General features: G+C 71.5%; 51 protein-coding genes (1 of these 51 cut by a window edge). 30 read left to right on the top strand and 21 right to left on the bottom strand.

Annotated elements, in window-relative coordinates; translation table 11 throughout:
* Nucleotides 1-3, bottom strand: the 5' portion of a protein-coding gene (locus tag ACFW9O_RS35370) for an alpha/beta fold hydrolase (protein WP_384615147.1). It extends 1425 nt beyond the left edge of the window; the window shows 3 of its 1428 coding nt (coding positions 1-3); it begins with the start codon at nucleotides 1-3; its stop codon lies off the left edge, out of view.
* Nucleotides 4-24: 21 nt separating this feature from the next.
* The gene (locus tag ACFW9O_RS35365; protein ID WP_384615145.1) at nucleotides 25-1512 is read right to left on the bottom strand and encodes an MFS transporter; all 1488 of its coding nucleotides are present in this window, start codon (nucleotides 1510-1512) and stop codon (nucleotides 25-27) included.
* A 202-nt stretch (nucleotides 1513-1714) separates the two neighbouring features.
* On the opposite strand from ACFW9O_RS35365, the gene ACFW9O_RS35360 reads away from it, so the two are divergent.
* The 3 genes from ACFW9O_RS35360 to ACFW9O_RS35350 are packed head-to-tail and all read left to right on the top strand — an operon-like array spanning nucleotide 1715 to nucleotide 3895.
* Nucleotides 1715-2038 (top strand): 2Fe-2S iron-sulfur cluster-binding protein, encoded by a 324-nt coding sequence (locus ACFW9O_RS35360; RefSeq protein ID WP_327114700.1) that lies wholly within the window; start codon nucleotides 1715-1717, stop codon nucleotides 2036-2038.
* Nucleotides 2038-3333, top strand: coding sequence for an NAD(P)/FAD-dependent oxidoreductase (locus ACFW9O_RS35355; RefSeq protein ID WP_384615144.1), 1296 nt, complete (start codon nucleotides 2038-2040; stop codon nucleotides 3331-3333). Before ACFW9O_RS35360 ends, ACFW9O_RS35355 begins: the two co-directional genes overlap by 1 nt.
* Nucleotides 3326-3895, top strand: a complete 570-nt coding sequence (locus ACFW9O_RS35350; protein ID WP_351181584.1) for a hypothetical protein — start codon at nucleotides 3326-3328, stop codon at nucleotides 3893-3895. Before ACFW9O_RS35355 ends, ACFW9O_RS35350 begins: the two co-directional genes overlap by 8 nt.
* A gap of 176 nt (nucleotides 3896-4071) precedes the next feature.
* Here the strand turns inward: ACFW9O_RS35350 and ACFW9O_RS35345 are convergent, their stop codons facing one another.
* The 3 genes from ACFW9O_RS35345 to ACFW9O_RS35335 form a co-directional block, all read right to left on the bottom strand.
* On the bottom strand, nucleotides 4072-5337 hold the full coding sequence (locus tag ACFW9O_RS35345) for a cytochrome P450 (protein ID WP_351182496.1): 1266 nt from the start codon (nucleotides 5335-5337) through the stop codon (nucleotides 4072-4074).
* A gap of 184 nt (nucleotides 5338-5521) precedes the next feature.
* The gene (locus tag ACFW9O_RS35340) at nucleotides 5522-6667 is read right to left on the bottom strand and encodes a hydrolase (RefSeq protein ID WP_384615141.1); all 1146 of its coding nucleotides are present in this window, start codon (nucleotides 6665-6667) and stop codon (nucleotides 5522-5524) included.
* The gene (locus ACFW9O_RS35335) at nucleotides 6664-7152 is read right to left on the bottom strand and encodes an SRPBCC domain-containing protein (protein WP_384615139.1); all 489 of its coding nucleotides are present in this window, start codon (nucleotides 7150-7152) and stop codon (nucleotides 6664-6666) included. The genes ACFW9O_RS35340 and ACFW9O_RS35335 overlap by 4 nt, the downstream gene beginning before the upstream one ends.
* A gap of 205 nt (nucleotides 7153-7357) precedes the next feature.
* On the opposite strand from ACFW9O_RS35335, the gene ACFW9O_RS35330 reads away from it, so the two are divergent.
* The 4 genes from ACFW9O_RS35330 to ACFW9O_RS35315 all read left to right on the top strand — a co-directional run bounded on the left by ACFW9O_RS35330 (nucleotide 7358) and on the right by ACFW9O_RS35315 (nucleotide 9923).
* On the top strand, nucleotides 7358-8143 hold the full coding sequence (locus tag ACFW9O_RS35330) for an SDR family NAD(P)-dependent oxidoreductase (protein WP_351182026.1): 786 nt from the start codon (nucleotides 7358-7360) through the stop codon (nucleotides 8141-8143).
* A gap of 58 nt (nucleotides 8144-8201) precedes the next feature.
* Nucleotides 8202-8744, top strand: a complete 543-nt coding sequence (locus tag ACFW9O_RS35325; RefSeq protein ID WP_351182029.1) for a flavin reductase family protein — start codon at nucleotides 8202-8204, stop codon at nucleotides 8742-8744.
* On the top strand, nucleotides 8741-9670 hold the full coding sequence (locus tag ACFW9O_RS35320) for an MBL fold metallo-hydrolase (protein WP_384615137.1): 930 nt from the start codon (nucleotides 8741-8743) through the stop codon (nucleotides 9668-9670). The genes ACFW9O_RS35325 and ACFW9O_RS35320 overlap by 4 nt, the downstream gene beginning before the upstream one ends.
* A 79-nt stretch (nucleotides 9671-9749) precedes the next feature.
* Nucleotides 9750-9923, top strand: a complete 174-nt coding sequence (locus tag ACFW9O_RS35315) for a hypothetical protein (RefSeq protein ID WP_384615135.1) — start codon at nucleotides 9750-9752, stop codon at nucleotides 9921-9923.
* Nucleotides 9924-10003: 80 nt separating this feature from the next.
* On the opposite strand, the gene ACFW9O_RS35310 is transcribed toward ACFW9O_RS35315, so the two are convergent.
* From ACFW9O_RS35310 to glyA, 4 genes are all read right to left on the bottom strand, one after another.
* Nucleotides 10004-10462 (bottom strand): nuclear transport factor 2 family protein, encoded by a 459-nt coding sequence (locus ACFW9O_RS35310; RefSeq protein ID WP_351174968.1) that lies wholly within the window; start codon nucleotides 10460-10462, stop codon nucleotides 10004-10006.
* Between the two features lie 117 nt (nucleotides 10463-10579).
* Nucleotides 10580-11539, bottom strand: coding sequence for a D-2-hydroxyacid dehydrogenase family protein (locus ACFW9O_RS35305; RefSeq protein WP_384615133.1), 960 nt, complete (start codon nucleotides 11537-11539; stop codon nucleotides 10580-10582).
* A gap of 52 nt (nucleotides 11540-11591) precedes the next feature.
* A complete protein-coding gene (locus ACFW9O_RS35300; protein ID WP_384615131.1) occupies nucleotides 11592-12698 on the bottom strand; it encodes a nuclease-related domain-containing protein in 1107 nt (368 codons plus the stop codon).
* Between the two features lie 151 nt (nucleotides 12699-12849).
* On the bottom strand, nucleotides 12850-14130 hold the full coding sequence (gene glyA, locus ACFW9O_RS35295; RefSeq protein ID WP_384615130.1) for a serine hydroxymethyltransferase: 1281 nt from the start codon (nucleotides 14128-14130) through the stop codon (nucleotides 12850-12852).
* Between the two features lie 288 nt (nucleotides 14131-14418).
* Between glyA and ACFW9O_RS35290 the strand changes: the two genes are divergently transcribed.
* Nucleotides 14419-15204, top strand: coding sequence for an SGNH/GDSL hydrolase family protein (locus tag ACFW9O_RS35290; RefSeq protein WP_384615128.1), 786 nt, complete (start codon nucleotides 14419-14421; stop codon nucleotides 15202-15204).
* Nucleotides 15205-15289: 85 nt separating this feature from the next.
* On the opposite strand, the gene ACFW9O_RS35285 is transcribed toward ACFW9O_RS35290, so the two are convergent.
* The gene (locus tag ACFW9O_RS35285) at nucleotides 15290-16396 is read right to left on the bottom strand and encodes a Ku protein (protein WP_384615126.1); all 1107 of its coding nucleotides are present in this window, start codon (nucleotides 16394-16396) and stop codon (nucleotides 15290-15292) included.
* Between the two features lie 59 nt (nucleotides 16397-16455).
* Between ACFW9O_RS35285 and ligD the strand changes: the two genes are divergently transcribed.
* From ligD to ACFW9O_RS35255, 6 genes are all read left to right on the top strand, one after another.
* On the top strand, nucleotides 16456-17349 hold the full coding sequence (gene ligD, locus ACFW9O_RS35280; RefSeq protein WP_384615125.1) for a non-homologous end-joining DNA ligase: 894 nt from the start codon (nucleotides 16456-16458) through the stop codon (nucleotides 17347-17349).
* Nucleotides 17350-17532: 183 nt separating this feature from the next.
* Entirely contained in the window at nucleotides 17533-19653 is a 2121-nt protein-coding gene (locus ACFW9O_RS35275; RefSeq protein WP_384615123.1) for a PBS lyase, read from the top strand.
* On the top strand, nucleotides 19650-19967 hold the full coding sequence (locus tag ACFW9O_RS35270) for a zinc-ribbon domain-containing protein (RefSeq protein WP_351174952.1): 318 nt from the start codon (nucleotides 19650-19652) through the stop codon (nucleotides 19965-19967). Before ACFW9O_RS35275 ends, ACFW9O_RS35270 begins: the two co-directional genes overlap by 4 nt.
* A 62-nt stretch (nucleotides 19968-20029) precedes the next feature.
* Nucleotides 20030-21409, top strand: coding sequence for an FtsW/RodA/SpoVE family cell cycle protein (locus ACFW9O_RS35265; protein ID WP_351174950.1), 1380 nt, complete (start codon nucleotides 20030-20032; stop codon nucleotides 21407-21409).
* Nucleotides 21406-22869, top strand: a complete 1464-nt coding sequence (locus tag ACFW9O_RS35260) for a peptidoglycan D,D-transpeptidase FtsI family protein (RefSeq protein ID WP_384615121.1) — start codon at nucleotides 21406-21408, stop codon at nucleotides 22867-22869. Before ACFW9O_RS35265 ends, ACFW9O_RS35260 begins: the two co-directional genes overlap by 4 nt.
* A gap of 3 nt (nucleotides 22870-22872) precedes the next feature.
* Entirely contained in the window at nucleotides 22873-23946 is a 1074-nt protein-coding gene (locus tag ACFW9O_RS35255; protein WP_384615119.1) for an amidase family protein, read from the top strand.
* Here ACFW9O_RS35255 and ACFW9O_RS35250 read toward each other — a convergent pair.
* Together ACFW9O_RS35250 and ACFW9O_RS35245 are read right to left on the bottom strand one after the other, a co-directional pair.
* Nucleotides 23939-24799 (bottom strand): hypothetical protein, encoded by an 861-nt coding sequence (locus ACFW9O_RS35250; protein WP_384615117.1) that lies wholly within the window; start codon nucleotides 24797-24799, stop codon nucleotides 23939-23941. The genes ACFW9O_RS35255 and ACFW9O_RS35250 overlap by 8 nt on opposite strands.
* 77 nt (nucleotides 24800-24876) lie before the next feature.
* Nucleotides 24877-25767, bottom strand: coding sequence for an ADP-ribosylglycohydrolase family protein (locus tag ACFW9O_RS35245; RefSeq protein ID WP_384615115.1), 891 nt, complete (start codon nucleotides 25765-25767; stop codon nucleotides 24877-24879).
* Between the two features lie 124 nt (nucleotides 25768-25891).
* Between ACFW9O_RS35245 and ACFW9O_RS35240 the strand changes: the two genes are divergently transcribed.
* Nucleotides 25892-26206 (top strand): SCO0607 family lipoprotein, encoded by a 315-nt coding sequence (locus ACFW9O_RS35240; RefSeq protein WP_384615114.1) that lies wholly within the window; start codon nucleotides 25892-25894, stop codon nucleotides 26204-26206.
* Between the two features lie 85 nt (nucleotides 26207-26291).
* Here the strand turns inward: ACFW9O_RS35240 and ACFW9O_RS35235 are convergent, their stop codons facing one another.
* The gene (locus tag ACFW9O_RS35235) at nucleotides 26292-27401 is read right to left on the bottom strand and encodes a ferritin-like domain-containing protein (RefSeq protein WP_384615113.1); all 1110 of its coding nucleotides are present in this window, start codon (nucleotides 27399-27401) and stop codon (nucleotides 26292-26294) included.
* Nucleotides 27402-27578: 177 nt separating this feature from the next.
* Between ACFW9O_RS35235 and ACFW9O_RS35230 the strand changes: the two genes are divergently transcribed.
* The 5 genes from ACFW9O_RS35230 to ACFW9O_RS35210 all read left to right on the top strand — a co-directional run bounded on the left by ACFW9O_RS35230 (nucleotide 27579) and on the right by ACFW9O_RS35210 (nucleotide 33812).
* Nucleotides 27579-28514, top strand: a complete 936-nt coding sequence (locus ACFW9O_RS35230; protein ID WP_384615112.1) for a diiron oxygenase — start codon at nucleotides 27579-27581, stop codon at nucleotides 28512-28514.
* Nucleotides 28515-28552: 38 nt separating this feature from the next.
* Nucleotides 28553-29332, top strand: a complete 780-nt coding sequence (locus ACFW9O_RS35225) for a TetR/AcrR family transcriptional regulator (protein WP_384615110.1) — start codon at nucleotides 28553-28555, stop codon at nucleotides 29330-29332.
* A 98-nt stretch (nucleotides 29333-29430) separates the two neighbouring features.
* Nucleotides 29431-29706, top strand: a complete 276-nt coding sequence (locus ACFW9O_RS35220; RefSeq protein ID WP_384615108.1) for a hypothetical protein — start codon at nucleotides 29431-29433, stop codon at nucleotides 29704-29706.
* 72 nt (nucleotides 29707-29778) lie between these two features.
* Nucleotides 29779-32499, top strand: coding sequence for a PQQ-binding-like beta-propeller repeat protein (locus ACFW9O_RS35215; RefSeq protein ID WP_384615106.1), 2721 nt, complete (start codon nucleotides 29779-29781; stop codon nucleotides 32497-32499).
* 152 nt (nucleotides 32500-32651) lie between these two features.
* The gene (locus ACFW9O_RS35210; RefSeq protein WP_384615104.1) at nucleotides 32652-33812 is read left to right on the top strand and encodes an NlpC/P60 family protein; all 1161 of its coding nucleotides are present in this window, start codon (nucleotides 32652-32654) and stop codon (nucleotides 33810-33812) included.
* A 62-nt stretch (nucleotides 33813-33874) separates the two neighbouring features.
* Here the strand turns inward: ACFW9O_RS35210 and ACFW9O_RS35205 are convergent, their stop codons facing one another.
* From ACFW9O_RS35205 to ACFW9O_RS35185, 5 genes are read right to left on the bottom strand one after another with little or no spacing between them, the layout of a single operon-like run.
* Nucleotides 33875-35116, bottom strand: coding sequence for a styrene monooxygenase/indole monooxygenase family protein (locus tag ACFW9O_RS35205; RefSeq protein ID WP_351174930.1), 1242 nt, complete (start codon nucleotides 35114-35116; stop codon nucleotides 33875-33877).
* Between the two features lie 42 nt (nucleotides 35117-35158).
* Entirely contained in the window at nucleotides 35159-35809 is a 651-nt protein-coding gene (locus ACFW9O_RS35200; protein ID WP_351174928.1) for an ATP/GTP-binding protein, read from the bottom strand.
* Nucleotides 35790-36203, bottom strand: coding sequence for a DUF742 domain-containing protein (locus ACFW9O_RS35195; RefSeq protein ID WP_329207468.1), 414 nt, complete (start codon nucleotides 36201-36203; stop codon nucleotides 35790-35792). The genes ACFW9O_RS35200 and ACFW9O_RS35195 overlap by 20 nt, the downstream gene beginning before the upstream one ends.
* Nucleotides 36200-36679, bottom strand: a complete 480-nt coding sequence (locus ACFW9O_RS35190) for a roadblock/LC7 domain-containing protein (protein ID WP_351174926.1) — start codon at nucleotides 36677-36679, stop codon at nucleotides 36200-36202. The genes ACFW9O_RS35195 and ACFW9O_RS35190 overlap by 4 nt, the downstream gene beginning before the upstream one ends.
* Nucleotides 36676-39678: a nitrate- and nitrite sensing domain-containing protein gene (locus tag ACFW9O_RS35185; RefSeq protein ID WP_384615102.1), complete on the bottom strand. Its 3003-nt coding sequence runs from the start codon at nucleotides 39676-39678 to the stop codon at nucleotides 36676-36678. Before ACFW9O_RS35185 ends, ACFW9O_RS35190 begins: the two co-directional genes overlap by 4 nt.
* 364 nt (nucleotides 39679-40042) lie before the next feature.
* On the opposite strand from ACFW9O_RS35185, the gene ACFW9O_RS35180 reads away from it, so the two are divergent.
* Nucleotides 40043-40828 carry a protein phosphatase 2C domain-containing protein gene (locus tag ACFW9O_RS35180; protein WP_384615101.1) on the top strand — a complete coding sequence of 262 codons (786 nt, stop codon included), beginning with the start codon at nucleotides 40043-40045 and terminating at the stop codon, nucleotides 40826-40828.
* A 67-nt stretch (nucleotides 40829-40895) separates the two neighbouring features.
* On the opposite strand, the gene ACFW9O_RS35175 is transcribed toward ACFW9O_RS35180, so the two are convergent.
* Nucleotides 40896-41378, bottom strand: a complete 483-nt coding sequence (locus ACFW9O_RS35175; RefSeq protein ID WP_351174922.1) for a MarR family transcriptional regulator — start codon at nucleotides 41376-41378, stop codon at nucleotides 40896-40898.
* A gap of 254 nt (nucleotides 41379-41632) precedes the next feature.
* On the opposite strand from ACFW9O_RS35175, the gene ACFW9O_RS35170 reads away from it, so the two are divergent.
* Both ACFW9O_RS35170 and ACFW9O_RS35165 read left to right on the top strand, forming a co-directional pair.
* Nucleotides 41633-42466: a lysozyme gene (locus ACFW9O_RS35170; RefSeq protein ID WP_384615098.1), complete on the top strand. Its 834-nt coding sequence runs from the start codon at nucleotides 41633-41635 to the stop codon at nucleotides 42464-42466.
* A 176-nt stretch (nucleotides 42467-42642) separates the two neighbouring features.
* Entirely contained in the window at nucleotides 42643-43395 is a 753-nt protein-coding gene (locus ACFW9O_RS35165; protein WP_384615171.1) for a polysaccharide deacetylase family protein, read from the top strand.
* 121 nt (nucleotides 43396-43516) lie between these two features.
* Here the strand turns inward: ACFW9O_RS35165 and lon are convergent, their stop codons facing one another.
* Nucleotides 43517-45943 carry an endopeptidase La gene (gene lon / locus ACFW9O_RS35160; RefSeq protein WP_384615096.1) on the bottom strand — a complete coding sequence of 809 codons (2427 nt, stop codon included), beginning with the start codon at nucleotides 45941-45943 and terminating at the stop codon, nucleotides 43517-43519.
* Nucleotides 45944-46273: 330 nt separating this feature from the next.
* Between lon and ACFW9O_RS35155 the strand changes: the two genes are divergently transcribed.
* The 5 genes from ACFW9O_RS35155 to ACFW9O_RS35135 all read left to right on the top strand — a co-directional run bounded on the left by ACFW9O_RS35155 (nucleotide 46274) and on the right by ACFW9O_RS35135 (nucleotide 53338).
* Entirely contained in the window at nucleotides 46274-46957 is a 684-nt protein-coding gene (locus tag ACFW9O_RS35155) for a spermidine synthase (protein ID WP_384615094.1), read from the top strand.
* A 231-nt stretch (nucleotides 46958-47188) separates the two neighbouring features.
* Nucleotides 47189-47926 carry a response regulator transcription factor gene (locus tag ACFW9O_RS35150; RefSeq protein WP_014154105.1) on the top strand — a complete coding sequence of 246 codons (738 nt, stop codon included), beginning with the start codon at nucleotides 47189-47191 and terminating at the stop codon, nucleotides 47924-47926.
* Nucleotides 47923-48999, top strand: coding sequence for an ATP-binding protein (locus ACFW9O_RS35145; RefSeq protein WP_384615092.1), 1077 nt, complete (start codon nucleotides 47923-47925; stop codon nucleotides 48997-48999). The genes ACFW9O_RS35150 and ACFW9O_RS35145 overlap by 4 nt, the downstream gene beginning before the upstream one ends.
* Nucleotides 49000-49258: 259 nt before the next feature.
* Nucleotides 49259-53065 (top strand): multifunctional oxoglutarate decarboxylase/oxoglutarate dehydrogenase thiamine pyrophosphate-binding subunit/dihydrolipoyllysine-residue succinyltransferase subunit, encoded by a 3807-nt coding sequence (locus ACFW9O_RS35140; RefSeq protein ID WP_384615090.1) that lies wholly within the window; start codon nucleotides 49259-49261, stop codon nucleotides 53063-53065.
* Between the two features lie 90 nt (nucleotides 53066-53155).
* Nucleotides 53156-53338 (top strand): DUF6104 family protein, encoded by a 183-nt coding sequence (locus tag ACFW9O_RS35135; protein WP_351167062.1) that lies wholly within the window; start codon nucleotides 53156-53158, stop codon nucleotides 53336-53338.
* On the opposite strand, the gene ACFW9O_RS35130 is transcribed toward ACFW9O_RS35135, so the two are convergent.
* Nucleotides 53339-54172, bottom strand: coding sequence for a hypothetical protein (locus ACFW9O_RS35130; protein WP_384615088.1), 834 nt, complete (start codon nucleotides 54170-54172; stop codon nucleotides 53339-53341).
* Nucleotides 54173-54327: 155 nt separating this feature from the next.
* Here ACFW9O_RS35130 and ACFW9O_RS35125 point away from each other — a divergent pair, with 155 nt between their 5' ends.
* Entirely contained in the window at nucleotides 54328-55185 is an 858-nt protein-coding gene (locus ACFW9O_RS35125) for a DUF4097 family beta strand repeat-containing protein (RefSeq protein WP_351167066.1), read from the top strand.
* A 1-nt stretch (nucleotide 55186) separates the two neighbouring features.
* A complete protein-coding gene (locus ACFW9O_RS35120) occupies nucleotides 55187-56182 on the top strand; it encodes a helix-turn-helix transcriptional regulator (RefSeq protein WP_384615087.1) in 996 nt (331 codons plus the stop codon).
* Nucleotides 56183-56308 lie beyond the last annotated feature (126 nt).

Below are 56308 nucleotides of genomic sequence, written 5' to 3'. Positions count from 1 at the left end.
CACCACCGCAAACCTCCGTTCTCGTCAGGCCGCCAGACTCTCGGTAGCGCCTCGAGGGGTACTGGAACGTTCCCGGACCGGCACGAAGAGGGCCGCCACCAGTCCGGCCACGGCGAACAGGGCCGCCCAGGTGAGCGCCAGCCCGTAGCCGGAGGCGAGGGCGTCCGTGGTGTCCGCCCCGGCGGCGACGCGGGCGTCGACGCGGGCCGCGGACAGTGCGGCCAGGGTCACCAGACCGGCCGCGCTGCCGAGCTGCCGGGTGGTGTTGAGCAGCCCGGAGGCCAGCCCGGCCTGATGGGCGGGGAGTCCGGCGGTGGCGGCGTTCGTCGTGGCGTTGAGCACCGCGCCCATGCCGAAGCCGAGGAGCACGGCGGGCCCCAGCACGTCCACGGTGTACGTGGCACCCGCGTCGAGCCGGGCGAGCCAGAACAGTGCGGCGGCCGACAGCCCGAGGCCGCCGAGCAGGACCGGGCGCGGCCCGGTGCGGGGGACGACGGACGCGATGCCCCAGCCGCCGAGCGCCATGCCCAGGGAGAGGGGCAGATAGCTCAGGCCGGTGACCAGCGGGCTGTAGCCGAGCACCTGTTGGAGCAGCAGCGTGAAGAAGTAGAAGGTGCTGAAGAGCGCGGCGATGCCGAAGAAGGCGACGAGGTTGGCGGCGGCCACGGAACGGTTGCGGAAGATCTTGAGCGGCACCAGGGGGTGCCGGGCGAACCGTGCCTGGATCACCAGGAAGGCGGCGAGCAGCGCGGCTCCGGCCAGCAGCGGTCCGAGCACCCGCACGGACCCCCAGCCGTGCACGTGCGACTCGGAGACCCCGTACACGGTGCTCATCAGCCCGAGGGTGACCGTGACGGCACCGGGCAGGTCGAGACGGCGGTGGGCACGGCCCTCGCCCTGCGGCCGGGTCTCCGGCACCACCCAGCGGACGGCGGCGAGCAGGGCGATCCCGATGGGGACGTTGATCAGGAAGATCCACCGCCAGGAGAACCACTCGGTGATCACCCCGCCGGCCAGCACCCCGATCGCCCCGGCCGTCCCGGAGACGGCGCTCCACCATCCGTAGGCCCGTGCCCGTGCGCCCGGTTCGGTGAAGGTCGTGCCGAGCACGGTGAGCGTGGCGGGCGCCATGACGGCGGCGCCGAGCCCTTGGAAGGCGCGGGCGAGGATCAGCGTCCCGGGGGCGTCGGCCATTCCCCCGACGGCGCTGGCGAGCGTGAACAGGGCGACTCCGCACAGGAAGATCCTGCGCTGGCCGAACAGGTCCGCGAGCCGTCCGCCCAGCAGCAGGAAGCCGCAGACCACCACCGTGTAGGCGTTGTTGACGAGCTGCAGGTTGTGCCGGTCGAAGTCCAGGTCGTCGGCGATGACGGGCAGGGCCACGTTCACCACCGAGGCGTCGAGCACGTTCATGAACTGGCCCAGACAGCAGGCGACGAGCACCAGCCCGGTCCGGGGGGCGGCCCTGCCGGGCGGGGCGGGCGTCTGTCGCGTCCGATCGGTCACAGTCATGCGGGCACGCTGCGCCCCTTCGATGGACTGCCGCCGGACCGTGTGTCGACGCGCGCTCGAGCGCCGGTCCGATCTGTGCGGCGCCGGGGTCGCGCGGGCCCGCGCGGTCGAGATCCACTCCACCGGGACTGCAGGGACGTATCCCACAGTCCGGTGCCGTACTTCCGCACGGCCGGCCGACATTCCACGAGGAGAGCTCGCCATGGCCAAGATCACCTACAAGCATCCGAACGGTACCGTCACCATCGTCGACGTCCAGGCGCCCAACACGGTCATGCGCGGTGCGAAGCTCAACAACGTCGACGGCATCGAGGCCCAGTGCGGCGGTTCCGCCCAGTGCGGCACCTGCCATGTGTACGTCGACGAGGCGAACACTCTGCCGCTGCCCGAGATGGACTCCGTCGAGGACGACGTGCTGTACGGCACCGCCTGCGAGCGCACCGAGTTCAGCCGTCTGAGCTGCCAGCTGCCCGTCGGTGACGAGATCGACGGACTGCTGGTCCACCTGCCCGAGGCGCAGAGCTGATGGCCGCGCACGCGGTCGTCGTGGTCGGCGCGGGCCAGGCGGGGTTCGACACCGCCTGCGCCCTGCGCAGCCGGGGCTTCCGGGGCCGGATCACGCTCATCGGCGACGAGCCGCCCGGACCGTCCTACCGGCCGCCGCTGTCCAAGGGCTACCTGGCGGGCACCGTGGCGGCCGAGGAGATCGCGCTGCGGCCCCCGTCGTTCTACACCGAGCAGGACATCGAGCTGCTGCCCGGTGACCGGGTGGCCTCCCTGGACCGCGAGCGGCGCACCGTCCTCCTGGACTCCGGACTGCGCCTGCCGTACGACAACCTCGTCCTGGCCACCGGTTCCCGGCCCCGCACCCTGCCCGTGCCCGGTGCCTCGCTGACCGGGGTGCTGTCGCTGCGCGGCCTGGCCGACGCCGAGGACCTCCGGCTGCGGCTCAGCGGGCCGCCCCGCAGACTCGTCGTGGTGGGCGCCGGCTTCATCGGCCTGGAGGTGGCGGCGACCGCCCGCGGCCTCGGCCACGAGGTGACGGTGGTGGAGGCGCAGCCCCGGGCCCTGGCCCGCGCGCTCACCCCCACGGTGTCGGACCGGATCGTCGCCGAGCACCGCGAGCGGGGCGTACGCGTCCTGCTGGGCCGCGAGGTGACCGCACTCTTCGGCGACGGCGAGGGCCGGGTCCAGGTCATGGAGCTGGACGGCGGGGAGCGGATCGCCGCGGACCTCATCGTGGTCGGCGTCGGCGTCCTGCCGAACATCGAACTGGCCCTCGCCGCCGACCTGCTCGTCGGTGACGGCGTCGTCGTGGACGCGCAGCTGCGCACCAGCGACCCGGACATCTTCGCCCTCGGTGACTGCGCGCGCTTCCCGAGCCCGCACGCGGGCCGCCATGTCCGGGTGGAGTCCGTCCAGAACGCCTCCGACCAGGCCAAGTGCGTGGCCGCGGCGATCTGCGGCGAGCCCTACGCGTACACCGCCGTGCCCTGGTTCTGGTCCGAGCAGTACGCGCTGCGGCTGCAGATCGCGGGGCTGACGGCGGGCCACGACGAGACGGTCACCGTCGGCGACCCCGCCGACGGGAAGTTCTCCGTCTTCTGCTTCCGCGCGGGCCGGCTGACCGGCGTCGAGTCCGTGAACCGTCCCGCGGACCACGGCATAGCCCGGCGGCTGCTCACGGCCGGCACCGATCTGTCGCCCGAGGCCGTCCGGCAGCCGGGCTTCGACCTCAAGAGACTCCCCCGCACCCCCACCACCCCCACAGCTCCACCGTCCCGCACCACCACCCAGGAAAGGCTGTCCGTCCATGCCTGAAACCACGTCGGCGCCCGCGGGCGCGACCACCGGGGCCGATACCGCCCGGCGTCGGCCCCCGCGTCCGATCACCCTGAGAGTCCTCGGCGTCTGGCTGGCCGTACTCGCGGTCCTCGCCGGTGTCGGCACCGCGTCGGCCACGGCCGGTGAGACGTCCGGGCACCAGGTCAGAGCCGTCTCGCTGGCCGGAACCTGGGACCTCACGGTGACCGTCCACACCCCTGACGGCGATTCCGTCGCCCACTCCCGCTTCGTCTTCCGCGCCGACCACCAGCTGACGGTCGAGGGTCCCGTCGGCGAGAACGGTGAGCCCCAGTTCGCCGGAGGCGGCTTCTGGAGCGACAGGAAGAACGGCACGTTCGCCTTCTACGTCACGCACCCGCCGGGCCCGCCGGGATCCCCGTACCCGGGCAAGGTGGAAGCCGTGCACATGGGGCGGATCTCGGGGCAGCGGTTCGTCTCCGAGGCGTACGCCTTCGTCACCCCGGACGCGACCGTCGGCCCGCAGGGTCCGATCGACGTGGACGCCACCGCCGTCCGGGTGTCGTCCGCGGCCGGCTGACCCGGCTCCGGCTCTCCTGCCCGCGCGCCCGCCTCCCGCTCCCACGAGCGGAAGGCGGGCGCGGCTCGTGCGTGCCGGGGCGCGCGGGCACGGGAACGGTCCCGGCCCCCTCGTCCTTCCTTCGTGTCCGTGAAGGAGGCCGAGGGGGCCGGGACCGTTCCCGCCCGTCTGCCGGGTCAGTTGCCCCGTACGACCGGGAGACTGGTCAGCGTGTGGTTGATCTCCCCGGTGTGCCACGGCAGTTCGCTCTCCGGCACTGCGAGCTTCAGGTCCGGGAAACGCCGTACGAGGCCCTCGATGGCGATCTCCATCTCCATGCGCCCCAGGTGCTTGCCCAGGCAGTAGTGCATCCCGTGGCCGAAGGAGATGTGCGGGTTGCGCTCACGGCCCAGGTCGAGCCGGTCCGGCTCGTCGAAGACCTCCGCGTCGCGGTTGGCCGAGGCGAGCGAGAGAAGGACGGCGTCGCCCTTCGGGATCGTCACGTCGCCGACCTCGATGTCCTCCGCCGCGATGCGCGGGAAGCCGGAGGTGTCGGTGGCGAACAGGTTGACGTGCCGCAGGAGTTCCTCGACCGCCTTCGGGATGCGGGAGTGGTCCTCGACCAGGTAGCGCCACTGCTCCTGGTGGTCGACCAGCAGGGCCAGTACGGAGTTGGCCAGCTGGTTGGCCGTGGTGTCGAAGCCGGCCCCGATCAGGGTGAAGCCGAAGGTGACCAGCTCGGGCTCGCTGAGCCGGTCGTCGTCGTCGCGGGCCGCGATGAGCTCGGACAGCATGTCGTCGGAGGGGTTGGCGCGCTTCTCGGCGATCAGACCGACGATGTACTCGCTGAGCTTGCCCAGCGCGTGCAGGGAGGCCTCGCCGCCGGCCCGGTCGTCGACGGTCGCGAAGGCACGGGCCCACTGCTCGAACTCCCGCAGGTCCTCGGACGGTACGCCCAGGAGCTCACCGATGACGGTCAGCGGCAGCGGCACCGCCAGCTGCTGGACGAGGTCCACGGCGCCGTCCTTGGCCTCCATGTCGTCGAGGAGCTCGTCCGTGACCCGCTGGACGTTCTCCCGCATGCGCTCGACCCGCCGCATGGTGAACGCGCCGGCGACCAGCTTGCGCAGCCGCGAGTGCTCGGGGGCGTCCAGCGAGATGATCATCTCGGGGGTGGTGTGCATCGTGCCGCCCACCCGGGGGGCACCTTCGCCGCAGGCCTGGGCGCGGCTGAGCCGGGGGTCGGCGGACAGCCGGCGCACGTCCTCGTAACGGGTGATCAGCCAGGCGTCCACACCTCCCGCGGTGGGCACTTTCACCACCGGCTGTTCGGCGCGCAGCCGGCCGTACGCGGGCGCCGGGCCGCGGTAGCTGGATCCGGTGAAGGGGAACGTGCCGGCCACCGGGCAGCCGGTGCCCTGGGGCGCCGTCTCCTGGGTGGCTGTCTCCTGGGTGACTGTCACGACGAAACCTCCGCTTGGGGCGTTACGGGTCGGGCCTCAACGTACGGACCGCCGATGGAGGCCAAGTCGCCCCGAACTGGAGTCCGTCGATACGCGTTCCGGGGGCCCGGGCAGCCCCCGCGGACGCGGGAGGGGGCGCCCGGGAAGTTCCCGGACGCCCCCTCCCGCCGTGCGGCGGCTCGGCTCACTCGGCGGGGCCGAGGAGCACGGCCGAGTAGTTCTTCCTGGCCGCCGTGTCGTACTGGAGTGCCACATGGCTGGTGGCGGAGGTGATGTCCCGCCAGAACCGCTGCAGGGCGTGCCCCTCGCCGAGGCCTCCGGTGCCGGCCGCGCCGACCAGCAGCGCGGCCGCCTCGCGGAGGGTCTCGGCGGCGTAGGTGGCGTTGCGCTCGTTGCGCGCCATGTGCTCGGGGGTGAACAGCCGCTCGTCCAGGACGTGGGCGTTCTCCTCCACGAGGTGGCGCGCCGCGTCGACCCGGCCGGACGCGCGGACCATGGTCAGCTCGGCGGTCTGGTTGCGCCGCCGGCCGGTGATGGAGCCCGCGCACGCCGCCAGGGCGCCGGTGGCGGCGCCGACGACGGGGGCGATGAAGGTGAGTCCGCCGACGGCCTGGAAGGGCACGTTGTGGGCGGCCACCCGGGAGGTGCCGTTGCGGCCGGTGAGCATGTCCGTGCGGTCGAAGGACAGGTGCGCCGGTACGAACACGTCGTCGATGACGACCGTGTGGCTGCCGGTCGCCCGCATCCCGACGCTGTCCCAGGTCTCGCGCACGGTGTACGCGCCCCGGGGCAGGGTGAAGAAGCGCAGCTGCGGCGGGCCCTCTCCGCCGCCGACCGCGGCGCAGACCATCGCCCAGTCCGCGAAGTCGATGCCGCTGACGTACGCCCACTGGCCGTTGACTCGCCAGCCGCCGTCCACGGCCCTGGCCCGCCCGGCGGGCATCAGGCCGGTCGCCACGACCGTGTCGGGACCTGCGCCCCACAGTGCCTGGTGGCCCTCCTCGGGCAGGTGGGAGGCGAAGCGCGCCGAGTACGCGGCGAGCGACGCACACCATGCCGAGGCGGCACAGCCCTCGCCGACGGAGACGACGGCCCGGGTCAGCTCCGCGAAGGAGCCCTCCGTGCCGCCGAAGCGGGCCGACACGAAGTGCCGGGCGAACCCGGCCTCGCGTATCGCGTCGGTGACCTCGCGGGACAGGCTTCGCCCGGTGTCGGCGTCGGCCGCGTGCAGCGCCGCGAGCAGCCGCAGCCGGTCGGCGGCCGGGACCAGGCCCGTGTCCGTGGCCGCGGGGGCCGCCGGGGCGTCGATGACGCTTCCGTCGATGCTCATATCCCGGCCCCGTCCCCGACGGCCTGCGCGAAGCGTTCCAGCGTCTCGCCCGGGCTCGGTCCGTCCAGCGCCTTGAAGATCCGCTCGGCGCCCGGACCGTGCCGGTCCAGCTTGACGTGCGCGAGCGACACCTTGGTGCCCCCGTCGACGGCCTCGAAGTCCACCTCGATCTGGCTCGCCCCGTCGTCGGTGGGGATGGACTGCCAGTTGGGGTCGATCCGCCAGGTCATGGCGACGCGGCGGCCGGGCACCCATTCCAGGATCCGGCCCCAGGCGATCTCGGTGCCCTCCACGTCCCACTCGTAGTAACGCCCGCCCACGCCCGCCTCGAAGGCCAGGCCGGCCCGCTCCTTGCGCACCAGGATGTGGCTCGGCGGCCACCAGTCCACAGGGCGCTCGGTGAAGACCTTGAAGCACTGGTCGGGCGTCGCCGCCACGGTCACCGACTTCCTGACGTCGGGCAGGGTCTGCGTCTGCTCGGGCACGGGGCCTCCTCGCTCCAGCCGGGTGTCCGCCCGGTCGCCGCATCGAATGGCGCCCACGCTGACCGCCCGCGCTAGGCCCCGTGTGGAGTTCGGCTGGAGGGCGGGGCCTCCACCCCGGGTCCAGCGGCGTGCGAGAACCCCGCAAGGACACGGGCCCACCGTCGAGTTCCTGGACAGGATCGACACGAGCGATGGGGAGAGCACGATGACGGACGCGGGACGACGAGTTGCCTTCGTGACCGGTGCGACCAGCGGTATCGGCCTGGCCGTGACCGAGCTGCTCGCCCGGCAGGGGGTCGCGGTGTTCGGTGTGGCGCGCAGCGCCGAGAGCGTACGCACCGTGGTCAAGCAGCTGCGCGAAGAGGGCCTCGAAGTGGCCGGCACGGTCTGCGACGTGACGTCCCTGGAGCAGATCCAGGAGGCGGTACGGGCCGCGGTCGCCGAGTACGGGCGGATCGACATCCTCGTGAACAACGCGGGCCGGGGCGGCGGCGGTGTGACGGCCGAGATGGAGGACTCGCTCTGGGACGACGTGATCGAGACCAACCTGAACGGCACCTTCCGCGTCACCCGCGAGGTGCTCAAGGCCGGTCTGATGCGGGACGGCGACTGGGGCCGGATCATCAACATCGCGTCCACCGGCGGGAAGCAGGGCGTCGAGCTCGCCGCGCCCTACTCGGCCTCCAAGCACGGCGTGATCGGCTTCACCAAGGCCGTGGGCAAGGAGCTCGCCCCGACCGGGATCACCGTGAACGCCGTCTGCCCCGGCTATGTCGAGACTCCGATGGCGCAGCGCGTACGCCAGGGCTACGCGGGCCACTACGGGGTGAGCGAGCAGGAGATCCAGGACAAGTTCAACGCGAAGATCCCGCTGGGCCGTTACTCCACCCCCGAGGAGGTGGCCGGCCTGGTCGGCTACCTGGCCTCCGACCCGGCCGGATCGATCACCGCCCAGGCACTGAACGTCTGTGGCGGACTCGGCAACTACTGAGCCCGCCCGTACCCGCCCCCATGGCCCTGATGGCACGAGCAGAATCGGAGTACCTGACATGACTGCTGTGACCGCCGGCGCACTGCTGGCCGAACCCGACGTGGCCGCCTTCCGTACCGCGATGGGCCGATTCCCCACGGGCGTCACCCTGCTCACCCAGGGCAGCGGCGACGACACCATCGTCATGACGCTCAACAGCCTGACCTCGGTGTCGCTCGACCCGATGCTGATCCTGGTGTCCGTGAAGGCCGACGGCCGGATGCGGCCGCGGATCTCGCGCGCCGGGAGTTTCGCGGTGAACGTGCTGACGGAGGCGCAGCGCGACCTGGCGCAGGAGTTCTGCCGCCCCGACCGTTCGGAGGGCCGGGCGGCGATGCTGCGGCTGTCCGCCGAGGAGGGGGTCACGGGCAACGCCGTGCTGCCCGACGCGGAGGCCTACGTCGAATGCGTCCTGGACGCGGAGTACGCCGCCGGGGACCACACGCTCCTCATCGGCAGGGTCGTCGCCCTGTCCGGCGGCCTGTCCGCCCCCGACCCGCTCCTCTTCCACCAGGGCCGTTTCGGGCGGCTGCCCTCCGCCGCGAAGGAGGAGGGCGCGTGACGACGGCTCAGGCCCCGCGGGTGGCGCCGCCCGGCTCCCTGGTGCCGGTCGCCGAGGACGTGTACGCCTTCGTCCAGCCGGAGGGCGGCTGGTGCCTCAACAACGCGGGGCTGGTCGCCGGCGGGGGCCGTTCCGTCCTGGTGGACACGGCGGCGACCGAGTCCCGCACCCGGCGGCTGCGGGAGGAGGTCGCCCGGATCGTTCCCGGCGGTCCTGACTACGTCGTCAACACGCACTTCCACGGCGACCACACCTTCGGCAACGGCCAGTTCACCCCTCGCGCGGTGGTCGTGGCCCACGAGGGGACGCGGTCCGACACCGAGGAGGCGGGCCTCGGCCTGCGCCACCTGTGGCCGGACGTGGAGTGGGGCGAGACCCCGCTGACGCTTCCCACCCTCACCTTCCGGGACGAACTCACCCTGCACGGCGACGGGCTGCGCACCGAGCTCCTGCACGTGGGGCCCGCCCACACGGCGAACGACATCGTCGCGTGGGTGCCCCAGCGCGCGGTCCTGTTCACCGGTGACGTCGTCTGGTCGGGAGTGACCCCGTACATCCTGATGGGGTCGGTCACCGGTTCGCTGCGGGCCCTGGAGCGGCTGCGGGCGCTCGGGCCCGCGGTGGTGGTCCCCGGGCACGGCCCGGTGGGCGGACCGGAGCTCATCGACGCGACGGAGGCGTACCTCCGGCTGCTCCAGGAGCTGGCCCAGGACGGTCTGCGGCGCGGCGTGGGCCCGCTGCAGGCCGCGCGCGAGGCGGACATCGGGGCGTTCGCCGGGCTCCTGGACTCCGAGCGGCTCGTCGGGAACCTGCACCGCGCGTACGCGGAGCTCGACGGCCTCGCCCCGGGTGCCCGCATCGATGTGGCGGCGTCCTTCAAGGAGATGGTCGCCTTCCACGGAGGGCTGCCGGCCTGCCACGCCTGACCGTACGGCGCATCGCGCGGCGCCTCTCGTACCACTCACAGACCTCGCACACCTCGCACAACCGAAGGAGGAGTCGTCGATGGAGACGATGCTGCTGGACCGCGTCACGGTGGAACTGCCACTGTCCCTGCCCCTGCCCCTGCCTCTGCCGGTCGCCCCGCCGGTCGAGGCACCCCCCTGGGTCCCCCTGCTGCTGGCCGGGGACCTGGACGACGACGGGAGCGAACCGCACATCTGCCGCGGCATCGACTGACGGCCTGCCGGACCGGTGTCCGGCGCATGGACGAGGGGCCCTTCGTAAAGGGCCCCTCGTCCATGCGCCGGACACCGTGTTCAGGAGGCGGCCGGAGCGACCGGGCTGTCGCGGTGGATGACGCGGGAGCGGGTCAGCAGGCGGCCGTCGCGGCGGACGAGCACGTCGTCCACGGTGAAGGTCGGCTGGAAGGAGACCTTCCCCTCACGGTCGGTCTGGGTGACCAGGGTGTAGTACGAGACGCGCAGCGTGTCCTCGTCCGCCGGGTCGGTCTCGATGAGCAGATGACCGAACCAGTGCCGCACGGCGATGTCCTGGTAGCGGGGCAGGTTGGCCCGCATCCCGGCGATCATCTCGACCCGGCCGCTCTGCCGCTGGCCGCCCGCGTGCACGACCTCGCCGTCGTCCGTGAACGTGTCGGCGAAGCCCTCGATGTCCAGGGCGTCGACCCGTCGCATCTGCTGGGCATAGAAGGTCTGCACCTCGGCGTACAGGTCACCCGTGACCTGCTGGCGGAGGGTCCCGACGGGCTGAGACATGGCAACTCCCTTCGCGACGGCCGCCCTCATGGCTGCGCCGTCACCACCAGGCTGCCGGGTGCGGCTGCAGCGCCGCTGGAGACGGACTCGCTCCCCGCTCCGGGACGGCCCGCGGTGTCAGCCGAGCCTGCGGACCGGCTCCCCGTCGAGGAACGCGCGGATGTCCTCGACGGCATGCGTGTAGTACGTCGCGTAGTTGGCCCGGGACACATAGCCCAGGTGCGGGGTCGCCAGCAGGCGCGGCGCGGTACGCATCGGGTGGCCGGCCGGCAGCGGCTCGACGTCGAACACGTCGACTCCGGCTCCCGCGATGGACCCCTTGTGCAGCACGTCGAGCAGCGCGTCCTGATCGACGATCGCGGCCCGCGAGGTGTTGATCAGATAGCTGCCGGACCGCATCAGACCGAGCTCCTTCGCCCCGAGCAGCCCTCGGGTGCGCTCGCTCAGCACCAGGTGCACGGAGACGAAGTCGCTGGTCTCCAGGAGCTCTTCCTTGGACGCGGCGAGCACGACACCTTCCTCCGCCGCCCGTTCGGCCGTCAGGTTCCGGCTCCAGGCCACCACGTCCATGCCGAAGGCGAGGCCGACCCGGGCGACCCTGCTGCCGATCTTCCCCAGTCCGAGGAGTCCCAGCCTGCGCCCGTGCAGATCCGCCCCGACCGTCGACTGCCAGGGGCCCCCGTCGCGCAGGGCATTGGCCTCGGGCACGATTCCGCGCGCCAGGCCGAGCAGGAGCGCCCAGGTGAGCTCGACGGGCGGGGTGGTGGTGCTCGCGGTGCCGCAGACGGTGACCCCGTGCCGCTCGGCGGCGGCGTAGTCGATGACGGAGTTGCGCATGCCGGACGCGACGAGCAGCCGCAGCCGGGGCAGCCGCTCGATCAGGGAGGCGGGGAAGGGCACCCGCTCGCGCAGGGTGACGACGATGTCGAAACCGGCGAGGGCGGCGGCCAGTTCGTCCTCGGAGGCGAAGTGCTCGGCGAAGCCGACGACATCGACGTCGTCGGCGACGGGCGACCAGTCCGCGGCGGTGGTGGCGACGGACTGGAAGTCGTCCAGCACGGCACAGCGAAGTCTCACGGCGTCTTCTCCCTCGGTGGCTCCCGAGGAATCTACCGGCAGTTCTCTGTGCTCACGCGTCCGGCCAGGCGTCCCGGTTCCGGGCGACGTCGTAGACCCTTTCGACCTGGGTGGGGGTGAGGACGTCCTTCAGCGGGGCGAGGGCGGACAGGTGGCGGTCCCGGCAGACGCGGACGCCCGGCGGGGTGGCGAGCACATCGAGGGAGGCGACTCCGACGAACACCAGCACGAGCTGGACCGGCACGGCGAAGGCGCAGTGCGTCTCCAGCACCGTACGGGCATACCGGGTGTCCTGACCGGCTTCGAGCACGTACGTCCGGGGGGAGCCCTCATCGATCCGCAGCGTCCCGTCCCCGATCCGTACCGAGGCACCGGGCCGGTGCTCGGTGCGTACGGCGAACACCCCTCCGGGGCCGATCAGCAGATGCCCGATCTCCGCACCGCCCGGCAGGGGCAGTGAGTGCAGGACCCGCCAGCCGTGCCGGGTCAGCCGCCTCAGTTCGGCCCCGACCCGCCTCTCCCCGGTGAGGGCTGCCCGGCGTGGGTCCGCCTCCTTGCTCCGCCGCAGCGCCCCGGTGGTGGCCCGTACGAGCAGCCCGGGGCCGTCCTCTGCGAGCTGCGCCCGGAGCGCGGCACCGGGCCGTCGGGTCGCCAGGTCGTTCACGGCGGTGAGCGCGGGCAGCACGGGCCGCCGCCCCGGTCCCTGCTGCTGGGGCTGCCGGGGCTGCCCCTCCTGCGCCTGTTGTCCGGACCGCCCTGCCGGTACCCGCTGTTCGGGCTGCCGTCCCTGTCCCTGCTGCTCGGGTGCGGGCTCGGGCTCCCGGGCCTGTCCCTGCTCCGGCACCCGTAAGCCGTCCGGCTCCCGGACCGGCTCCCTGCCCGACGGGACCGGGCGGGGAGCGGCGGGCTTCCGCATCCGGCGGAGGGGCGGGATCCGTGGGGCGGGTGGCGGCCCCGGCGGGGCCGCCTCGCCGAGCGCGGGCATGTCCGGGACCTGTCGCGCGAGCGCGTCGGTCACGGCGTCGCGGTAGCGCGGGTGCAGGACCGTGATCGTGCCGCTGGCCAGATCCGCCCATCCGATCGCCGTGCCGTCCGGCAGGTTCACATAGAGCCGGTCGTGCCCGAAGAGCTGCCATGACGTGACCTTCAGATCCTGCATTCGTGCCCCCTCGCGTTCACGCGTGCGCCACCCGACTCCCCCAGCCTGTACGGCAGTTCGACGAACGGGCAGGGCGCAGAGCGGGCGCGCGGAGTCGAGCCCCCGGCGGTCCGGGCCGCCCCGCGCCCTCGGCGGTCCCCGACGGCGCCTCTCAGCGGGGCGGCAGACCGGGCGCCGGCCAGGCGTCCATCAGGGTCTTCACCTCGCCGCGGACCTTGGACACGGTGGCCTCGTCACCGGTGCGGGCCGCCTCGACGACGAGGTCGATCCACTGGGCGACGGCGCGCATCTCGGACTCCGGGATGCCCCGGGACGTCAGCGCCGGCGTACCGATGCGGATGCCGGACGGGTCGAAGGGCTTGCGCGGGTCGTACGGCACCGTGTTGTAGTTGACGACGATCCCGGCCCGGTCCAGGGCCTTGGCCGCGACCTTGCCCGGTACGTCCTTCCCGGTGAGGTCGACCAGCAGCAGATGGTTGTCCGTCCCCCCGGACACCAGGTCGAAGCCGCGTGCGGCCAGCTCCTCCCCCAGCGTCCGGGCGTTGGCGACGACCTGATGGGCGTACGCACGGAACTCGGCCCCGGCCGCCTCCTTCAGCGCGACCGCGATCGCCGCGGTGGTCTGGTTGTGCGGACCGCCCTGGAGGCCGGGGAAGACCGCACGGTCGACGGCGCGCGCGTGCTCGGCCCTGGACAGCAGCATCGCTCCGCGCGGTCCGCGCAGGGTCTTGTGGGTGGTGGTGGACACGACGTCCGCGTACGGAGCGGGCGAGGGGTGCGCGCCCCCGGCGATCAGCCCGGCGATGTGGGCGACATCGGCCACCAGCACCGCCCCCACCTCGCGGGCGATGTCGGCGAACCCGGCGAAGTCGATCACCCGGGGAACCGCGGTGCCGCCGCAGAAGATCAGCTTGGGCCGCTCGGCGCGTGCCAGGTCGCGCACCTCGTCCAGGTCGATGCGCCCGGTGTCGCGGCGCACCCCGTACTGCACGCCCCGGAACCACGTGCCGGTCGCGGAGACGCCCCAGCCGTGCGTGAGGTGGCCGCCCATCGGCAGCGACATCCCGAGGACGGTGTCGCCCGGTTCGAGGAAGGCCAGGTACGCGGCGAGGTTGGCGGGCGAGCCGGAGTACGGCTGCACATTGGCGTGGTCCATCCCGAACAGCGCCTTGGCCCGCTCGACGGCCAGCGTCTCCACCTGGTCGATGACCTGCTGGCCCTCGTAGTAGCGCTTGCCGGGGTAGCCCTCGGAGTACTTGTTCTGCAGGACGGTGCCGGTCGCCTCCAGGACGGCGGCGGACACGTAGTTCTCACTGGGGATCAGGCGCAGGGTGTCCGCCTGGAGCCGCTCCTCGGCGCTCACCAGGGCGGCGAGTTCCGGATCGGCTGCGGTCAGGGCGGGTCGGCGGTCATCGGACGGCTGTACGGCCACGGGGTCCTCCCGGGTCGGTCGCACTGCTGCGACATGGACCCGGATGCCCAGGCGGACGGCCCTCCGGCGATGACGCCCCGGGCAGGCCCGGGGTGTGCCGCTCCCTCGTGGTCGTTTCCACGGAGCACCCTGCCGGGTGCGCGCCAGTCGCGGCGTTCCGCACTTTACTGCCCGGACATCCGCGGTGCCTGTCGGACGCGGTAGGCGATTTCACCGATGTTCCGGAGGAGCGGGCGGCGCGATGGTGTGCAACGGAACCCGCCCCCACCCGCTCCCCGGAGGAATCCCATGCGCATCCCCCGCGTGCTCACCGCAACCGTGCTGGCCCTCGGGCTGGCGGGCATCCCGGTGCCCGTGTCCGCGGCCACGCCCACCACGGCGGCGGCCGGGCAGTACGTGGCCCTCGGTGACTCGTACGCCTCCGGTACCGGTGCGGGCGACTACTCGGACACGGCCTGCACCCGGAGCAGGAACGCCTATCCGCAGCTCTGGGCGGACGCCTACGCCCCGGCCTCCTTCACCTTCGCCGCCTGCGGCGGGGCGAAGATCCCCGATGTCCTCGCCGACCAGGTGCGGCACCTGGGCCCGGGGACGACCCTGGTCAGTCTCAGCATCGGCGGCAACGACTCCGGCTTCGCGTCGACGATGCTCAGCTGCAGGTACTCCACCCTCTCGGCCTGCGAGCGGGCCCTGGACACGGCGGCGGAGTACGTACGCGGCGAACTTCCGGGCGAGCTCGACCAGTTGTACGCGACGGTGCGCGACCGTGCACCCGGCGCCCATGTCGTCGTCGTGGGCTACCCCCACCTCTACAAGGAGGGCGGGCTCTGCCTCGGCGGTCTCGGTTCGGCCAAGCGCACGGCGGTGAACGAGGGTTCCGACCTTCTGAACGCGACGATCGCGGGCCGCGCCGCCGCGGCCGGTTTCGCCTTCGCCGACGGCCGCCCCGCGTTCGCGGGCCACGAGATCTGCACGAGCGACCCATGGATCAGCGACTCGAACGTGCACCCCACGGCGGAGGGGCACGAGAAGGCCTACCTGCCGGCCCTCGAAGCCGCTGTCCCGGCCGGCTGACGGGCCGGCCCGGCGGTCCTCCGTTCCACCGGTGGAGGACCGCACCGCGCGGCTCCGGCGGTGCGCCGCCGGTCCGCGAGAACCCTCAGGCCGTGGAGCGGGACCGGCTCGACGCGGCCCGCTTCCCGGCCGCCTTCCCCGTGGCCTTCGGCGTCGTCTTCTTCGCCGCGGTCTTCTTCGCCGACGTCTTCTTCGCGGCCGTCTTCTTTGCCGTTGCCTTCTTCGGCGTTGTCTTCTTCGCTGCGGTCTTCTTCGCCGTCGTCTTCGTCGCCGTGGCCTTCTTCGCCGCAGTCTTCCCCGCAGCGGTCTTCCTGGCCGCGCCGCTCCCGCCTGTGGCGGCCTTCGCGCCCGTCTTCTTCCGGCCCTTGATGGGGTGGACGTCCGCCACGTCGCCCGCGTCCTCGTCCCCGTCCTTGCCGTGGGACTCCTTCGCCGCCCGCACACTGCTCTCCAGCGCCGCCATGAGGTCGATGACCTGGCCACCGCCGCCCTCGTCCTCCACCGTCTCCACGGTCTCCCCGGCGGCCTTCGCCGCGACGAGCTCCTCCACCGCCTCGCGGTAGTCGTCGTGGAGCGTGTCCAGGTCGGCTTCGCCGAGGGTGTTCATCAGGGTGTCCGCCAGGTCGAGTTCGGCATCACGGATCTTGATGCCGGGGTCCGGAGCGATGCCCTCGGGGGTGCGGATCTCGTCCGGCCAGAGCAGGCCGTGCATCGCGATCACGTCGTCGACCACGCGCAGCATGCCGAGCCGTTCGCGGCCGCGCAGCGCGAACTTCGCGACGGCGACCTTCTCGCTCCGCTTCAGGGCCTCGCGCAGCAGCGCGTACGGCTTGGCCGCGGGCCCCCCGTTGGCGGAGAGGTAGTACGCCGAGTCGAGCTGGAGCGGGTCGATCGCGGAGGCGGGTACGAAGCCCTCGATCTCGATCGTCTTGGCGGTGGGCAGCGGGAGTGAGGCGAGATCCTCGTCGGTCACGGGGATCACGGTGCCGTCGGCGTCCTCGTACGCCTTGCCGGTCTCGGCGCCGGTCACCTCCTGCTCGTCCAGTTCGCAGACCTTGTGGTACCGGATCCGGCCACCGTCGGCGAGGTGGATCTGCCGGAAGGAGATCGAATGGTTCTCCGTGGCGTTCATCAGCTTGACGGGGATGCTCACCAGCCCGAAGGAGATGGCGCCGTTCCAGATGGACCTCACCGTTCACCCCTAACGCCCACTGAGCCCGCATTGTTACGATTTCATGTGATTCTTATCGTATGACGCCGATCACGGAGGTGGAGGGGCGGCGCCTGGCGCTCAGCAATCTCGACAAGGTGCTGTACCCGGCCACCGGCACCACCAAGGGTGAGGTGCTGCACTACTACGCGGCCACGGCGGCGGACGTCCTCCTCGCCCATGTGCGCGACCGGCCGCTGTCCTTCCTCAGGTATCCGGACGGCCCGGCGGGACTGCGCTTCTTCACCAAGAATCCGCCCCCGGGTACACCCGACTGGGTAGGCACGGCCCCGGTGCCCCGCCACGACGATCCGGACGCCCGGCAGATCCTCGTACAGGACCTGCCCTCGCTGATGTGGGCCGCGAATCTGGTGGTGGAGTTCCATACGCACCAGTGGTGCCGGGACACGCCCGCGGTCGCCGACCGGATGGTGTTCGACCTGGATCCGGGGGCGCCCGCGAGCATCGTCGAATGCTGCACGGTCGCGCTCTGGCTGCGGGAGCGGTTGGCGGCCGACGGGCTGTCCGCGTACGGGAAGACCTCGGGATCCAAGGGGCTGCATCTGCTCGTCCCCCTGGAGCCCACGCCCAGCGAGGAAGTGACGGCCTACGCGAAGACGCTGGCCGTCGAGGCCCAGGGCGAACTGCCCGAACTGGCCGTGCACCGGATGACCCGTGCGCTGCGCCCGGGAAAGGTCTTCGTCGATTTCAGCCAGAACGCCGCGGCCAAGACGACCGCGGCGCCCTACACGCTGCGCGCGAAGGACAGCCCGGCCGTCTCCGCACCCGTCACCTGGGACGAGATCGAGGCGTGCGGGACCCCCTCCGAGCTGGTCTTCCTCGCCGGGGACATGGCCGCACGGCTGGACCGGCACGGGGATCTGCTCGCCCCGCTGACCGATCCCGGCCAGGCGCGTCCGCTCCCCGGGGGCTGAGGCGGACGACAGACGGACAGGCGGGGCACAGCCCTTCCACAGCTGCCGCGCCACCTGGCGAGGAAAGGCCACAAGTGGAGGGTGGATTGTCCTGGCAGTGGTGCACACTCTGCGCAGAGATGCTTCCTGAACACGGTGTCCGCCGGATTCGGGATGCAGAGCATGACACGGGGAGGGAATGGCGTGTTCGCGGGGATCGACGAGGTCGACTGGGCCTCGATGGAGCATGCCTACGGGCCGGCCGACGATGTGCCGGGGCTCCTGCAAGGACTCGCGTCCGCCGATCCGGCGGAGCGCGAGAGCGCGCTCGACGGGATGTACGGCGCGGTTCACCACCAGGGCGATGTGTACGCGTGCACGCTCGCCTGCATTCCGTTTCTCCTCGAACTGGTCGCGGATCCCGGCATTCAGGACCGGGGCAGCGTCGTGGAGCTCCTCACCAGCATCGGCGGCATCGATCTGGACGAGGACGACGAGGACGATCTGGACGAGGACGAGATGGAGGGGGCGGCGAACTACGCGATGGCGGCAGCCGCCGTCACCGCAGGAGCGGGAGTGTTCTTCGAGCTGATCGCCGACGAGGACCCGGGCGTGCGGCTCGCGGCCCCGCTCGCACTCGCCACCCTGCACAGCCATCCCGTCAAGGTGCTGGCGCTGCTGCGGGAACGGCTGCCGGTGGAGGCCGACGACGAGGTGCGGCTCGCCCTCGTCGAGGCTGCGGGGCGGGTCGCGCTGCGCCACCGCCCGCTGGCCGGGCAGGCCGCGGACTGGCTGAGCAGGCTCGCCGCCGAGGCGTACGCGCCGGGGCTGCGGCTCGCCGCCCTCGCGCAACTGGCCCGGTGCGCTCCAGACGCGCTGCCCGGCGATGTCGTACAAGTGGTGTCCGGACTGCTGCGGGAACTGCGCTCGCGGCCCGGACGGCCGGATCCGCACCCCGTGGAGGCCGCGGGCGGTGACACCGCGTCGCTGGAGCGCACCTCGGCGCCGACGCTCCTGGGGCAGCTGCGGGCCCTGTCGGCGGAGGAGTCGGCGGGCCGCAGCGCCCCCTGGGCCGCCGACCTGCTGCGGACGCTGCACGTCGGCCTGGACGACCGCGTCGAGGACCGCACCGCGTTGCTGACCGACCAGCTGTGCAGCCCCGATCCGTGGCAGCGGATCGATGCCGTACGGATGAGCAGCGGGCTGATCAGGGCCTGGCGCGGTTCGTACGAGGGACTGGTCCGGCTCGTCGGCGTTCAGCTGGCCGATCCGGAGCCGCGGCTGGCCGAGGCGGCCTCGCACGTGCTGGAGGAGCTGTTCTGTCTGGCCGGACCGGCCGCCGACGCCCTGGCGGAGCGGGTGGCCGGGGATCCCGGTGGCTGGGTCAAGGAGTGGGCCAGCGGGCCGCCCGGACTGGGTTCCGCGGTGAAGGCGCTGGCCAGGCTGGGCGACGCCCGGGTGCTGCCCGCACTGGCGGCGGCCCTGGAGCGGTCGGAGGTGCCGCACGACGTGGGGTTCGCCATCGGGTACCTCGGTGACACCGCGGCCCCGCTCGCCGGGGTGCTCAGGCGCAGGCTGGGCGAGGTCGGCCTGGACGAGGGCGCGTACGACCGGGCGAGTCCGCTGCTCGGCGGGCTGACGGCGCTGCGGGCGGGCGAGGCCGCGCCGGAGGTGCTGCGGGTGCTGCGGGGGGCACCCGAGTACCGGGGCGAGTGGCTGCGCACGGCGGCGCTGCGGGCGCTGAGCTCGTTCGGTCCGGCGGCGCGGTGTGCCGTACCGGAGCTGCGGATGCTGATCAGGCGCCCGGGCACCGCGGCGGCGACGGAGGCGGCCGAGGCCCTCTGGGCGGTCGACGGGGATGCCGGTGCGGTGCTTCCGGTGCTGATCGAGGGTCTCGGGGCGGACCAGGTGCACGACTGCCGGGCTGCGGCGAGCGCTCTGGGCGGGCTGGGCGGGCTCGCGGCGGTGGCCGCACCCCGGCTGCGCGCCCTGCTGACGCACGACGAGCTGTGGCTCCGGGTCGACGCCGCGATCGCCCTGTGGGAGGTCACGGGGCGGACAGGCGAGTCGGTGCCGGTACTCCTGGCAGCATGGGAGAAGAACCGTCACGTCAGGGTCCGGGTGGCTGAATGCCTGGCCCGGATGGGTGTGGCGGGGGCGGGGCCGGACGCGGCACAGGTGCTGCGTGCCGAACTCCTCTCCGTACGCCGCCACAACGCGATGGACGGCGGATACGGCAGTCACGACACTTATGAGGACGAGAAACTGCTGGCGCTGTGCCGGCGGGCCCTTCTGGGGAACACGGGAGAAGGAACCACACCATGATCATTTTCGGCACGCGGGGCTACATCTACCAGCTGGCCATCCTCACGATGGTGTGCGGCTGGTGCGGCAATCCCGCCGCGCACACGCTGCGCAAGCGGGTCACGAAGTTCACGCTGTTCTTCGTGCCGCTGTTCCCGTTCTCGACGAAGTACGCGACGCAGTGCACCTTCTGCGGTGGCGAGCGCCAGATACCGAAGGAGCAGGCCGACCAGCTGCTCGCGCAGCACAGCGCGGGGCAGGACGGCCTGCAGCAGGGCGCCGCGCAGCAGCAGCCGGGCTACACGCCTCCCGGCCGGAACCCGTACCAGAGCTAAGGACGAGTGCCACGAAGCCGACATAAGGGAAATAGCACCCGCGTCTTGCTACGTTGCGGGGCATGACCGCAACGACGGCGGACGCGCGCCCTCCCGAGCTACGCCTGCCCAAGCGGCGCGGGGTCGAGCTCTCGCTCCTGATCGGGGCCGTGCTCATCTCCGTCTACGGCTACGCGGCCGTCGGCCTCGCCAGGAACAACGCCGTACCCCCGGACGTCGCCGGGTACGGCGCCGGTCTCGGCCTCCTCGCCCTCCTCGCCCACCTCGCGGTCCGCTTCCGTGCCCCGTACGCCGATCCGCTCCTGCTGCCCATCGCCGTCCTCCTCAACGGGCTGGGCCTGGTACTGATCTACCGGCTCGATCTGGAGACCCCGAGGGACCAGGCGGCGACCACACAGCTGGTCTGGTCCACCCTCGGGGTCGCGTTCTTCATCGCCGTCGTCGTCCTGCTGCGCGATCACCGGGTGCTCCAGCGTTACGCGTACCTCTCGGTCGCCGCCGCACTGGTGCTGATGATCGTGCCGATCTTCTTCCCCGCGGTGAACGGGGCCAAGATCTGGATCAGGGTCGGCGGACTGTCCTTCCAGCCGGGCGAGTTCGCCAAGATCCTGCTCGCCGTCTTCTTCGCCGCGTACCTCGCGGCGAACCACAACGCGCTCGCCTACACCGGCCGCAAGATCTGGAAGCTCCAGTTCCCCACCGGCCGGGTGCTGGGCCCCATCGTGGCGATCTGGCTGATCAGCGTCGGTGTCCTCGTCCTCGAACGCGATCTGGGCACGTCGCTGCTCTTCTTCGGCCTCTTCGTGATCCTCCTGTACGTGGCCACCGGCCGGACCGGCTGGATCGCCGTCGGGCTGCTGCTCGCCGCCGCGGGCGCCTTCGTCGTCGGCTCGTTCGAACCCCATGTGCACAGCCGGGTGGAGGACTGGCTGGACCCGTTCGCGACGATCAACGCCGGGCAGGGGCCGAGCCAGCTCGCCCAGTCCCTCTTCGCGTTCGCCGCGGGCGGCATGCTCGGTACCGGCCTCGGACTCGGCCACTCCATCCTCATCGGCTTCGCCGCCAAGTCCGACTTCATCCTCGCGACCGCGGGCGAGGAGCTCGGTCTGGCCGGACTCACCGCGATCTTCCTGCTGTACGCGCTGCTGGTGGCCCGCGGCTACCGGGCGGGCCTCGCCCTGCGCGACCTGTTCGGCCGGCTGCTGGCGATCGGACTCGCCTCGATCATGGCGCTCCAGGTCTTCGTGATCGCGGGCGGGGTGATGGGGCTGATCCCGCTGACCGGCATGGCCATGCCGTTCCTGGCCCAGGGCGGTTCCTCCGTCGTCACCAACTGGATCATCATCGCGCTGCTGATCCGGGTCAGCGACGTGTCCCGCACCCCGGACCCGCGCCGCGCGGAGACCGGTGTCGTCGCCCAGGTCACGGAGGACGAGCGGTGATCCGCTACATCCGGCGGGCCGCCGCCTTCTGTCTGCTGCTGCTCGTGGCGCTCCTGGCGAACGCCGCCCGCATCCAGCTCTTCGAGGCCGACGAACTGGACAGCAACCCCGCCAACCGCCGCACCACGATCGACCGCTACGACCAGCCGCGCGGCAACATCCTGGTCGGCGACGAGCCCGTCACCGGTTCCAAGAACACCGGCGAGCAGCTCGCGTACGAGCGCACCTACCGGCACGGCCCGCTGTACGCGCCCGTGACCGGCTACGCCTCGCAGACGTACGGCACCACACTCCTGGAGAACGCCGAGGACGACATCCTGTCCGGCTCGGCCTCGATCCTGGCGCCGCTCCCCCTCTGGGGCGACATCACGCGCAGCCGGCAGCCCGGCGGCGACGTCGTCACCACCATCAAGGCCTCGATGCAGCGCGCCGCGTACGAGGGCCTCGACGGCCGCCGCGGCGCGGTCGCCGCCCTCGATCCGGCCACCGGCCGGATCCTGGCGCTGGTCTCCTCCCCGTCGTACGACCCCGAGGTGCTCTCCGGTACGGGATCCTCCGTCACGGACGCATGGGCGCGGCTCAACCGGTCCGCGAGCCAGCCGATGCTCAACAGGGCCATCCGGCAGACCTATCCGCCGGGCTCGGCCTTCAAGATCGTGACGGCCGCGGCTGCGCTGGACGACCGTGTGGTGACCGATCCGGACGCGGCGACGGACACACCGTCGCCGTACGTCCTGCCCGGCACCTCGACCACGCTGCCCAACGAGGCGCGCGGCTGCGCGAAGGCCTCGCTGGCGGAGGCGATCCGGGTCTCCTGCAACACGGTGATGGCGCACCTGGGGGTGGAGGTGGGGCTGGACGGGATGCTGGAGGCGGTAGGGAGGTTCGGCTTCAACGACAACGACCTGAAGATCCCTTCCAGGGTGGCCCGCAGCAACTTCGACTCGGACATGACCGACGACCAGCTCGCCCTGTCCTCGATCGGGCAGTTCGACACCACGGCGACGCCGCTGCAGATGGCGATGGTCGCGTCGGCGGTGGCGAACGGCGGCGACCTCAGGCGCCCCCACCTGGTGGACCGCACGACGGACGCCGACGGCGCCACGGTCCGCCGGCAGGACTCGAGTTCGTACCGGCAGGCGATGAGCCCGGCAACGGCCATGCAGCTGCAGCGGATGATGGTCGACGTCGTGGAGAGCGGTACGGGGACGAACGCGGCAATCGACGGAGTGACGGTCGGCGGCAAGACCGGCACGGCCCAGCACGGCATCGACAACTCCGGTACGCCGTACGCCTGGTTCATCTCCTGGGCGCAGGCACCGGACTCGGGCCGTCCGGCCGTCGCCGTGGCCGTCGTCGTCGAGGACGCCTCGGCGGACCGTGCGGACATCAGCGGCGGCGGCAACGCTGCCCCCATCGCCCGGGCGGTGATGGAGGCGGCGCTCGAGGACGGAGACTGACGCATGAGTTCAGCAGTGGCGGCGGCGCTGGCCCGGATCGACGCACTGGACCCGGAGCTGTGCGCGTTCACCGAGGTGTGGCACGAGGACGCCCTGGCCCGGGAGCTGACCGCCCGGGACCTTCCGCTCGCCGGACTGCCGTTCGCGGTGAAGGGCCGCGCGGGCATCCGCTCGTACGCGGCCCGCCGCCTGACCGCCGCGGGCGCCGTCCCGGTGGGTGCGACCTCGGTCCCCGGCCCGGGCACGCGCTGGCAGACGTGGGGGCAGGGCGCGCACGGCCGTACGGTGAACCCCTGGCGCCCCGACCGCACCCCTGGCGGTTCGTCGGCGGGCTCGGCCGTGGCGGTCGCGGCGGGCATGGTGGACCTGGCCACGGGCAGTGACGGGGCGGGGTCGGTACGGATCCCGGCGGCGTGGTGCGGGGTGTTCGGCCTGAAGACGACCACGGGGCTGCTGCCCTCCCCGGACCGCACGGGCCTCGCCTCCCCCGGTGTGCTCGCCAGCTCGGCGGCACGGGCCGGGACGTATCTGCGGCACGTACTGGACGGGTGCGCGCCACGACCACCGCGGCTCCCGGTCCGCGCCGCCTACAGCCCGGACCTGGGCTTCGCGTCCGTGGACCCGGACGTCGCGGAGGTGACGCGAACCGCGGTGGAGCGGCTGGCCGCGGCCGGAGTCGTCCGCCTCGTCAGGGACCCCGTCACGCTGCTCGACCCCGCGGAGGCGTGGACGGCGGTACGCGGGGGATCACCGACCCCGGCCACCCGGGCGCTCCGCGCCGCCAACGCCCGCGCGCTCGACGCCTTCTTCGCCCGCACGCCCTTGCTGCTCACTCCGGTGACGCCCAACGCGCCGCACGGTCACGACGGCCCCGGTGACGTCTACTCCACGGCCCTCACCTGGGCGTTCAACCTCAGCGGCCATCCGGCGGCGAGCATGCCGGCCGGATTCACCCCGGACGGCTGCCCGGTCGGCCTCCAGCTGGTGACCGACCGGGGGACGGACGCGGAGCTGCTGGGCATGGCATGCGCGGCGGAGCGCGCCCTGCCGCCGTCGCGACCGCGCCGGTTCAGCTGATCGGCTTGCGGATCTCGGAACGGACCTTCGCGGTGTCCTCGGCGATCCTCACCAGGTCGAGCGACTCCGGGGCCTCGTTGAGCTCGGCCGGCCGGATCACGGCGACCATGGCGGCGGTGTTGTCGTCGCCCCACGCGCACATCGGCATGTTGGTGGTCAGGCCGATCTCCTTGGACTGCACGACCTGGCACTCCACCGTGACGTCGTACCCCTCGGGCGTGAACTCCTTCGGAGGCACGACCACCTTCGCGTTGTCCGCCTCGGCGGCCCCCTCCATGATCTTGCTCCGCATGAGCGCGGGGCTGGCGAGCCGCCCGTACATGCCGGAGAGCACGAGCATGCCGTTCTCGTCGGAGCCGTACTGCGCGACGACGGCCTCGCCGTCCCGGATGCTCGGGTCGGGGGTGTCCTCGATCTCCTTGCCCTCGGTGTCCGACATGTCCTTGTTGAGGGTGAACTCCCCCTCCAGGACCGTCTTCTCCACGACGAGCTTGTGCGTGGCCTCGGGAAACACGGCGTCCGCGCCCTTGCCGACCAGCTCGTAGACACCGAAGACGATGGCGAGGACACCGACGAGCGACCCGGCGACGATGCCGACGATCAGCCCGGTCCGCTTCCTGCGCGGTGGCTGCGGCTGCCAGCCGTACGCCCCCGGCTGCGTCACGGGCTGCGGCTGCCCCCACGACCCGGGTGCGCCCTGCGGCTGCGGGTATCCGTAGCCCGGCTGCTGGGGCGGGTAGCCGTAACCCGGCTGCTGAGGAAACGCGGGCCCCGGGGGCTGCTGCCCGTACGGATTCCGCTGAGGCTGAGGCGGCCCGTACGGGCCTTGGGGCGGCTGGGGCGGCATGGTCATGCGCTCACGTTACGTCACCGGAGTGAACACACATTCGATGCATGGGCTATCGATACGAGGTCGGAAGATGCACCCCGTCAGCCCAGTGGCTCCCGCCGCTGACGCCACTCCGCCGGCACCCCGTCCACCCCGGTCACCGCTCCGACCACACCCCCCGTGATCGCACAGGTGGTGTCCACGTCACCGAAGCCCTCAGCCGTCGCCCACAGTGCCGCCTCCAGGTCACCCGGGTGACGGGCGGCGGTCCACAGCGCGAAGGGCACCGTGTCGTCGGCCCGGATGCGCTGCCCGTTGCCCAGGAGATCGGCCGCCTTCCACGGCTCCGTGGTGAACGGCACCTCCACGGCCCGCCGCAGCCCCTCCCGCACGAGCCCTCCGGGCGTGCGCTCGGCGACCGCGGCCAGCGTGAACTCCCCGCGCACCGCCAGGGCCGCGGCCACCGCGACCGCCACCGCGCCAGCCACGCCTTCCGGATGGGCATGGGTGACCTCCGCCGACAGCACGGCCTGTTCGGCGACACGGCCGAGGTCCTCGTGGAAGCGGGCCCCAAGAGGCGCGACCCGCATCGCGGCACCGTTGCCGAGGCTGCCGCCCTCGAACAGCCCGGGCGCCAGGGTGCGCCAGTCGGCAGGTGATGTCAGCAGTTCGGGCAGCAACATGTGCATGCCGTGCCCGTACCCACGGGCCTGGTCCGCGTCGAAGGCCAGCGCGTAATACAGGGCGAGCCGGTCCTGATCGACCTGCCCGCACTCCTCCAGAAGCCGATGCAGAGCGCGTGCCAGCGCCGTGTCGTCGGTCCAGTGCCAGACGGGCTCATGCGGGGTACGGCGCGCCCGGACCTCGTTGTACGCCTGCCGGGGCGGACGGAAGAGGGGGAACCACCGCTCCCCGAACGCGTCACCGAGGGCGAGCGCTTCGAGGCTGCGGCGGGCCGCTGCGGAATCACCTTTGCCGGGAACGGAGTTCATGCCCTCCATCCTCGGCCCGTGCGCCCGGTACGTATACCGGATATGAGTACGCATGCTCACGCTCCACATCCCCGGCCACGGCAGGCTGGACCCCCGTCAGCCACACACGAGAGGGAGCCCGACCATGCGCACGGCCAACCGACTCCGCACCCCGTCACGCACCGCCCTCGGGTTCATTCTGGGCGGCGTCACGGTCGCCCTGCTCACCAGCGCCTGCTCCATGCAGCAGGCCACGTGCGGGGGCGGCGAATACCCGGTTCTGGCCGTGGGAAGCGCCGGAAGCGCGTGCGTGCCCGACGACGAGGAGCCGCCCAAGGGCTACGCCCGCTACCCGGAGGGCAAAGTTCCCAAGCACGAGGGCGACACGTGGGACACCTACTGGAACACCCGGACGCTCGACGACAAGGGCAGGACGATCGAGCTCCCCGACGAGAACTGAGGGGCTCTCGTTCGGATCATGCCTGGCTCGGCCGGGCCCGATCCGGACGAGAGACGCTGGAGACCGTGCGGCGGACGGTCCCGGCTCAGCCGCCCGCACCGCCCTCCGCTATCGCGTCCGCGACCTCCGCCACCCGCGCCTGCTCCTCCACCGCGAAGCGGTCCCGGTCCAGTTGCTCGGCTATCTCCTCGTCCTGGGCCATCAGCAGGTCGAGGCTGGAGTCCCCGAGCTCGAAGACGCCCATGTCGACGTACGCCTTCTGCAGGCGCTCGCCCCACAGGCCGATGTCCTTGACGCAGGGGACGATCCGGCTGAACAGCAGCTTGCGGAAGAGCTGCAGGTACTCCGAGTGCTCGGAGAGCTCCTTGGCCTCCTGCTTGCCGATGCCGAAGTTCTCCAGCACCTCGACCCCGCTGAGCCGGTCGCGCATCAGGTAGCAGCCCTCGATGACGAAGTCCTCGCGCTCGCGCATTTCCGCGTCGCTGAGCTGCTTGTAGTAGTCGCGCAGTGCCATCCGCCCGAAGGCGACGTGCCGGGCCTCGTCCTGCATGACGTAGGCGAGGATCTGCTTCGGCAGCGGCTTGGTCGTCGTGTCGCGGATCATGCCGAACGCGGCGAGCGCGAGGCCCTCGATGAGGACCTGCATGCCGAGGTAGGGCATGTCCCAGCGGGAGTCGCGCAGGGTGTCGCCGAGCAGGCCCTGGAGGTTGTCGTTGATCGGGTAGAGCATCCCGATCTTCTCGTGCAGGAAGCGGCCGTAGATCTCCGCGTGCCTGGCCTCGTCCATCGTCTGGGTCGCGGAGTAGAACTTCGCGTCCAGGTCGGGGACCGACTCGACGATCCGCGCCGCGCAGACCATCGCGCCCTGCTCTCCGTGCAGGAACTGGCTGAACTGCCAGGAGGTGTAGTGCTTGCGCAGCTCACCCCGGTCCCGCTCGGTCATCTTCGCCCAGTGCGGGGTGCCGTAGAGCGTGAGGGCCTCGTCCGGGGTGCCCAGCGGGTCGGTGGGGTCGACCTCCAGGCTCCAGTCGATGCGCTTGTTGCCGTCCCACTGCTTGTCCTTGCCCTTCTGGTACAGGGCGAGCAGGCGTTCGCGGCCGTCGTCGTAGTCCCAGCTGAACCGGGCCGCGCCCGTGGCGGGAACCTGCCACGACGGGGCTTGGGGGGCGTTGATGTAGAGGTCGTGTGTCGACACGGACAGCTCCTTCGCCTGGCGAGGATCGTACGTTCCGTGGTGCTGACTGCAGTTGGCAGGTTCACACGTTGGTAGACGCCGGGTCAACAAGTCGTGCGCAAGGGATTGACGGCCTTGCTGACGAGCAGTCTCATAAGAGATGACCGCCGGTAACCCACGTGCGAGGTGCCCTCAGCCATGACGACCGTGACCGAGAAGGACGTTCAGGCGCTTCGTGACGCGCTCGGCCCTCTCAAGGACCGTGAACAGCTCGCCGCCCGCCTGCTCGAAGCCTCCGCCAAGCATTCCTTCGACCCCGACACCGAGCTCGACTGGGACTCTCCCGTCGAGGAAGGCAAGTGGTTCTGGCCGCCCGAGCTGGTCTCCCTCTACGACACCCCGCTGTGGCGGAAGATGTCCGAGGAACAGCGGATGGACCTCGCCCGGCACGAGGCGGCTTCGCTCGCCTCCCTCGGCATCTGGTTCGAGATCATCCTCATGCAGCTGCTCGTCCGGCACATCTACGACAAGTCGGTGACCAGCAACCACGTCCGCTACGCACTCACCGAGATAGCGGACGAGTGCCGGCACTCGATGATGTTCGCGCGCATGATCCAGTGGGGCAAGGGACCCGCCTATCCGGTACCTCCGCGCTACCACAACCTGGCGCGCGTGCTGAAGACCGTCTCCACCACCCCCGGTTCGTTCGCCGCGACCCTGCTCGGCGAGGAGATCCTCGACTGGATGCAGCGGCTGACCTTCCCGGACGAGCGCGTCCAGACGCTGGTACGCGGGGTGACCCGCATCCACGTCGTCGAGGAGGCCAGGCACGTCCGGTACGCCCGCGAGGAGCTGCGCCGCCAGATGGTCACCGCGCCTCGCTGGGAACGGGAGTTCACCCGGGTCAGCTGCGGAGAGGCGGCACGGGTCTTCTCCGTCTGCTTCGTCAACCCCCAGGTGTACGAGAACGTCGGCCTGGACCGCCGGGAGGCGGTCGCCCAGGTGAAGGCGAGCGGCCACCGCACGGAGGTCATGCAGACGGGCGCCAGGCGGCTGACGGACTTCTTCGACGACATCGGGCTGCTGAACGGTGTCGGACGCAGGCTGTGGAAGAGCTCGGGCCTGCTGGCCTGAGCGAACTCCCCTTCGCGAAAGGCCCTAGGCTTCGGAGCATGACGTCCGCCGCTGCTGCCCCGCCGACCCGCGCGTACCGAAGGCTCGGCGTCGAGGAGCGGCGCGCCCAGCTCCTCGGCGCGGCGCTCAGCCTCTTCGCCCACCGGGCCCCGGACGACGTGTCGCTCGACGAGGTGGCGAGTGTGGCCGGTGTCTCCCGGCCGCTCGTCTACCGGTACTTCCCCGGCGGGCGACAGCAGTTGTACGAGGCCGCGCTCGGGTCGGCCGCCGAGAAGCTGACGCTGTGCTTCGCGGAACCCGCCGTCGGCCCGCCCACCGAGCGGGTCGGGCGGGTCCTGGACCGCTACCTGGGCTTCGTCGACGAACACGACACCGGGTTCAGCGCGTTGCTGCGCGGCGGCAGCGTCGCCGAGACCTCGCGTACGACCACGATCGTGGACGGCGTACGGCGCGCGGCGGCCGAACAGATCCTCCTGCACCTGGGCAGGGGATCGGGTCCCGGTCTGCGGCCCGCCGGGCCCCGGCTGCGGATGATGGTGCGCACCTGGATCGCGGCCGTCGAGGCGGCCTCCCTCATCTGGCTCGACGAGGGGAAGCAGCCCGAGGCGCCCGAGCTGCGCGGCTGGCTGGTCGACCATCTGATCGGCCTGATAGCGGTGACGGCCGCCACGGACGCGGAGACCGCGTCCGTGGTGACGGACCTGCTGGGCCAGGAGACCGCCGACGGCCCCGTCGGACGGCTGGCGGCACTGGTGATCCCGGTGGCCGGCGAGGCGGCGACGCACCTGCTGCCCCCGGGACAGGCCGCAGGGGACTGAGGGCCGGCGGACGGTTCTCCCGGCGGGCCCCGGGGGTCTTCCTCAGCCGCCGAACGGGCCGAGGGGCCGCGTCCGGTCCTCTGGGTCACACTGGCACCGTGAAAAGCGAGAACACCCCCTTCACCGGCGGCCCCCTGGACGGCCGGGTCCTGCCCGTCCTGCTCGGCCCCACCGGACATCCGCCCAAGTGGTACGAGGTTCCCGTGCCGGACGCCGACGGCGGACCGGACACCGTGTACGCCTACCGGCGCGCCCCGTCCGGCTACACGAAGCGGCTCCGGCTGCAGCGCGGCTGGGTGTACGAGTACGTGCCCGATGGCCGGGAGCGCCGCACCCTCAAGTGGCCCTGGAACAAGCCCGGCAGCGGCGCCTGAGCCGGCGCGGGAACCGGACCAACTAAGATCGACGGTCAGGTGCCGAGGGCACGGTGACAAGGGGGGTGCGCCATGGAGGCGCTGCGTCAGGACGATCCACGCCACTTCGGGCCGTACACCGTGCTGGCACGCTTCCGTGAGACCGCGAGCACGGTGCACTATCTGGCCAGGGGCGCCGACGCCGACGACATCGCCGTGGTGGCCGCCGCCCGGCCCTCCCTGGCCGCGGTGCCCGCCTTCGGCCGCCGCTTCCAGTCCGAGGCCCGCACGGCCGAACGGCTGGCCGGCGGCTGGGTCCAGCCGCCGCTCGCCGCTCCGGCGGACGGCCTGTGGACCGCTGCTGCTTACGTGCCCGCCCTGACGCTCGCCGAGGCGATCGATCTCGCGGGGCCGCTGCCCGAGCGTGCCGTGCGGATACTGGGCGCCGGCCTGGCCGAGACCCTCTCCCGGGTGCACGCCACCGGGGCGGTCCTCCAGGGGCTCGCTCCCGGGACGGTGCTGCTGGCGGAGGACGGGCCCCGGCTGACCGCGTTCGGCCCGCTGGGCGCGGCTGCCGCGGCCGAGGCGAACGCGAGCGGGCAACTGTCCGTGCGGCTCGGCTACCTCACCCCCGAGCAGGTCGACGGCAAGGACGTGGGCCCGGCCTCCGACCTCTTCGTGCTCGGGCTCCTGCTGGCGTACGCGGCGACGGGGACGACCCCGCTCGCCGACGGCCCCGCCGCGGAGGCCGCCGAGCGGATCGCGCACGCCTCCGCGGAACTCGACTCCGTACCCGACGAGTTGCGCGACCTGATCGCGGGCTGCCTGGCGAAGGACCCCGCCGATAGGCCGAGCGCGGGTTCGGTCGCGGCGGAGCTGGCGCTGGAGGGCGCGGCTGGCCTCGCCAAGGGTGGCTGGCTCCCCGAGCGGCTGGCGGCGTCGGTGGCGGACCAGGCCGCGCGGGTACGGGCGTTGCGGGTGCCGCAGGAGGAAGCGGATCCGGACGCGGCAGCCGGCCCGGCAGCGACCGAACCTGCCGACAGGGCACCCGCTCCGGCATCCGGTCCCGCGGCACCCGCGGACGTACGGGACAGTTCCGCGCCCGAGGACGTCCGGCCCGTTTCCGGTCCGGCCGACGGAACCCCGGACGCCGCCGGCCACCGGCAGGGAGGACTGCCCGCCCCCGCCTCCGCCGACGGGGACGTCGGCGACAGCAGGACCACCCGTTTCCTGGGGACCGCCTCGCCCGCCCCGCGGACCGACCGGGCGACGACCCAGCTCGCCGTCCCGCGCGAACTGGCCGCAGGCCCGCAGGCGCAGCATCCGGAGCCCGTCCGGCCCGCTGCCCCTCCCGCGGCCCCTTTCCCTCCCTCCGCACCGGCCGCTCAGCCCCACACGTACACGTACCCTGCCGCCGCGCCGCAGGGCGCCCCCGCCCCGCTCCCGCTGCCCGTCCAGCCACCCGCGCCCGCGGCACCGGCAGCTCCCGCAGCGTCCCCGGCGAGCCGGCGTGCCCTTCTCACCGTGGTCGCCGCCGGAGCGGCAGGACTGATCGTCGGCGGGGGTGCGGTGGCCGCGCTCGGGTCCGGTGACGACGCCTCGGCCGCCGACGACAAGCCCGCGCCGAAGCCCCGCAGCACCCTTCCCGGGCAGGCGCCGGAGCCGAGCTGGATCTACACGCATCCGACCGCCGAGCCCGCACCTGTCACCTCCGGTGTCTGGGAGGACAAGCTGCTGGTGCTGACCGGCACGACCGGGGCGACGGGCATCGATCTGCGGACCGGGCGGAAGCTGTGGCAGCGTGCGGACGCCGCCGGCGCCCAGGCGGTGCTGGCCGCAGGCAAGGACCTCTGCTTCCTGGCCAGCCCCACCGAGTTCCTCTGGCTGTCCCCGAAGGACGGGCAGGTCAAGCACCGGCTCCGGTTCGTGGACCAGTTCACCGGCGTACCGAACATGAAGGTGGCCCCGCTCACCGGCCAGTCCGGCTCCGTCGTCTGGTTCACCGGCTCCCACACCGTCCTCGTGAAGGCCCCCAAGCCGAAGAAGGGCCAGAAGCCCGGCAAGGACACGCAGGTCGTCAAGGCGTACTTCTTCGCGTACGACATCGTCCTGCGCAAGGAACTCTGGCGCGTCGCCGTCCCCGCGGGCCGGTCCCCCGGCACTCCCGCCTACCGGCTGACCGCGGTCCGGGCCGCCGATCTCGTCGTCCGCCAGAACGCGGCGACGCTGACACCGGCCGATGTCACGGCAGGAAAGGGCAAGGCGTTCTTCCGCTGCTTCGACCGGAAGACGGGAAAGCTGCTGTGGACCCGGCAGTTCGGCGCGCTCACACCGGCCGGTGCGGTGCTCGGCGACGAGGAGGGCCGGCTGTACGGAGGGGTGGGCGACGACCTGCAGGCCTTCGATACGGCCACCGCGAAGCCGGTGTGGACCCTGAACGGCACGGCGGCGTCCGTGTTCGGCACGCCCGTTCCGGCCGGGAAGCTGCTCCACACCACGAATCGCAACCAGGAGGTCGGCGCGGTCGACCGGGCGACCGGGAAGCTGCTCTGGCGGCGCTCCACGGAGGTACCCCTCGGCGGCAACGCCCCCGCCCTCACCCTCAGCAGCGGCGCCAGGACCCTGCTCGCGGCGGACGCGTCGCAGGTGACCGCGTTCGCGGCGGCCGACGGGCGCCGGCTGTGGAAGTTCCAGGACATCGGGGCGCAGGACCCCAAGGGCGCCACGGTCAGCGCGCCGTACCGGGTGCTGGCCGCGGGGAAGGCCGTCGTCGTCCAGCGGGGCGCGGTCTTCTACGCGTTCCCGGTGGAGTGAGGCGTTCGGGCGTCCGCCGTCCGGGCGGTCCTCCGGGCGCCGCGCCCCGCGGTTCTTGCATCACCTGACACCGGATGACCGGATTGATGAGATCCGAGCATTTGTGGGGTAGTCCGATTTATGGGCGGCGCCCCGTCACCGGAGGTGATGTCGTGTCAGGCAGAGTCGCGCGCACGCTCTGCACGGCGGTGCTGGCCGCGGTCGTGGCCGCCTCCCCCGCCACCGCGGAACCGGCGGACCCGAGCACCGCACCGGCGGACCCGAGTCCCGCACCGGCCCCCGACGCCCCGCAGAGCGTCGCCGGGCTCCTCAAGCGGCTGCAGACGCTCTATCAGGAGACCGAGGAGGCCGGCGAGATCTACAACGGCACGGCCGAGGAGCTCAGGAAGCGGACCGCCGAGGCCAAGAAGCTGGACAGCGCTCTCGCCAAGGCACGGACGGTGCTGGATTCGAGCCGCCGGGATGCCGGACGCCTGGCCCGCGCCCAGTACCAGGGGCGCACCGACTTCTCCGTGTACATGCGGCTGCTGCTGTCCGACGACCCCGAGCACGCGCTGGCGCAGAGCCATGTGATCGAGCGTGTCCAGGCCGGCCGGTCCGCCGCGGTCGGCAGGCTCACGGGCGCCGAGAAGCGTGCCGACAGCCTGGCGACCAGGTCCCGTGCGGCGCTGGACCGGCAGCAGTCGCTGGCCAGGAAGCAGAAGCGGCAGCGCGACACCGTGCGGTCCCGGCTGAACCAGGTCGAGGGGCTCCTCGCCTCCTTGTCCGACGAGCAGATCGCCGCATTGGCGCGGCTGGAGCGGCAGAACATCGACAAGGCCCAGGACGAGCTGGTCGCCTCTGGGGCGCTGAGCTCGGCCCGCCTGCCGTCCGAGCAGGGCGGTGACGCCGTGCGGTACGCGATCGAGCAGATCGGCAAGCCGTACGTCTGGGGGGCGGAGGGACCCGAGTCCTTCGACTGCTCCGGCCTCACCTCGCAGGCCTGGACGGCGGCGGGGCGGATCATTCCGCGTACCTCGCAGGAGCAGTGGCGGCAGCTGCCGAAGGTACCGGTCGAGTCGCTGCGCCCCGGCGACCTGGTGATCTACTTCCCCAGGGCGACCCATGTGGCGCTGTACATCGGCGACGGTCTCGTCGTGCAGGCGCCCAGACCCGGCGCCACGGTCAAGGTCTCACCCGTGGCGTCGAACCCCCTGCTGGGCGCGGTCCGTCCGGACCCCGGCGGCGAGCCGCTGTCCACGTACACACGGCCGGAACTGCCCGACGACGCCTCCTCGGGACCGGACACGGGCTACGACGCTCCGGACGAGTGAGCCGGGCGCGCCCCGCCGTCGTGACCGGTGGGGCGGCCCGGCCGCCGTCGTACGCGTGGACGTCAGGCCTGCGCGCCCGAGACCTCGGCGAGGTACGCGTTCGTACGGTCGGGCTCGAAGAAGAAGTTGTCGAAGTCCGCCGGGTCGTTGAACCCGTTGGCGAAGCGGTCGGCGACCGGCTGGAGCTGACCGGCGGCACCGATCAGGTTCAGCACGTGCTCCGGCGGGACGCCGAGCATCGCGTTCGTCCACTTCGTCACGTGCTGGGCGGTGTCCCAGTACCGGTCGAACGTGGACTGCATCCAGTCCGCGTCGAACGCGCGGTCGCCATGCTCGATGATCGAGTCCAGGTAGGCCTTCGCGCACTTGGACGCCGAGTTGGAACCCTGGCCGGTGATCGGGTCGTTGGCCACGACCACGTCCGCCACACCGAGCACCAGGCCGCCGCCGGGCAGCCGCCCGATCGGCTTGCGGACGGTCGGGGCGTAACGGCCCGCCAGCGTGCCGTTGGCATCGGTCAGTTCGACCTTGGTGGCGCGTGCGTACTCCCACGGGGTGAACTTCTCCATGAGCTCCAGGGTCTTGGCGAGGTGCTCGGAAGGGTCCTTGATGCCCTGGAAGGCGTCGAGGGGGCCGCCCGGGATGCCCTCCCAGAACAGGATGTCCGCGCGGCCCGAAGTGGTCAGCGTCGGCATCACGAAGAGCTCGCCGACACCGGGGACGAGGTTGCAGCGGACCGCGTCGAAGTCCGGGTGCTCCGGGCGCGGGCCCATGCCGTGGACGTACGAGACGGCCAGCGCGCGCTGCGGGGCGTCGTACGGCGAACGGGAGGCGTCCCGCCCGAACATGGAGACGAGCTCGCCCTTGCCCGCGGACACCATCACCAGGTCGTAGGTGCGGGAGAAGTAGTCCAGGTCGGAGACGGCCGCGCCGTGGATGACGAGCTGACCGCCGCGCTGCGCGAAGGTCTCCATCCAGCCGGCCATCTTCACGCGCTGGTCGACGGACTGCGCGTAGCCGTCCAGCTTGCCCACCCAGTCGATGGGACGCGAGGAGTCGGGAGCGGCGACCGAGACACCGAGGCCCTCGATCCGCGGCGCCTGCGACTCCCAGAAGTTGAGCTGGAGGTCGCGCTCGTGCTGGAGAGCCGTGTGGAACATGCACTGCGTCGACATGACCCGGCCGGACCGGATCTCGTCCGCGGTGCGGTTGGACATGAGGGTGACTTCGTACCCGCTGGACTGCAGTCCAAGGGCAAGCTGGAGACCGGACTGGCCGGCTCCGACTATCAGAATCTTCCGCATCGCGGTTCTCCGTTACGTGTAATACGTGGGTGCGTCTGGCAGTTACGCGGGGGTGACGTCGAGCGCGTGCCCCACGAGGGCGAGCAGCGATTCGACGACCGTGATCCTCTTACGCGCATCCATGATCACAACAGGCACGTGCGGCGGTACGGTCAGGGCCTCCCTGACGTCACTCTCCTCGTAACCGGTCGACCCCTCGAAGTGGTTGACGGCGACGATGTACGGAAGACCGCAGCTCTCGAAGTAGTCGAGCGCCGGGAAGCAGTCGGCGAGACGCCGGGTGTCGGCGAGCACGACCGCACCGATCGCGCCACGCACGAGGTCGTCCCACATGAACCAGAAGCGCTGCTGGCCCGGTGTGCCGAACACGTACAGGACGAGGTCCTCGTCGAGCGTGAGGCGGCCGAAGTCCATCGCGACGGTCGTGGTGACCTTGTCGGGCGTGGAGGTGAGGTCGTCGGTCTCCTCACTGGCCTGCGTCATCATCGCTTCGGTCTGCAGAGGGGTTATCTCCGAGACCGAGCCCACGAAGGTCGTCTTGCCCACACCGAAGCCGCCCGCGACCACGATCTTGGTCGCGATCGGCGCACGCGTGTGGTCCAGCTGCCAGGCCTGCACCGACTCGTCGGGCTGGTCCCGAGGCCCCGGCTGACGCGGGGTGAAGAGCGGAGCCTCAGAGACGGCGGAGTCCATTGAGCACCCTTTCGAGCAGTGCGCGGTCGGGCTGACCGGTTCCGTGACCGGTTCCGTACACGCGGATCTTTCCCTGGTCGGCCAAGTCGCTGAGCAGCACCCGGACCACACCGAGCGGCATCTTCAACAGGGCCGAGATCTCCGCGACCGTACGCATACGACGGCAGAGTTCGACGATGGCACGGAGTTCCGGCATCACCCGCGAGGCGAGGTTGCCGTTCGTGAGTTCGCGGCGCTCCTCGGGGGCCTCCAGCGCTGCGACGAACGTCTCTACGAGCAGGACGTGGCCGAAGCGGGTACGGCCGCCGGTGAGGGAGTACGGGCGGACCCGTGCGGGCCTGCGGTCGGACCCCCGGACGGGGAGCTTGCGTACGGGTTCAGCAGCAGAGGTCACTGGTCGCTCTCCATCGATTTGCGCAGTTCACTGCGGAGTTCGGGGGTGAGTACGTGTCCGGCGCGGCCGACGAAGAGCGCCATGTGGTACGCGACGACGCTCATGTCGCAGTCGGGGGTGGCGTGCACACCCAGCAGGGAGCCGTCACTGATCGACATGACGAAGACGCTTCCCTCGTCCATGGCGACCATCGTCTGTTTGACGCCGCCGGCCTCCATCAGCTTCGCGGCGCCGACGGTCAGGGAGCCGATGCCGGAGACGATGGTGGCGAGGTCGGCGCTCGAGCCCTTGGGGCCCTTCTGCCGCTCGGCCGGCTTGGCCGTCGCGAGTCCGGGGTCGGAGGAGAGCAGCATCAGCCCGTCGGACGAGACGACGGTGACCGAGTGGACCCCTGGCACCTCCTCCACGAGATTGCTCAGCAACCAGTGAAGGTTCCGGGCCTCGGTACTCAGCCCGAACGTGCTGGGCGCAGTCAACTGCGTGCCTCCTCGACTGTGTCCCCCGTCTCATCGAATCGACCATCGGTACGGTCGTCCAGCTCAGTGTGGTCGGTCTGTGGGGCGCTCCCGGCGCCGTCGCTCCCGTCGGTGCCCCCGGCGATCTCGGCCTCGACGTCGCGCCGGCCGTCCCTCGCACCCTGCTGGAAGCCGCCGAGCCTGCGGCGCAGGGCGTCCCTGTCCACGCCGCCCTTGCGCTCCTTGACGGGCGCCGCGACGGGGGTGACGACCTTCGGGGTGCGCTTGGGCAGCCCCTTGTCGGTGAGGGGCTCCGTGATCGGCTGCCGCGGGCCCGGGAGGACGTCGGCGGCGGAGAGGGGGTCGGTCTCGGGGGCGGCCGGGGAGGCGGCGGGGCTCGTGTCGGCGGCGCGCTCGTGGCTGTCGGGTCCGATGGCGTACGGGCCGGGCGCGTCCTGCGGCACCGGCAGCCGGACCTGCATCGTCGTCTCGGACTCGGACTCGGCGTGCCCGGAGGCATCCGCTTCGGGCCTGTCGCTCTCGGGGCCACGGCTCTCGGGCCCGTCGGACGCGGGTACTGCCGGCGCGGGTTCCGCGTCCGTGGGCTCGGCGTCCGTGGGAACCGCGTCCGTGGGCTCCACGTCCGCGGGTACGGCGTCCACGCTCTCGGTGGGCGCGGTCTCGGCGGGCGCCGTCCCGGCATCCGCGGCTTCCGCGGTCTCATCGAGCGCGGCGGGGGCTGCCTGGTCGCTGTCCGCGCCTGCTTCAAGGACCGTCCGCTCGGCGGCGGCGATCAGCGGGTCCTCGGACACGGGCGCCGAACGCGGCGGCAGCGTGTTGGAGTTGGCCTCCGCGACGGAACCCGGCAGGTTCAGCGCGGGCGCGTCCCCGGGCATCTGCACGGCTGGTGGTGACGAGGCGGGCGGCGCCTTCGGCAGCAGGGCCTCCGGAAGGACGACGACAGCTGTCACTCCGCCCCCCTTCTGCTCGCGCAGCTGTACCCGTACACCGTGGCGTGCGGCCAGCATCGACGTCACCTGCAGCCCGAGTCCTGCCCCGTCCGCGGCCTGTTCACCGGCCTCGAACGATGCCGGGTCGGCCAGCCTGGCATTGAGCTCGCCCATCCGGACCGCCGACATGCCGATGCCCTCGTCCTGCACGGAGAGCATCACCTCCCCGGACTCCAGCAGCCAGCCGGAGAGCTCGACACGGGAGTCGGGGGGAGAGAAGGACGTCGCGTTCTCCAGGAGTTCGGCGACCAGGTGGCTCAGGTCGTCGGCGGCGAAACCGGCGATCTGGGAGTGCGGAGGCAGGGACTGGATGGTGACCCGCTCGTACCGCTCGATCTCGCTGACGGCCGCACGCAGCACGTCGACCAGCGGGATCGGCCCGCCGTGCCCGTGCCCGTGGTCGGTACCGGCGAGGACCAGCATGTTCTCGCTGTGGCGCCGCATGACGGTGGCCATGTGGTCCAGCTTGAAGAGCGTGGCGAGGCGCTCCGGGTCCTGCTCGCGCTCCTCGAGTCCCTCGATGACACCGAGCTGGCGCTCGACGAGACCGAGCGTGCGCAGGGAGAGGTTGACGAAGGTGTGGTGGACCGTGTTCCTCAGCTGCGCCAGCGCGGTGGTGAGCTCGGCGACCTGCGTCTGCAGTTCGGCGCGCTGGGCAGCGAGTGTCTCGCGGTTCGCGATCAGTCCGCCGCGCTCGTTCTGCAGGCTCTCGAAGCGGCCGGCCGTCTCGTGGTGCAGCCCGTGCAGCTTGCTGTGCAGGGTGTTGATGGACCGCACGACCTGGGCGAACTCGTCGTTGCGCCCGGTGTAGCGGACCGGCTCGGCCGTCTCGGGTTCGGCGGCGAGGCGGGCTGCGCCGATCCGCAGGACGGCGAGCGGCTGGGTGAGGGTGCGTGCGACCGCGGTGGAGACGCCGACGGCGATCAGCAGACAGCCGCCGAGCAGCGCGATGCGCAGTTCGAGCGCGGTGACGTCGTCGTCGCGCAGTTGTTCCAGGCTCTTGATCCGGGCGGTGCCCAGCGCGGACTCGACGCCCCTCATCCGGTCGATGCGGGCGGAGAGCGCGGAGCGGGCCTTCTTGCGGTCGGTCCTGCGGTCCGCCTCGGACAGCTCGGGGCGGTCGGTGAGCCGGGTGAGGTACTTCTCCGCGCTGTTGACCTCGGGTCCGGTCACGGTGGACGCGAGCTTGTCCCGGGCGGCCGGGCCGGCGGCCTGGTCGAAATCGGCGAGCGAGGCGAGTTCGCGCACCCGGGCCTGCTGGGCGGCGGCGCTCAACTCGTCGCGGTTGCGGTCGTTCTCACCGCCGCCCTCGTCCTGGGTCTGGACGGGGAGCCCGGTGAAGGGGTCGATCTGCGGTTCCGCCGGCTCGGTGCCGGGCACGGAGAGCGCGGCAAGGAGCAGCCCCCGGGTGGCGGAGGCCTGCTCGACGGCGCCACCGAGGGCGAGCGGTGCGCGGGTGGCGTCGGCGGCACGGGGCGGGGTGCTCTCGGCCAGCTCGTCGGCGAGGTCGTGGAGCTTGGAGATGACCTCGGAGTACGCCTGGTGGGCCTCCAGCGCCGAGCCCTTGCCCGTGAGGGCGTCGCGGCGCAACGAGGGGATGGTGGAGAGGTCGCGTCGCAGGGCCGCGGGGGCGGCTGCCCTGATCTCGTCCACCTGCTGGTCGACGCGGGCGGCGGGCACGCGCCCTGCGTCCTTGGCGTCGTCCTCGTCACGGCCGGCGGCGATGTGGGCGGTGACGTCGTCGCGTTCGTCGGCGAGGGAGTGGGCAAGCGTGATGGCCTGCTGGTTCAGCTCGGCGAGCGTGACCAGTCGCTGGGACTCGTTGAGATCGGAGGACGCGCCGAGAGCCGCAGGGGCGCCCGCCGCGATGACGGTGATCCCGACGACGGCGACGCCGGCGACGAGCCGACTGCGCACCCGCACGGTCCGCTTGTCAGCACCCGCTGCCGGAGGCGTCGCCCCGGAACCGTCGCGCGTGCTGTCCTTGCTCCGAGGCCGCTTCTTCTGCACCGGTGCTCGCAATCTTGACTCGTCCACCCTTGAAGCAGAGGTGACACACGGTCACGTGCAAAGCTCGCCCCCGCCCTGGTACGGCTTCTGACCATTCCAGTGCTTTTGAGAGGGGGGCGCGCATCAACCGCTCCGCCACTCGAACGAGTGAACATCACTCCGGAGTTGGCGAACAAGTCTCCCCGCGGGCGCTCCCGGCCATGCATGGCCCCCTGGGTGGAACTTCGGCCCAGGCTTTGGCAGGATGCCCACCCGCATATGCACAGAGCACCTCCTTCCCCCCGGGGAGGCCGCTCTGACCTGCTGGTACGACCCAACCCCTGGTTCGTGCAGCCCTCGTGAAGACATCGTGCAGACTGATCGCATGCGCATCGAACTCGCCACCGAGCCGGGCAGCCCCGAACGCCCCAACGAGGACTGGGTATCCACCGCCCTCCCGGCAGCCGGCCTGGGCGGGGTGCTCGTCCTGCTCGACGGCGTCACGCCACCCAGGGGCGACGACGGATGTGTGCACTCGGTGCCCTGGTTCACCTCGGGACTGGGTGGCTCATTGGCCGAACTGTCCGCTTCGCGGCGGGATCTGACGCTGACCGAGATCCTCTCGATGTCCATTCGGCGCACCGCCGACACGCACCGTTCCCTGTGTGACCTTTCTCACGTACGGACACCGCAGGCGACAGTGGTCATGGCGCGTTGGGACGAACAGGAGATCGAGCACCTGGTTCTTTCCGACTCCGCGCTGCTCCTCGAAGCGCCCGACGGCACGGTTCGGGCGGTCCTCGACGACCGTCTCGACCGGCTGCCACCGGGCTCTCTCGCCTCCGAGGCGGTCGCCGACGCACGCGCACGGAACAAGGAGGGCGGTTTCTTCACCGCCGCCGCCGACCCCGCCGTGGCATCACGCGCGGTGACCGGCCGCACCCCGCGCGCGGAGGTCCGGACGCTGGCGGCGATGACCGACGGGGCGAGCCGCTGGACGGAGACGTTCCGTGAGGGCGACTGGGCGGCCACGCTGGGACTGCTGCGCAAGGCCGGGCCGCAGGGGCTGATCGACCGGGTCCGGGAGCTGGAGCGGGCCGACACGGACCGCACGTACCTGCGCCGCAGCAAGACGCACGACGACGCGACAGCCGTCCTGGTCGAGCTGTAGGCCGAATCGAGCCGCGGCCCCACCCGTTGCCGCGCCCGCCGGCATCCACCCGTACCGACCGACGCCCTCACTCCTCGGCACGCTCGTTCAAGTGGTGCAGCAGCCGCGCCAGTTCCGCGACCTCGGCACGGTCCCAGTCCGCCAGCTTGCGGGCATATCGCCCTCGGCGGGCATCCCGGACACTCCGAAAGCGGGCGAGACCCTCCTCGGTGAGCCGGACGAGCGAGGCACGACCGTCCGCCGGGTCGCTCTCGCGCGCCACCAGCCCCAGGGTCTCCAGTGCGCGCAGCTGTCGGCTCATGGTCGCCTTGCCGACTCCGAAGTAGGCGGCGAGCTCGGTGGCACGCTGCCGGCCGGCCGACTCCAGCCGCACGAAGAGCCCGTAGGCCGCCGACTCCAGGTCCGGGTGGACCTCGCGGGCCATCTCCCCCGAGCTGGCCCGCGCCCGGCGCAGGAACACCGCCAACTCACGCTCCAGCGCAAGGAATTCGTGGTCCACACCACTCCCGGCCGCGGCACCGGGTTCACCTGCGCTTCCACTCCCGTGCACGTCAGCACCCTTCGTACGCTTTCCCGCCGATGAAAGTTTCTTCCAGCCCCGGCCATCACCGCAGCTGGGCCAGTATTTCGTAGGCGTAGACCATCGGCAGCGGCCGGTCCCCCTTCCGCCGAGCGGGTCTACGTGCGTAGCTTCATGAGTGTCACGGGTGGCATGTCCACACCATGGTGGCACGCACCGCAGGAGTGTCCCGCACACGCTCCTGGGCCGGCACCTCCCCCCACCGAGTCCTCGGAGGCACGCAGATGCCCGAGCACAGATCCGGATCCGGAACGACCCGCCGCTCGCACCTCGCCGCAGCGGGATCCCTCCTCGCCGCCCTCGCCCTCCTGCTCGCGCTGCCCGGCGCGGCCGGCGCGGCCGACGTTCCCCAGCGCGGTACAGCCAGGTTGGGCCAGGGCGTCATCGCGCACGACGGACAGCAGGGCGGCGGCCCCACGGGTCCCGCCGCCGTCCAGACCGAAGGCGTGGACGTCAGCGGCCATCAGGGCAACGTGGCCTGGCAGACCCTCTGGAACAGCGGCGTGAAGTGGGCCTATGTCAAGGCCACCGAGGGCACGTACTACAAGAACACGTACTTCACGCAGCAGTACAACGGCTCGTACAACGTCGGCATGATCCGCGGCACCTACCACTTCGCCACCCCCGACACGACCAGTGGTGCGGCCCAGGCCAACTACTTCGTGGACAACGGCGGCGGCTGGTCCAGGGACGGCAGAACGCTGCCCGGCGTGCTCGACATCGAGTGGAACCCTTACGGCGCGCAGTGCTACGGGAAGACCCAGGCCGCGATGGTGTCCTGGATCCGCGACTTCACGAACACCTACAAGGCACGCACGGGGCGCGACCCGGTGATCTACACCGCCACCAGCTGGTGGAAGGACTGCACGGGCAACAACGCGAGCTTCGGAGCCACCAACCCGCTCTGGGTGGCCCGCTACAACACCACGGTCGGTGAACTGCCGGCCGGCTGGGGCTTCTACACGATGTGGCAGTACACCTCGTCCGGCCCCACGGTCGGTGACCACAACCACTTCAACGGCGCCCTCGACCGCGTACAGGCACTCGCGAACGGCTGATCGGACCCCACCCCGTACGACCCGGGCCCCGGTGACAAGACCCACGTCACCGGGGCTCCGTGCTGTCCGGGCACTCACTATACATAGTGCGTATACGCGCTATGTATAGTCGCGGCGTGCCGCACCGCCGGTGTGCGGCTCAGCCATGAAGGAGTGACGTTGCCGTGCCCAGAAAGATGTCGCCGTTCGGTACGGGCCTGGCCGCCACCCTCGCCGCCGCGCTCGCGCTGACGCTCAGCGGCTGCTCGATGCAGACCACCGCCCCGGGGTCCGCACGCCGGGACGCCCCGTCCGACGCGAAGGGGCCGTTCGGCCAGGTGGACTGCCGCAGGGCGAAGTGCATCGCGCTGACATTCGACGCGGGTCCGGCGAAGGACACCCCGCATCTCCTTGACGTCCTCAAGGAGAAGAAGGTGCCGGCCACGTTCTTCCTGCTGGGCAGGGACCACGTCCTGAAGCACCCCGGCACCGTGCGGCGCATCCAGGCCGAGGGGCACGAGGTCGCCAACCACACCTGGACGCACGAGATCCTGACGGACAGGGAGCCGGAAGAGATACGCGCCGAGCTGGAGAAGACCCAGACCGCGATCGAGAGGATCACCGGGAAGAGGCCGCGCCTGATGCGTCCGCCGCAGGGCCGTACCGACGACACGGTCTCCAGGATCTGCGAGGAGCTCGGGCTCTCCCAGATCCTGTGGAGCGCGACCGCCAAGGACTACTCCACGAACGACTCGGCGCTGATCAGGAAGCGGATACTCGACCAGACCGGCAGGGACGGGATCATCCTGCTGCACGACATCTACCGGGGGACGGTCCCCGCGGTGCCCGGCATCATCGACACCCTGAAGGACCGTGGCTACACCTTCGTGACCGTCCCCCAGCTGATGGCCCCCGCGGAACCGGAGGCCGGCACGGTGTACCGCCCCTGAGCCGCCCGCGCCCCTGCCCCCGCACCAGGAGAACGCGGAACGGCCCGCTCCTCCCGCGAGGGAGGAGCGGGCCGTCCGTACCGGCCGTGTCCGTGGTGCCACGCCCGTCACTGCGTGACACCTACGCCGCAGCCGGGATCCTCTCCTCGGCCCCGACCGACGCCGGGGCGAGGGCGATCTCCAGTACCTGGCGGACATCGGTGACCGGGTGGACCTCCAGGGTGTCGAGGACCTCGGCCGGGACGTCGTCCAGGTCGGCCTCGTTCCGCTTGGGGATCACCACCGTGGTGATGCCCGCCCGGTGCGCGGCCAGCAGCTTCTGCTTCAGACCGCCGATCGGCAGCACCCGTCCGGTCAGCGACACCTCACCGGTCATCGCCACATCGGTACGGACGAGCCGTCCCGAGAGCAGCGAGGCCAGCGCCGTCGTCATCGTGATGCCGGCACTCGGGCCGTCCTTGGGGACGGCGCCCGCCGGGAAGTGGATGTGCGCGCCGCGGTCCTTCAGGTCCGCGACCGGCAGTTCCAGTTCAGCGCCGTGCGACCGCAGGAAGCTCAGCGCGATCTGGGCGGACTCCTTCATCACGTCGCCGAGCTGTCCCGTGAGGGTCAGTCCGGACGCCCCGGTCTCCGGGTCGGCCAGCGACGCCTCGACGAACAGCACGTCGCCGCCCGCTCCGGTCACCGCGAGCCCGGTGGCCACGCCCGGCACCGCGGTGCGGCGCTCGGCCGGTACCTGGGCGGACTCGGGCACGTGGTGGGGGCGTCCGATCAGGCCCCGCAGGTCCTCGTCGGTCACCGTGAACGGGAGTTCGCGGTCGCCCAGTTCGTGCTGGGCCGCGACCTTGCGGAGCAGTCGTGCGACCGCCCGCTCCAGGTTCCGTACCCCGGCCTCCCTCGTGTACTCGCCGGCCAGCTTGCGCAGCGCCGACTCGTCGAGGCTCACCTCGTCCTTCTCCAGACCGGCCCGCTCCAGCTGGCGCGGGAGCAGGTGGTCGCGGGCGATGACGACCTTCTCGTCCTCGGTGTAGCCGTCCAGCCTGACCAGCTCCATGCGGTCGAGCAGGGCTTCCGGGATGGCTTCGAGCACGTTCGCCGTGGCGAGGAACACCACGTCGCTGAGGTCGAGTTCGACCTCCAGGTAGTGGTCGCGGAAGGTGTGGTTCTGTGCCGGGTCGAGCACCTCGAGCAGGGCGGCGGCCGGGTCGCCCCGGAAGTCCGAGCCGACCTTGTCGATCTCGTCGAGCAGGACGACCGGGTTCATCGAACCGGCCTCCTTGATGGCGCGGACGATGCGTCCCGGGAGCGCGCCGACGTACGTACGCCGGTGGCCGCGGATCTCCGCCTCGTCCCGGACGCCGCCGAGTGCGACGCGGACGAACTTGCGGCCCATGGCGTGCGCCACGGACTCACCGAGCGAGGTCTTGCCCACCCCGGGCGGACCGACCAGCGCGAGCACGGCACCGCCGCGCCGCCCGCCGACCACACCGAGCCCGCGGTCGGCACGCCGCTTGCGCACCGCGAGGTACTCGGTGATGCGCTCCTTCACGTCCTGCAGACCCGCGTGCTCCGCGTCCAGGATCTCCTGGGCACCCCTGATGTCGTACGCGTCCTCGGTCCGCTCGGTCCACGGCAGTTCCAGGACGGTGTCCAGCCAGGTGCGGATCCAGGAGCCCTCGGGGCTCTGGTCGGACGCGCGCTCCAGCTTCTCGACCTCCTTGAGCGCGGCCTCACGGACGTTCTCGGGCAGCTCGGCGGCCTCGACGCGCGCCCGGTAGTCGTCGGACTCGTCCTCCGGATCACCGTTGAGCTCGGAGAGCTCCTTGCGTACGGCGTCGAGCTGGCGCCGCAGCAGGAACTCGCGCTGCTGCTTGTCGACGCCCTCCTGGACGTCCTTGGCGATGGACTCGGCGACGTCCTGCTCGGCGAGGTGCTCGCCGAGCCACTGGACGGCGAGCTTGAGCCGGGCGACCGCGTCGAAGGTCTCCAGCAGCTGGACCTTCTGGGCGGTGGTGAGGAAGGGCGAGTACCCGGAGTTGTCGGCGAGGGCCGAGATGTCGTCGATCTGCTGCACCCGGTCCACCACCTGCCAGGCGCCGCGCTTCTTCAGCCAGCTGGTGGCGAGCGCCTTGTACTCCTTGGCGAGTTCGGCGGCGGAGCCGGGCAGAGGATCGGGCAGGGACACGTCGATCCGTGTTCCCTCCACCCACAGTGCCCCGCCGGGCCCGCTCGTCCCGGCACCGATCCGTACCCGGTCACGGGCGCGGATGAGAGCGCCCGGGTCCCCGTCCGAGAGCCGCCCCACCTGCTCGACGGTCCCGAGGACACCGGTCCCCGTGTAGTTCCCGTCGATACGGGGGACGAGCAGCACCTCGGGCTTGCCGCCGCCGGGCCGTGCGACGGCCTGGGCCGCCTCCACGGCGGCACGTACGTCCGCATCCGACAGATCGAGGGGCACCACCATTCCGGGAAGCACGACCTCGTCGTCGAGCGGCAGCACGGGCAGGTCGACCGGCGTGGACACCTGGGACGTGGACTCAGCAGTCATGATCTCCCCTTCGGCAGGCAAGTTGAGTTACGTGGACTCAATGCTCCTGAGTTGCCGAATGTTCCCCACGGTGCGTTCGCTCTCAGCGATCACTCTCGGGCCCTGCCCCGCCTCGGGGCCCACGGGCCCCGCGGCGCCTGCCCCTACGGCAGCGTTCCGCGTGGCACGGCCATTCCCGACGGGCCGCCCGCGAGCCGCGGAATCGAACGCGGGGCGGCTGCTCGGACCGGAGGGTGACACTGCGGAAATCCGCTGGTCCCGGCGGCGGCGCCCGGGGATGATGGACCGGCCGACCGTCCGACCGCCGACCGGAGACCGGAGACCGCCCACATGTCCGTCGCAGACGCCCACCGCCCCGTCACGCTCGACCGGCGCGAAGGGCCGCACGGTGAGGTCGTCCTGCGGGGGCGCGGCGACGACTTCGAGATCATCGCCAACGGCTGCTTCCTCATGGACACCTCCGACGGGCGCTCGGAGCGGCTGCTGATCGACGCGGCGCTCGACGCACTGCCCGACGGGCGGCAGGACCCGGCCGTGCTCATCGGCGGGCTCGGCGTCGGCTTCTCGCTGGTTCGCGCGGCGGCCGGCGAGCGATGGGGCCGGATCGTGGTCGTCGAGCGGGAGCAGGCGATCGTGGACTGGCACCTGGAGGGGCCGCTCGACCGGATCTCGGGTGCCGCGCTCGCCGATCCCCGGACCGAGATCCTCCGTACGGATCTCGTCGAGCACCTCCGTACGACCACGGAGCGTTACGACGCGTTGTGCCTGGACATCGACAACGGCCCCGGCTGGACCGTCACGGAGGACAACGGAAGCCTCTATTCACCGGCCGGCCTCGCGGCCTGCCTGGCCCGTCTGACGCCCGGCGGAGTCCTTGCCGTGTGGTCCGCGCAGCCGTCCGCGGACTTCGAGAACTCCTTGCGGAATGCCGGATTCCACGCGGTACGGACCGAAGAAGTAGCCGTTGCCCGAGGTGTGCCCGACGTGGTCCATCTCGCACTCCGAAGTGCCTGAACCCCCACCCGGTACCCACAGCCCAGGTATCCCGCGGGCCAAGCGGCACAAGGCCGACGATCCGCCTCTCCCGCGGAGGTAACACCTTCACCTCGGTCAACACCCTGCGTAGCCGTGAGCCGTCTTCTGCCTTTACGCTCTGACCGGCACAAGGGATCACCCACGAAATCCACAAGCGATAACCGTGCCTCCGGGGGAATGGCCTCCGCGAGAACGGGCAGGGGCGGGGCGATGGAACAGACACACACCACCCACAACGGCGTCGCGGCCACCCCCGGGGCTCAGCGCCGGGTTCTGGTGGTCGAGGACGACGCGACAATCGTCGACGCCATTTCCGCCCGTCTGCGGGCCGAGGGCTTTCTGGTGCAGACCGCACTGGACGGGCCCGCGGCCGTGGATGCGGCCGAGGCCTGGCAACCCGATCTGATGGTGCTCGACATCATGCTTCCCGGCTTCGACGGCCTGGAGGTCTGCCGCCGTGTGCAGGCCCAGCGTCCCGTTCCGGTGCTGATGCTCACCGCACGCGACGACGAGACCGACATGCTGGTCGGGCTCGGGGTCGGGGCCGACGACTACATGACCAAGCCGTTCTCCATGCGTGAGCTGGCGGCGCGGGTGCACGTCCTGCTGCGACGGGTGGAGCGGGCCGCGCTGGCCGCCGTCACCCCGCGCAGCGGCATCCTGCGCCTCGGCGAGCTGGAGATCGACCACGCGCAGCGCCGCGTCCGGGTGCGCGCCGACGACGTCCACCTGACACCGACCGAGTTCGACCTGCTGGTCTGCCTGGCCAACACACCGCGCGCGGTGCTGTCCCGGGAGCAGCTGCTGGCAGAGGTGTGGGACTGGGCGGACGCCTCGGGCACCCGTACGGTCGACAGCCACATCAAGGCGCTGCGCCGGAAGATCGGCGCCGAGCGGATCCGAACGGTGCACGGCGTCGGTTACGCCCTGGAGACTCCCGCGCCATGACGCGGCCCGGCTCCGGACTGCGGCCCTTCTCGATCAAGGCCAAGCTGGGCACGCTCGTCGTGGTCTCGGTGTTCATCACGACCGGTCTGCTGATCGTCGCGCTGCGCACCAGGACCGAATTCAGGTTCATCACGGTCTTCTCGGTGATCGCCACGCTGCTGATCACCCAGTTCGTGGCCCACGGCCTGACCGCGCCGCTGGACGAGATGAGAGCCGTCGCCCGGTCGATCTCGCACGGCGACTACACGAGACGGGTGAGCGGCGCCGGACGCCGCGACGAGCTCGGCGACCTGGCGCAGACGATCAACCGCATGGCGGACGACCTGGAGGCCGAGGACCTGCACCGCAAGGAGCTGGTGGCCAACGTCTCGCACGAGCTGCGCACCCCCATCGCGGCGCTGAGAGCCGTACTGGAGAACGTGGTGGACGGGGTGTCCGCCGCCGACCCCGAGACCATGCGCACGGCCCTGAAGCAGACCGAGCGCCTCGGCAGGCTGGTGGAGACGCTTCTGGACCTCTCACGGCTGGACAACGGCGTGGTCACGCTGAAGGCCCGTCGCTTCGAGGTGTGGCCCTATCTTTCGGGGGTCCTGAAGGAAGCGAACCTCGCGGCCTCGCACCGCCGGCTCTCCTCGGGCTCCGGCAACCACTCCCGTACGGACGTCCATCTGCACCTCGATGTGTCGCCGCCCGAGCTGACGGCGCACGCGGACGCGGAACGGCTGCACCAGGTGGTCGCCAATCTCATCGACAACGCGGTCAAGCACAGCCCTCCGCACGGCCGGGTCACGGTGCTGGCGCGGCGCGGGGACCACCCCGAGTCGCTCGAACTGGAGGTCGTCGACGAGGGCCCGGGCATTCCGGAGGCGGAGCGCCACCGGGTCTTCGAACGCTTCAACCGAGGCCAGGCGCCCTACCCGCACGGGTCCGGCAACGACGGCGGTACGGGGCTGGGGCTGGCGATCGCCCGCTGGGCGGTGGATCTGCACGGCGGCCATATCGGCGTGGCCGAATCAGCTCGCGGATGCCGGATCCAGGTCACTCTTCCGGGGACCTCTCAGTTCCGCGGTTGACATAGAGTTCGAACCGGAAGGCGGCGTTCTACGCTGCGGCCCCGAAAGAGATACGGTCCAAGGGGCCGTGTCCACGGCCTCGCGTACCCGAAGTGCAGCGGAACCCCGCTTGTTTCCCGCCATTTCATGCGCCGAAACCCGGCTTCCGATGTGATGTGCACGACGAAGACCGGCCCGGCCTGCACGTAACGGCTGGGGAGGCGTAGCCTTGATTTCCGCTGTCCATCACCTTGTGAAGCGGAAGAGGGCGGTTGCCGCCGTGTCGTCTCAGTCCCCCAGTAACTCGAGCATCTCGACCGATCAAGAAGCAGGCTCCGGGTCCAACCCGGCGGCCGCATTCGGCCCCAATGAGTGGCTTGTCGACGAGATCTACCAGCAGTACCTCCAGGACCCCAGCTCGGTCGATCGCGCCTGGTGGGACTTCTTCGCCGACTACAAGCCGGGCACGTCCGGCACGGCGGACAAGCCCGGCCCCGCAGCCGCGGGGGCTGCGGTGACGCCGGCTCCCGCCGCGACCACCGTCAACAGCGCCGTTCCGGCCGAGCCCGTGGCGAAGGCCCCGGCCTCCGTGCCCGCACCCGCCGCTCCGGCGCCGAAGGCGGCGGCCCCTGCTCCGGCAGCCCCTGCTCCGGCGGCACCCGCCCCGGCGAAGGCAGCACCCGCGAAGGCCGAGGCCGCCGATGCGACCGAGGCTCCGGCCGGCCCGGAGTACGTGACCCTGCGCGGCCCCTCGGCCGCCGTCGCGAAGAACATGAACGCCTCGCTGGAGCTGCCGACGGCCACGTCCGTCCGCGCGGTCCCGGTGAAGCTGCTCTTCGACAACCGCATCGTCATCAACAACCACCTCAAGCGGGCCCGCGGCGGGAAGATCTCCTTCACCCACCTCATCGGCTACGCGATGGTGCAGGCCCTCAAGGCCATGCCGACGATGAACTACTCCTTCGCGGTCAAGGACGGCAAGCCGACCCTGGTCAAGCCGGAGCACATCAACCTCGGCCTGGCCATCGACCTCGTGAAGCCGAACGGCGACCGCCAGCTGGTCGTCGCGGCCATCAAGAAGGCCGAGACCCTCAACTTCTTCGAGTTCTGGCAGGCGTACGAGGACATCGTCCGCCGCGCCCGTGTCGGCAAGCTCGGCATGGACGACTTCTCCGGGGTCACCGCCTCGCTGACCAACCCCGGCGGCATCGGCACCGTTCACTCGGTGCCCCGCCTGATGCCCGGACAGGGCCTCATCATGGGCGTCGGCGCGATGGACTACCCGGCGGAGTTCCAGGGCACCTCGCAGGACACCCTGAACAAGCTGGGCATCTCGAAGGTCATGACGCTGACCTCGACGTACGACCACCGGGTCATCCAGGGCGCCGCGTCCGGCGAGTTCCTGCGTGTCCTGTCCCAGCTCCTGCTCGGCGAGAACGACTTCTACGACGAGATCTTCAAGGCGCTGCGCATCCCCTACGAGCCGGTCCGCTGGCTCAAGGACATCGACGCCTCGCACGACGACGACGTCACCAAGGCCGCACGGGTCTTCGAGCTGATCCACTCCTACCGGGTCCGCGGCCACGTCATGGCCGACACCGACCCGCTGGAGTACCGCCAGCGCAAGCACCCCGACCTGGACATCAACGAGCACGGCCTCACCCTGTGGGACCTGGAGCGGGACTTCGCGGTCGGCGGTTTCGCCGGGCAGACGCTCATGAAGCTCCGCGACATCCTCGGTGTGCTGCGTGAGTCGTACTGCCGCACCACCGGCATCGAGTTCATGCACATCCAGGACCCGAAGGAGCGCAAGTGGCTCCAGGACCGGGTGGAGCGTCCGCGCCCCGCGCCGGAGCGCGAGGAGCAGCTGCGGATCCTGCGCCGTCTGAACGCCGCGGAGGCCTTCGAGACGTTCCTGCAGACCAAGTACGTCGGCCAGAAGCGGTTCTCGCTGGAGGGCGGCGAGTCCGTCATCCCGCTGCTCGACGCGGTCATCGACTCCGCCGCCGAGGCGCGCCTCGACGAGGTCGTCATCGGTATGGCCCACCGCGGTCGTCTGAACGTCCTGGCGAACATCGTCGGCAAGTCGTACGCGCAGATCTTCCGGGAGTTCGAGGGCAACCTCGACCCGCGGTCGATGCACGGTTCCGGCGACGTCAAGTACCACCTGGGCGCCGAGGGCACGTTCACCGGTCTGGACGGCGAGCAGATCAAGGTCTCGCTGGCCGCCAACCCCTCGCACCTGGAGGCCGTCGACCCGGTTCTCGAGGGCATCGCCCGCGCCAAGCAGGACATCATCAACAAGGCCGGCACGGACTTCACGGTCCTGCCCGTCGCGCTCCACGGCGACGCGGCCTTCGCGGGCCAGGGCGTCGTCGCCGAGACGCTCAACATGTCGCAGCTGCGCGGCTACCGCACCGGCGGTACGGTCCACGTCGTCATCAACAACCAGGTCGGCTTCACCGCCGCCCCGGAGGCGTCGCGCTCCTCGATGTACGCCACGGACGTGGCGCGCATGATCGAGGCGCCGATCATCCACGTCAACGGTGACGACCCGGAGGCCGTGGTCCGCGTCGCGCGGCTCGCCTTCGAGTACCGGCAGACGTTCAACAAGGACGTCGTCATCGACCTCATCTGCTACCGCCGTCGCGGTCACAACGAGGGCGACAACCCGGAGTTCACCAACCCGCAGATGTACACCCTGATCGACAAGAAGCGCTCGGTGCGCAAGCTCTACACCGAGTCCCTCATCGGTCGCGGCGACATCACGCTGGAAGAGGCCGAGCAGGCACTCCAGGACTTCCAGGGCCAGCTGGAGAAGGTCTTCGCGGAGGTCCGCGAAGCCACCTCCGCGCCGTCCCAGCCGCATGTCCCGGACGTCCAGGCCGAGTTCCCGGTGGCGGTGAACACCGCGGTCTCCTCGGAGGTCGTGAAGCTGATCGCCGAGTCCCAGGTCAACATCCCCGACGGGATCACCGTCCACCCGCGTCTGATGCCGCAGATGCAGCGCCGCGCGGCCTCGGTGGACAACGGCACGATCGACTGGGGCATGGGCGAGACCCTGGCCATCGGATCGCTGCTGATGGAGGGCACTCCGGTCCGGCTCGCCGGCCAGGACACCCGCCGCGGCACGTTCGGCCAGCGCCACGCGGTCCTCGTCGACCAGAAGACCGGCGAGGACTACACCCCGCTGCTCTACCTCTCCGACGACCAGGCCCGCTACAACGTCTACGACTCGCTGCTCAGCGAGTACGCGGCGATGGGCTTCGAGTACGGCTACTCGCTGGCCCGCCCGGAGTCGCTGGTCATCTGGGAGGCCCAGTTCGGTGACTTCGTCAACGGCGCGCAGACGGTCGTGGACGAGTTCATCTCCTCGGCCGAGCAGAAGTGGGGCCAGACGTCCGGCGTCACGCTGCTGCTGCCGCACGGTTACGAGGGCCAGGGCCCGGACCACTCGTCCGCCCGCCCGGAGCGCTTCCTGCAGATGTGCGCGCAGGACAACATGACGGTGGCGATGCCGACCCTGCCGTCGAACTACTTCCACCTTCTGCGGTGGCAGGTGCACAACCCGCACCACAAGCCGCTGATCGTCTTCACGCCGAAGTCGATGCTCCGTCTCAAGGCGGCGGCGTCGAAGGCGGAGGAGTTCACCACCGGCGGCTTCCGTCCGGTGATCGGCGACGAGTCGGTCAAGGCGGAGGCGGTCCGCAAGGTCGTCTTCTGCGCCGGCAAGCTGTACTACGACCTGGACGCCGAGCGCGAGAAGCGTGGCGACACGGAGACGGCGATCATCCGTCTGGAGCGCCTGTACCCGCTGCCGGGTGCGGAGATCCAGGCCGAGATCGCCAAGTACCCGAACGCGGAGAAGTACCTCTGGGCCCAGGAGGAGCCGGCCAACCAGGGTGCGTGGCCGTTCATCGCGCTCAACCTGATCGACCACCTGGACCTGGCCGTCGGCGCGGACGTGCCGCACGGTGAGCGCCTGCGCCGCATCTCGCGCCGGCACGGCTCGTCCCCGGCGGTCGGTTCGGCCAAGCGTCACCAGGCCGAGCAGACCCAGCTGGTCAACGAGGTCTTCGAGGCCTGATCGGCTGCTGTACACACCGTCGGTGCCCGGTTCCGCGAGATCGTCGCGGGGCCGGGCACCGCGGCTTTTCGGCCTCGTTATTCTGGTCGCATGTACTTCACGGACCGTGGCATCGAGGAACTTGAGAAGCGGCGCGGCGAGGAGGAAGTCACCTTCGAGTGGCTCGCCGAGCAGCTGCGCACGTTCGTCGACCTCAACCCCGACTTCGAGGTTCCCGTCGAGCGCCTGGCGACCTGGCTGGCCCGGCTCGACGACGAGGACGAGGACGCGTAGTCACCGCCGGGGCGTTCCCGCGGCTTCCGCTTCGCGTCTGAACCGGTTGTAGGCGAGCCCCAGGACGCCCTGCGCCAGCAGGATCACGCCCGCCGCGACCCAGCCCCCGCTGCGTCGGCGGGCACCCCACAGGGCGAGCGGGACTCCCACCGCGACCTGTGCAGCGGCCGCCGCGCGGGCCCGGGGACCGAGCATCCACGGCCCGAGGCTCCCGCTCTCGACCGCGTCGAGCTCCACCCGTACGGCATCGCGCCAGCCCGCCCACTCGATCTGTTCCGCTCGAGGGTGCGCCCCGGCCGCGCCGCGCAGCCGGTCGGCCGGTTCGCCGGGGGTGAGGCCGGCCGGGAGGGAGACGCCGGTACGGGTGAGGACGGAGAGAAGTCCGCGCAGCCGGGCGTCGGCGTCCGCCTCCGGGTCCGGACGCGTGAGCGCTTCCAGGTCCTGGACGTCCAGGACCGGGTCGAGGCCCAGCCGTACCGCGAACGTCCGCATGGCCTCGTCCTCGCCCGCCGGGGTGCCGTCGGCCAGCCAGATGTAGCCGACCGGGCGGCGGAAGCCCGAGGCGAGGGTGTAGCCGGAGCGGTCGCCGTCCCACCACAGTGCGAGCACGGGCCACGTCGAACCCACCGCGAGCGCGGTCGCCCAGCCGCCGAGGACCCGGTCGACCGGCTCGCCGTCCTCACCGCGCCAGGGCTTCCCTTCGGGAACGAGGGCGCTCCACCCGTCGCCGGCCGGGGTGAGCAGCATCGGCTCACGCAGGAGATGCGCCAGGGGCCGTACGGTCTCGGGGTCGGCCCGGCACAGCAGCAGGGCGCCCACGGATGTCGCGGTCATGGCCCATACGCTAGGGCAATTCACCCGCACATGAGTCCATTTGTCCGCTCTCGCGATATATCGACAACCCCTTGACTTCCGCAATCCGCGATATATCGTGTTCTCAAGAGACGCGATATGTTGCGTCACGTCACGCTCTTCGGGAGGTCCGATCCATGCCTGAGTCGACGTGGTCCGTCGCCGAGCCCCAGAAGCTCACGTTCGACGCCCCCGTGACGGCGCTCAGTGTGCGCATCGTCAACGGGACGGTCAATGTCGTCGGCACCGAGGAGGCCACCGCTCGCCTGGAGGTCTCCGGCATCGAGGGCCCCCCGCTGATCGTGACCCAGCGGGACGGCACCCTGACCGTGACCTACGAGGATCTGCCGTGGAAGGGGTTCCTCAGCTGGCTCGACCGGAAGACGCCGCGGCGTCACGCCGTCGTCTCGCTCGCCGTTCCCTCAGGTTCCGCCGTGGAGGTCGGTGTGGTCGGCGCCGGGGCGGTCGTCTCCGGGATCCGGGGCCGCACGGAGCTGCGTGGTGTCACCGGTGACACGACCCTGGTGGGACTGTCCGGCGTGGTCCGCGCGGAGACCGTCTCCGGCAGCCTGGAGGCCCAGGCCGTCACCGGCGACCTCCGCTTCCAGTCCGTGTCGGGAGACCTGACGGTCGTCGAGGGCGCCGGGACGTCGGTGCGGGCGGAATCGGTCAGCGGCCACATGGTCCTTGATGTCGATGCGTCCCCGAAGCCCACGGACATCAGGCTGACCACGGTCTCCGGCGAGATCGCCATCCGGCTGCCGCATCCGGCGGACGCGAAGGTCGAGGCGAACACCGCGAGCGGCGCGGTCTCCAACGCCTTCGAGGACCTGCGGGTGGGCGGCCAGTGGGGAGCGAAGAAGATCACCGGCACGCTCGGCGCCGGGACGGGAAAGCTGAAGGCGACGACCGTCTCCGGCTCGATCGCCCTGCTGCGCCGCCCACCGGCCGAGGACGACCGGTACGACGCCGAGCCGACCGGAAAGGTGCTCTGACATGCCCCCTGTATTCGCCCACGGCCGCCTGCGCCTGTATCTCCTGAAGTTGCTGGACGAGGCCCCGCGGCACGGCTACGAAGTGATCCGCCTGCTGGAGGAACGCTTCCAGGGGCTGTACGCGCCGTCGGCCGGCACCGTGTACCCGCGCCTGGCGAAGCTGGAGGCCGAAGGCCTGGTCACCCATGCCACCGAAGGCGGCCGCAAGGTCTACTCCATCACCGACGCCGGGCGCGCCGAGCTGGCGGGCCGCGGCGGCGAGCTGGCCGACCTGGAGCTGGAGATCCGCGAATCGGTCTCCGAGCTGGCCGCGGAGATCCGCGACGACGTACGCGGGGCGGCGGGCAAGGTGCGCAGCGAGATGCGAGCGGCGGCGTCCGAGTCGCGGCAGGCGACGGGCGGCGCCCGGAGCGGCTGGGACTCCGACTTCACCGACAGCGAGACATGGCGAACGGCGAAGGAAGAGCTCCGCAAGGCGAAGCAGGAGTGGAAGGAACAGGCCCGCCGGGCGAAGGACGAGTCCCGCCGCGCCCGTGAGGACGCGGAGCAGGCCCGCCGGCAGGCCCGGGAGGCCCACGAGAAGGCGCGTGAGCAGATGCAGAACGCCGCACGCCAGGTGCAGGAGCACTTCGCTCGGGGCGACTGGCCCACGGGCGTACGGGAAGGCCTGGCCGAGATCACCGGCCAGCTCGGCAACTTCGCCAAGACCGGCAGCTGGCCCTCGTACACGAGGCCCGATCCCGCCGCCCCCGACGTCGAGTGGGCCCCCGACGTCGAGTGGGCCTCCGACGCGACGGCCACGGGCGACCCGTCCCGCGACCTCGACCGCCTGCTGGACCGCTTCCGCGACGACATCCGGGACGTGGCGCGGGACCGGGGAGTCACCGAGGACCAGCTGGCAGAGGCCCGCCGCCACCTCGCGACGGCCGCGGCACACATCGGCACACTGCTCCGGGGCACCGCCGACGGCACGGCGGAGAACACCAAGAAGGGCTGAACGGGCGGAGCACAGCCCGGGCGTGGGGGGGGCGGCCGGCCGCGCCCCGGGCCCCCCCAGGGTGGGCGGCGCCCCCCCCGGGCCGGATGGGCGGGGGGTGGGGGGGGGGGCCCGGGACGGGGGCGG

Source organism: Streptomyces sp. NPDC059499 (assembly GCF_042749285.1).
Classification (GTDB): domain Bacteria; phylum Actinomycetota; class Actinomycetes; order Streptomycetales; family Streptomycetaceae; genus Streptomyces.
The sequence above is the reverse complement of the archived record's forward strand: the minus strand, read 5'-3'. Positions and strand labels throughout refer to the sequence as shown.

Bases quoted from the DNA above. Each gene is read 5' to 3' on its own strand.
- ACFW9O_RS35365 (WP_384615145.1), bottom strand. From the start codon at position 1,512: ATGACTGTGACCGATCGGACGCGACAGACGCCCGCCCCGCCCGGCAGG.
- ACFW9O_RS35300 (WP_384615131.1), bottom strand. From the start codon at position 12,698: ATGCAGGATCTGAAGGTCACGTCATGGCAGCTCTTCGGGCACGACCGG.
- ACFW9O_RS35290 (WP_384615128.1), top strand. From the start codon at position 14,419: ATGCGCATCCCCCGCGTGCTCACCGCAACCGTGCTGGCCCTCGGGCTG.
- ACFW9O_RS35135 (WP_351167062.1), top strand. From the start codon at position 53,156: ATGTACTTCACGGACCGTGGCATCGAGGAACTTGAGAAGCGGCGCGGC.
- ACFW9O_RS35330 (WP_351182026.1), top strand. From the start codon at position 7,358: ATGACGGACGCGGGACGACGAGTTGCCTTCGTGACCGGTGCGACCAGC.
- ACFW9O_RS35200 (WP_351174928.1), bottom strand. From the start codon at position 35,809: ATGGACTCCGCCGTCTCTGAGGCTCCGCTCTTCACCCCGCGTCAGCCG.
- ACFW9O_RS35355 (WP_384615144.1), top strand. From the start codon at position 2,038: ATGGCCGCGCACGCGGTCGTCGTGGTCGGCGCGGGCCAGGCGGGGTTC.
- ACFW9O_RS35225 (WP_384615110.1), top strand. From the start codon at position 28,553: ATGACGTCCGCCGCTGCTGCCCCGCCGACCCGCGCGTACCGAAGGCTC.
- ACFW9O_RS35340 (WP_384615141.1), bottom strand. From the start codon at position 6,667: ATGAGCATCGACGGAAGCGTCATCGACGCCCCGGCGGCCCCCGCGGCC.
- ACFW9O_RS35165 (WP_384615171.1), top strand. From the start codon at position 42,643: ATGTCGCCGTTCGGTACGGGCCTGGCCGCCACCCTCGCCGCCGCGCTC.
- ACFW9O_RS35310 (WP_351174968.1), bottom strand. From the start codon at position 10,462: ATGTCTCAGCCCGTCGGGACCCTCCGCCAGCAGGTCACGGGTGACCTG.
- ACFW9O_RS35350 (WP_351181584.1), top strand. From the start codon at position 3,326: ATGCCTGAAACCACGTCGGCGCCCGCGGGCGCGACCACCGGGGCCGAT.
- lon (WP_384615096.1), bottom strand. From the start codon at position 45,943: ATGACTGCTGAGTCCACGTCCCAGGTGTCCACGCCGGTCGACCTGCCC.
- ACFW9O_RS35145 (WP_384615092.1), top strand. From the start codon at position 47,923: ATGACGCGGCCCGGCTCCGGACTGCGGCCCTTCTCGATCAAGGCCAAG.
- ACFW9O_RS35360 (WP_327114700.1), top strand. From the start codon at position 1,715: ATGGCCAAGATCACCTACAAGCATCCGAACGGTACCGTCACCATCGTC.
- ACFW9O_RS35245 (WP_384615115.1), bottom strand. From the start codon at position 25,767: ATGAACTCCGTTCCCGGCAAAGGTGATTCCGCAGCGGCCCGCCGCAGC.
- ACFW9O_RS35325 (WP_351182029.1), top strand. From the start codon at position 8,202: ATGACTGCTGTGACCGCCGGCGCACTGCTGGCCGAACCCGACGTGGCC.
- ACFW9O_RS35150 (WP_014154105.1), top strand. From the start codon at position 47,189: ATGGAACAGACACACACCACCCACAACGGCGTCGCGGCCACCCCCGGG.
- ACFW9O_RS35250 (WP_384615117.1), bottom strand. From the start codon at position 24,799: ATGACCATGCCGCCCCAGCCGCCCCAAGGCCCGTACGGGCCGCCTCAG.
- ACFW9O_RS35240 (WP_384615114.1), top strand. From the start codon at position 25,892: ATGCGCACGGCCAACCGACTCCGCACCCCGTCACGCACCGCCCTCGGG.
- ACFW9O_RS35270 (WP_351174952.1), top strand. From the start codon at position 19,650: ATGATCATTTTCGGCACGCGGGGCTACATCTACCAGCTGGCCATCCTC.
- ACFW9O_RS35230 (WP_384615112.1), top strand. From the start codon at position 27,579: ATGACGACCGTGACCGAGAAGGACGTTCAGGCGCTTCGTGACGCGCTC.
- ACFW9O_RS35205 (WP_351174930.1), bottom strand. From the start codon at position 35,116: ATGCGGAAGATTCTGATAGTCGGAGCCGGCCAGTCCGGTCTCCAGCTT.
- ACFW9O_RS35170 (WP_384615098.1), top strand. From the start codon at position 41,633: ATGCCCGAGCACAGATCCGGATCCGGAACGACCCGCCGCTCGCACCTC.
- ACFW9O_RS35255 (WP_384615119.1), top strand. From the start codon at position 22,873: ATGAGTTCAGCAGTGGCGGCGGCGCTGGCCCGGATCGACGCACTGGAC.
- ACFW9O_RS35155 (WP_384615094.1), top strand. From the start codon at position 46,274: ATGTCCGTCGCAGACGCCCACCGCCCCGTCACGCTCGACCGGCGCGAA.
- ACFW9O_RS35125 (WP_351167066.1), top strand. From the start codon at position 54,328: ATGCCTGAGTCGACGTGGTCCGTCGCCGAGCCCCAGAAGCTCACGTTC.
- ACFW9O_RS35180 (WP_384615101.1), top strand. From the start codon at position 40,043: ATGCGCATCGAACTCGCCACCGAGCCGGGCAGCCCCGAACGCCCCAAC.
- ACFW9O_RS35265 (WP_351174950.1), top strand. From the start codon at position 20,030: ATGACCGCAACGACGGCGGACGCGCGCCCTCCCGAGCTACGCCTGCCC.
- ACFW9O_RS35120 (WP_384615087.1), top strand. From the start codon at position 55,187: ATGCCCCCTGTATTCGCCCACGGCCGCCTGCGCCTGTATCTCCTGAAG.
- ACFW9O_RS35215 (WP_384615106.1), top strand. From the start codon at position 29,779: ATGGAGGCGCTGCGTCAGGACGATCCACGCCACTTCGGGCCGTACACC.
- ACFW9O_RS35130 (WP_384615088.1), bottom strand. From the start codon at position 54,172: ATGACCGCGACATCCGTGGGCGCCCTGCTGCTGTGCCGGGCCGACCCC.
- ACFW9O_RS35315 (WP_384615135.1), top strand. From the start codon at position 9,750: ATGGAGACGATGCTGCTGGACCGCGTCACGGTGGAACTGCCACTGTCC.
- ligD (WP_384615125.1), top strand. From the start codon at position 16,456: ATGACGCCGATCACGGAGGTGGAGGGGCGGCGCCTGGCGCTCAGCAAT.